At 64.4% G+C, this 55,444-nt stretch carries 53 protein-coding genes, 1 other RNA gene, 1 pseudogene and 1 riboswitch (1 of these 56 cut by a window edge); of the genes and pseudogenes, 21 read left to right on the top strand and 34 right to left on the bottom strand.

The genetic code is table 11. The features are described 5' to 3' along the window. A riboswitch (yybP-ykoY riboswitch) is annotated at nucleotides 1-16 on the bottom strand; it reaches 112 nt to the left of the window's first position. A gap of 215 nt (nucleotides 17-231) precedes the next feature. The 5 genes from dapB to hrcA all read right to left on the bottom strand — a co-directional run bounded on the left by dapB (nucleotide 232) and on the right by hrcA (nucleotide 6,191). Continuing rightward, on the bottom strand, nucleotides 232-1,035 hold the full coding sequence (gene dapB, locus ISP20_RS11595) for a 4-hydroxy-tetrahydrodipicolinate reductase (RefSeq protein ID WP_204636262.1): 804 nt from the start codon (nucleotides 1,033-1,035) through the stop codon (nucleotides 232-234). Nucleotides 1,036-1,179: 144 nt separating this feature from the next. After that, the gene (dnaJ, locus tag ISP20_RS11590) at nucleotides 1,180-2,310 is read right to left on the bottom strand and encodes a molecular chaperone DnaJ (RefSeq protein WP_204636261.1); all 1,131 of its coding nucleotides are present in this window, start codon (nucleotides 2,308-2,310) and stop codon (nucleotides 1,180-1,182) included. Between the two features lie 133 nt (nucleotides 2,311-2,443). Next, nucleotides 2,444-4,375, bottom strand: a complete 1,932-nt coding sequence (gene dnaK, locus ISP20_RS11585) for a molecular chaperone DnaK (RefSeq protein ID WP_204636260.1) — start codon at nucleotides 4,373-4,375, stop codon at nucleotides 2,444-2,446. Nucleotides 4,376-4,535: 160 nt separating this feature from the next. Then, nucleotides 4,536-5,054 carry a nucleotide exchange factor GrpE gene (gene grpE / locus ISP20_RS11580; RefSeq protein WP_204636259.1) on the bottom strand — a complete coding sequence of 173 codons (519 nt, stop codon included), beginning with the start codon at nucleotides 5,052-5,054 and terminating at the stop codon, nucleotides 4,536-4,538. 84 nt (nucleotides 5,055-5,138) lie between these two features. After that, nucleotides 5,139-6,191, bottom strand: a complete 1,053-nt coding sequence (gene hrcA / locus ISP20_RS11575) for a heat-inducible transcriptional repressor HrcA (RefSeq protein WP_204636258.1) — start codon at nucleotides 6,189-6,191, stop codon at nucleotides 5,139-5,141. A 193-nt stretch (nucleotides 6,192-6,384) separates the two neighbouring features. Here hrcA and recN point away from each other — a divergent pair, with 193 nt between their 5' ends. Further along, nucleotides 6,385-8,055, top strand: a complete 1,671-nt coding sequence (recN, locus tag ISP20_RS11570) for a DNA repair protein RecN (RefSeq protein WP_204636257.1) — start codon at nucleotides 6,385-6,387, stop codon at nucleotides 8,053-8,055. Between the two features lie 277 nt (nucleotides 8,056-8,332). Here the strand turns inward: recN and ISP20_RS11565 are convergent, their stop codons facing one another. Next, complete coding sequence (locus ISP20_RS11565) at nucleotides 8,333-8,968, bottom strand: response regulator transcription factor (RefSeq protein WP_204636256.1); 636 nt, start codon at nucleotides 8,966-8,968, stop codon at nucleotides 8,333-8,335. Nucleotides 8,969-9,105: 137 nt separating this feature from the next. On the opposite strand from ISP20_RS11565, the gene ISP20_RS11560 reads away from it, so the two are divergent. Beyond that, nucleotides 9,106-10,701 carry an MASE1 domain-containing sensor histidine kinase gene (locus ISP20_RS11560; RefSeq protein WP_204636255.1) on the top strand — a complete coding sequence of 532 codons (1,596 nt, stop codon included), beginning with the start codon at nucleotides 9,106-9,108 and terminating at the stop codon, nucleotides 10,699-10,701. Between the two features lie 345 nt (nucleotides 10,702-11,046). On the opposite strand, the gene fur is transcribed toward ISP20_RS11560, so the two are convergent. Further along, nucleotides 11,047-11,460, bottom strand: coding sequence for a ferric iron uptake transcriptional regulator (fur, locus tag ISP20_RS11555; RefSeq protein ID WP_204636254.1), 414 nt, complete (start codon nucleotides 11,458-11,460; stop codon nucleotides 11,047-11,049). Between the two features lie 76 nt (nucleotides 11,461-11,536). On the opposite strand from fur, the gene ISP20_RS11550 reads away from it, so the two are divergent. Continuing rightward, nucleotides 11,537-12,013 carry an outer membrane protein assembly factor BamE gene (locus tag ISP20_RS11550; RefSeq protein WP_204636253.1) on the top strand — a complete coding sequence of 159 codons (477 nt, stop codon included), beginning with the start codon at nucleotides 11,537-11,539 and terminating at the stop codon, nucleotides 12,011-12,013. 17 nt (nucleotides 12,014-12,030) lie between these two features. Here ISP20_RS11550 and ISP20_RS11545 read toward each other — a convergent pair whose 3' ends face one another. Together ISP20_RS11545 and ISP20_RS11540 are read right to left on the bottom strand one after the other, a co-directional pair. Beyond that, nucleotides 12,031-12,312, bottom strand: coding sequence for an RnfH family protein (locus ISP20_RS11545; protein ID WP_204636252.1), 282 nt, complete (start codon nucleotides 12,310-12,312; stop codon nucleotides 12,031-12,033). After that, entirely contained in the window at nucleotides 12,305-12,736 is a 432-nt protein-coding gene (locus ISP20_RS11540) for an SRPBCC family protein (RefSeq protein WP_204636251.1), read from the bottom strand. Before ISP20_RS11540 ends, ISP20_RS11545 begins: the two co-directional genes overlap by 8 nt. Before the next feature lie 80 nt (nucleotides 12,737-12,816). Between ISP20_RS11540 and smpB the strand changes: the two genes are divergently transcribed. Then, on the top strand, nucleotides 12,817-13,308 hold the full coding sequence (gene smpB, locus ISP20_RS11535) for an SsrA-binding protein SmpB (RefSeq protein ID WP_204636250.1): 492 nt from the start codon (nucleotides 12,817-12,819) through the stop codon (nucleotides 13,306-13,308). Here the strand turns inward: smpB and ISP20_RS11530 are convergent. Beyond that, nucleotides 13,300-13,812, bottom strand: a complete 513-nt coding sequence (locus ISP20_RS11530; RefSeq protein WP_204636249.1) for a GNAT family N-acetyltransferase — start codon at nucleotides 13,810-13,812, stop codon at nucleotides 13,300-13,302. The genes smpB and ISP20_RS11530 overlap by 9 nt on opposite strands. A gap of 110 nt (nucleotides 13,813-13,922) precedes the next feature. On the opposite strand from ISP20_RS11530, the gene ssrA reads away from it, so the two are divergent. Continuing rightward, nucleotides 13,923-14,274, top strand: a transfer-messenger RNA (tmRNA) gene (gene ssrA / locus ISP20_RS11525). A gap of 125 nt (nucleotides 14,275-14,399) precedes the next feature. Here the strand turns inward: ssrA and ISP20_RS11520 are convergent. Next, entirely contained in the window at nucleotides 14,400-14,645 is a 246-nt protein-coding gene (locus ISP20_RS11520) for a hypothetical protein (RefSeq protein ID WP_204636248.1), read from the bottom strand. 145 nt (nucleotides 14,646-14,790) lie between these two features. Continuing rightward, nucleotides 14,791-15,636 (bottom strand): SAM-dependent methyltransferase, encoded by an 846-nt coding sequence (locus tag ISP20_RS11515; protein WP_275586804.1) that lies wholly within the window; start codon nucleotides 15,634-15,636, stop codon nucleotides 14,791-14,793. A 548-nt stretch (nucleotides 15,637-16,184) separates the two neighbouring features. Between ISP20_RS11515 and ISP20_RS11510 the strand changes: the two genes are divergently transcribed. Further along, nucleotides 16,185-17,057 carry a hypothetical protein gene (locus tag ISP20_RS11510; protein ID WP_239535731.1) on the top strand — a complete coding sequence of 291 codons (873 nt, stop codon included), beginning with the start codon at nucleotides 16,185-16,187 and terminating at the stop codon, nucleotides 17,055-17,057. Between the two features lie 515 nt (nucleotides 17,058-17,572). Here the strand turns inward: ISP20_RS11510 and ISP20_RS11505 are convergent. Continuing rightward, nucleotides 17,573-17,923, bottom strand: a complete 351-nt coding sequence (locus ISP20_RS11505) for a hypothetical protein (protein ID WP_204636247.1) — start codon at nucleotides 17,921-17,923, stop codon at nucleotides 17,573-17,575. After that, nucleotides 17,920-18,063: a hypothetical protein gene (locus ISP20_RS11500; protein ID WP_204636246.1), complete on the bottom strand. Its 144-nt coding sequence runs from the start codon at nucleotides 18,061-18,063 to the stop codon at nucleotides 17,920-17,922. The genes ISP20_RS11505 and ISP20_RS11500 overlap by 4 nt, the downstream gene beginning before the upstream one ends. Before the next feature lie 502 nt (nucleotides 18,064-18,565). Between ISP20_RS11500 and ISP20_RS11495 the strand changes: the two genes are divergently transcribed. Both ISP20_RS11495 and ISP20_RS11490 read left to right on the top strand, forming a co-directional pair. Further along, complete coding sequence (locus tag ISP20_RS11495; RefSeq protein ID WP_204636245.1) at nucleotides 18,566-18,895, top strand: hypothetical protein; 330 nt, start codon at nucleotides 18,566-18,568, stop codon at nucleotides 18,893-18,895. A gap of 224 nt (nucleotides 18,896-19,119) precedes the next feature. After that, nucleotides 19,120-19,647: a hypothetical protein gene (locus ISP20_RS11490; protein WP_204636244.1), complete on the top strand. Its 528-nt coding sequence runs from the start codon at nucleotides 19,120-19,122 to the stop codon at nucleotides 19,645-19,647. Here ISP20_RS11490 and ISP20_RS11485 read toward each other — a convergent pair. Continuing rightward, nucleotides 19,628-19,858, bottom strand: a complete 231-nt coding sequence (locus ISP20_RS11485) for a hypothetical protein (protein WP_204636243.1) — start codon at nucleotides 19,856-19,858, stop codon at nucleotides 19,628-19,630. The genes ISP20_RS11490 and ISP20_RS11485 overlap by 20 nt on opposite strands. Before the next feature lie 134 nt (nucleotides 19,859-19,992). Here ISP20_RS11485 and ISP20_RS11480 point away from each other — a divergent pair, with 134 nt between their 5' ends. Next, a complete protein-coding gene (locus tag ISP20_RS11480; protein WP_204636242.1) occupies nucleotides 19,993-20,610 on the top strand; it encodes a TetR/AcrR family transcriptional regulator in 618 nt (205 codons plus the stop codon). Here ISP20_RS11480 and ISP20_RS11475 read toward each other — a convergent pair. Continuing rightward, nucleotides 20,598-21,152 (bottom strand): hypothetical protein, encoded by a 555-nt coding sequence (locus tag ISP20_RS11475; RefSeq protein WP_204636241.1) that lies wholly within the window; start codon nucleotides 21,150-21,152, stop codon nucleotides 20,598-20,600. The genes ISP20_RS11480 and ISP20_RS11475 overlap by 13 nt on opposite strands. 187 nt (nucleotides 21,153-21,339) lie before the next feature. On the opposite strand from ISP20_RS11475, the gene ISP20_RS11470 reads away from it, so the two are divergent. Further along, nucleotides 21,340-21,924, top strand: coding sequence for a TetR/AcrR family transcriptional regulator C-terminal domain-containing protein (locus ISP20_RS11470; RefSeq protein WP_204636240.1), 585 nt, complete (start codon nucleotides 21,340-21,342; stop codon nucleotides 21,922-21,924). Nucleotides 21,925-21,950: 26 nt separating this feature from the next. Here ISP20_RS11470 and ISP20_RS11465 read toward each other — a convergent pair whose 3' ends face one another. Continuing rightward, the gene (locus ISP20_RS11465) at nucleotides 21,951-22,373 is read right to left on the bottom strand and encodes a hypothetical protein (RefSeq protein WP_204636239.1); all 423 of its coding nucleotides are present in this window, start codon (nucleotides 22,371-22,373) and stop codon (nucleotides 21,951-21,953) included. A 187-nt stretch (nucleotides 22,374-22,560) separates the two neighbouring features. Here ISP20_RS11465 and ISP20_RS11460 point away from each other — a divergent pair, with 187 nt between their 5' ends. Together ISP20_RS11460 and ISP20_RS11455 are read left to right on the top strand one after the other, a co-directional pair. Next, on the top strand, nucleotides 22,561-23,199 hold the full coding sequence (locus tag ISP20_RS11460; RefSeq protein ID WP_204636238.1) for a glutathione S-transferase family protein: 639 nt from the start codon (nucleotides 22,561-22,563) through the stop codon (nucleotides 23,197-23,199). 414 nt (nucleotides 23,200-23,613) lie between these two features. Then, nucleotides 23,614-24,381, top strand: a complete 768-nt coding sequence (locus tag ISP20_RS11455) for a bestrophin-like domain (RefSeq protein WP_204636237.1) — start codon at nucleotides 23,614-23,616, stop codon at nucleotides 24,379-24,381. A 6-nt stretch (nucleotides 24,382-24,387) separates the two neighbouring features. On the opposite strand, the gene ISP20_RS11450 is transcribed toward ISP20_RS11455, so the two are convergent. Beyond that, a complete protein-coding gene (locus ISP20_RS11450; protein ID WP_204636236.1) occupies nucleotides 24,388-24,726 on the bottom strand; it encodes a hypothetical protein in 339 nt (112 codons plus the stop codon). A gap of 18 nt (nucleotides 24,727-24,744) precedes the next feature. Next, nucleotides 24,745-25,008, bottom strand: coding sequence for a hypothetical protein (locus ISP20_RS11445; protein WP_204636235.1), 264 nt, complete (start codon nucleotides 25,006-25,008; stop codon nucleotides 24,745-24,747). Between the two features lie 219 nt (nucleotides 25,009-25,227). On the opposite strand from ISP20_RS11445, the gene ISP20_RS11440 reads away from it, so the two are divergent. Next, nucleotides 25,228-26,982, top strand: coding sequence for a GGDEF domain-containing protein (locus ISP20_RS11440; protein ID WP_204636234.1), 1,755 nt, complete (start codon nucleotides 25,228-25,230; stop codon nucleotides 26,980-26,982). 4 nt (nucleotides 26,983-26,986) lie between these two features. Here the strand turns inward: ISP20_RS11440 and ISP20_RS11435 are convergent, their stop codons facing one another. From ISP20_RS11435 to ISP20_RS11390, 10 genes are all read right to left on the bottom strand, one after another. Next, nucleotides 26,987-27,184 (bottom strand): hypothetical protein, encoded by a 198-nt coding sequence (locus ISP20_RS11435; RefSeq protein ID WP_204636233.1) that lies wholly within the window; start codon nucleotides 27,182-27,184, stop codon nucleotides 26,987-26,989. After that, nucleotides 27,181-28,764 (bottom strand): cellulose biosynthesis protein BcsG, encoded by a 1,584-nt coding sequence (gene bcsG / locus ISP20_RS11430; RefSeq protein WP_204636232.1) that lies wholly within the window; start codon nucleotides 28,762-28,764, stop codon nucleotides 27,181-27,183. The genes ISP20_RS11435 and bcsG overlap by 4 nt, the downstream gene beginning before the upstream one ends. A gap of 11 nt (nucleotides 28,765-28,775) precedes the next feature. Next, nucleotides 28,776-31,343, bottom strand: coding sequence for a UDP-forming cellulose synthase catalytic subunit (gene bcsA / locus ISP20_RS11425; RefSeq protein WP_239535729.1), 2,568 nt, complete (start codon nucleotides 31,341-31,343; stop codon nucleotides 28,776-28,778). After that, entirely contained in the window at nucleotides 31,340-32,146 is an 807-nt protein-coding gene (gene bcsQ / locus ISP20_RS11420) for a cellulose biosynthesis protein BcsQ (protein ID WP_204636230.1), read from the bottom strand. The genes bcsA and bcsQ overlap by 4 nt, the downstream gene beginning before the upstream one ends. Then, nucleotides 32,143-32,343, bottom strand: coding sequence for a hypothetical protein (locus ISP20_RS11415; RefSeq protein WP_204636229.1), 201 nt, complete (start codon nucleotides 32,341-32,343; stop codon nucleotides 32,143-32,145). Before ISP20_RS11415 ends, bcsQ begins: the two co-directional genes overlap by 4 nt. A 6-nt stretch (nucleotides 32,344-32,349) precedes the next feature. Next, the gene (gene bcsE / locus ISP20_RS11410; protein WP_204636228.1) at nucleotides 32,350-34,113 is read right to left on the bottom strand and encodes a cellulose biosynthesis protein BcsE; all 1,764 of its coding nucleotides are present in this window, start codon (nucleotides 34,111-34,113) and stop codon (nucleotides 32,350-32,352) included. 29 nt (nucleotides 34,114-34,142) lie between these two features. Beyond that, on the bottom strand, nucleotides 34,143-37,940 hold the full coding sequence (locus tag ISP20_RS11405; RefSeq protein WP_204636227.1) for a cellulose synthase subunit BcsC-related outer membrane protein: 3,798 nt from the start codon (nucleotides 37,938-37,940) through the stop codon (nucleotides 34,143-34,145). Further along, nucleotides 37,922-39,097 carry a cellulose synthase complex periplasmic endoglucanase BcsZ gene (bcsZ, locus tag ISP20_RS11400; RefSeq protein WP_204636226.1) on the bottom strand — a complete coding sequence of 392 codons (1,176 nt, stop codon included), beginning with the start codon at nucleotides 39,095-39,097 and terminating at the stop codon, nucleotides 37,922-37,924. The genes ISP20_RS11405 and bcsZ overlap by 19 nt, the downstream gene beginning before the upstream one ends. A gap of 3 nt (nucleotides 39,098-39,100) precedes the next feature. Then, a complete protein-coding gene (gene bcsB, locus ISP20_RS11395; protein ID WP_239535727.1) occupies nucleotides 39,101-41,374 on the bottom strand; it encodes a cellulose biosynthesis cyclic di-GMP-binding regulatory protein BcsB in 2,274 nt (757 codons plus the stop codon). 597 nt (nucleotides 41,375-41,971) lie between these two features. Further along, nucleotides 41,972-42,757, bottom strand: coding sequence for an SDR family NAD(P)-dependent oxidoreductase (locus tag ISP20_RS11390; protein ID WP_204636225.1), 786 nt, complete (start codon nucleotides 42,755-42,757; stop codon nucleotides 41,972-41,974). 283 nt (nucleotides 42,758-43,040) lie between these two features. Here ISP20_RS11390 and ISP20_RS11385 point away from each other — a divergent pair, with 283 nt between their 5' ends. The 5 genes from ISP20_RS11385 (at nucleotide 43,041) to ISP20_RS11365 (ending at nucleotide 46,246) form a co-directional block, all read left to right on the top strand. Further along, nucleotides 43,041-43,364, top strand: coding sequence for a hypothetical protein (locus ISP20_RS11385; RefSeq protein WP_204636224.1), 324 nt, complete (start codon nucleotides 43,041-43,043; stop codon nucleotides 43,362-43,364). A gap of 4 nt (nucleotides 43,365-43,368) precedes the next feature. Then, entirely contained in the window at nucleotides 43,369-43,752 is a 384-nt protein-coding gene (locus tag ISP20_RS11380) for a GntR family transcriptional regulator (protein ID WP_204636223.1), read from the top strand. Further along, nucleotides 43,749-44,606: an ABC transporter ATP-binding protein gene (locus tag ISP20_RS11375; RefSeq protein ID WP_204636222.1), complete on the top strand. Its 858-nt coding sequence runs from the start codon at nucleotides 43,749-43,751 to the stop codon at nucleotides 44,604-44,606. The genes ISP20_RS11380 and ISP20_RS11375 overlap by 4 nt, the downstream gene beginning before the upstream one ends. Further along, on the top strand, nucleotides 44,603-45,571 hold the full coding sequence (locus tag ISP20_RS11370) for an ABC-2 transporter permease (RefSeq protein ID WP_204636221.1): 969 nt from the start codon (nucleotides 44,603-44,605) through the stop codon (nucleotides 45,569-45,571). Before ISP20_RS11375 ends, ISP20_RS11370 begins: the two co-directional genes overlap by 4 nt. Before the next feature lie 114 nt (nucleotides 45,572-45,685). After that, nucleotides 45,686-46,246, top strand: coding sequence for a DUF2884 family protein (locus ISP20_RS11365; RefSeq protein ID WP_204636220.1), 561 nt, complete (start codon nucleotides 45,686-45,688; stop codon nucleotides 46,244-46,246). 113 nt (nucleotides 46,247-46,359) lie between these two features. Here the strand turns inward: ISP20_RS11365 and ISP20_RS11360 are convergent, their stop codons facing one another. Further along, nucleotides 46,360-47,757: a class II fumarate hydratase gene (locus ISP20_RS11360; RefSeq protein ID WP_204636219.1), complete on the bottom strand. Its 1,398-nt coding sequence runs from the start codon at nucleotides 47,755-47,757 to the stop codon at nucleotides 46,360-46,362. Between the two features lie 155 nt (nucleotides 47,758-47,912). Between ISP20_RS11360 and purB the strand changes: the two genes are divergently transcribed. Beyond that, complete coding sequence (purB, locus tag ISP20_RS11355; protein ID WP_204636218.1) at nucleotides 47,913-49,280, top strand: adenylosuccinate lyase; 1,368 nt, start codon at nucleotides 47,913-47,915, stop codon at nucleotides 49,278-49,280. Nucleotides 49,281-49,342: 62 nt separating this feature from the next. On the opposite strand, the gene gstA is transcribed toward purB, so the two are convergent. Continuing rightward, complete coding sequence (gene gstA, locus ISP20_RS11350; protein ID WP_204636217.1) at nucleotides 49,343-49,957, bottom strand: glutathione transferase GstA; 615 nt, start codon at nucleotides 49,955-49,957, stop codon at nucleotides 49,343-49,345. A gap of 158 nt (nucleotides 49,958-50,115) precedes the next feature. Between gstA and ISP20_RS11345 the strand changes: the two genes are divergently transcribed. Beyond that, entirely contained in the window at nucleotides 50,116-50,487 is a 372-nt protein-coding gene (locus ISP20_RS11345; protein ID WP_204636216.1) for a winged helix-turn-helix transcriptional regulator, read from the top strand. A gap of 613 nt (nucleotides 50,488-51,100) precedes the next feature. Here ISP20_RS11345 and cysK read toward each other — a convergent pair. Continuing rightward, the gene (gene cysK, locus ISP20_RS11340; protein ID WP_204636215.1) at nucleotides 51,101-52,042 is read right to left on the bottom strand and encodes a cysteine synthase A; all 942 of its coding nucleotides are present in this window, start codon (nucleotides 52,040-52,042) and stop codon (nucleotides 51,101-51,103) included. Between the two features lie 73 nt (nucleotides 52,043-52,115). Continuing rightward, nucleotides 52,116-53,552, bottom strand: coding sequence for a siroheme synthase CysG (gene cysG, locus ISP20_RS11335; protein WP_204636214.1), 1,437 nt, complete (start codon nucleotides 53,550-53,552; stop codon nucleotides 52,116-52,118). 334 nt (nucleotides 53,553-53,886) lie between these two features. Between cysG and ISP20_RS11330 the strand changes: the two genes are divergently transcribed. After that, complete coding sequence (locus ISP20_RS11330; RefSeq protein WP_204636213.1) at nucleotides 53,887-54,906, top strand: LysR substrate-binding domain-containing protein; 1,020 nt, start codon at nucleotides 53,887-53,889, stop codon at nucleotides 54,904-54,906. Between the two features lie 413 nt (nucleotides 54,907-55,319). Here ISP20_RS11330 and ISP20_RS21845 read toward each other — a convergent pair. Further along, nucleotides 55,320-55,444: pseudogene (locus tag ISP20_RS21845) on the bottom strand (IS30 family transposase); the annotation flags it as partial.

Below are 55,444 nucleotides of genomic sequence, written 5' to 3'. Positions count from 1 at the left end.
CCCCAATGACAATCGGCGTAAGTTTAGGGGCCCGGGTGGCACCAGGCAAGCGAGCTGGCCTCGATGTCGGAATACCAGCCGGTTCCTGTGCGGGGCGCGTCACAAGCTGAAAGTGGCCGTCTTCGTTGAGTCGCGCACAGGGTGCGCTCCCACAGGGAGGCGGCCAACTTGTGGGAGCGCACCCTGTGCGCGACACCCGCTTGCCCCGGTTATCGGAAGAACCCCGCTGTCTTACCGCGAAGAACGCTCCGCCAGCATCGCATCGAGATCGTAGTCGCCCGCTTCGCGGCCACTAAGCCAGTGCGCCGCTTCCAGCGCACCACGAGCGAAGATCGATCGATCGGTCGCGCGATGCACCAGTTCCAGGCGCTCGCCCTGCCCCATCAGCAACAACTCGTGTTCGCCCACGATGTCGCCGCCGCGCACCACGGCAAAACCGATGGTGCCCTGCGTGCGCGGTCCCACGCGTCCTTCGCGGGCGTAGACGGCGCTCTCGCGCAACGAAGTGCCGCGTGCGTCAGCGGCGGCTTCGCCCAAGGCGAGCGCGGTGCCCGAAGGCGCGTCTTCCTTGCGGTTGTGATGCGCTTCGATGATGTCCAGATCCCAATCCGGCAACGCCGCCGCGGCCTGTCGAAGCAGGCGCGTGAGCACGGCGACACCCAGGCTGAAATTGGCCGCCCGCAGCAGCGCAATGCGCGAAGAAGAGGCGCTGAGCCGCTGCGCGAAGGTGGCATCGAGCCCGGTGGTGCCCGTCACCAGGGCCACGCCGTGGGACTCGCAATAGGTCAGCGCTTCGGCAAGACCGGCCGGGCCGCTGAAATCCACCACTACGTCCAACGCATCCGCCGCCGGCCATTCGTGCGTGAAGCTCAACGCGCCCTCGCAGGTATCGACGGGCCGGCCCAGCTTCGACGAGTCCGGCGAGGCGATGGCCGCCACCAGACTGAAGCGTGCGTCGTCTTTCACCAGTGCGAGCAGCGCCTGCCCCATGCGGCCGGTGGCGCCATTGATGGCAAGGCGGACGGGTTGGGTCATACGCGGCTTCCTTCCTGGGACGGGCTGGCACGAAAGAACTGATGCTAACGCCAGCGGGCGTCCACGTGTGCGGCTGTAATGAATCGCCCAAAAACAAAACCCCGGCATGGGCCGGGGCTTGTGCTCACCATGCGTCGCGCAAAATTACGACGTGACGCGCGACCAGAACTGCTTGACCCCGTCGACCCAGGTCTTGGCGCGCGGCGTGTGCTTCTCCGCCTCGCCGTCGTCGAAGGTGGCCTCGAGCTGCTCCAGCAGATCGCGCTGCTGCTTGGTCAGGCGCACCGGCGTTTCCACCACCACTCGGCAGATCAGGTCGCCGGTGCGGCTGCTGCGCACCGACTTCACGCCGCGCCCGCGCAGGCGGAACATCTGCCCTGTCTGCGTTTCCGGCGGAATATTGATCGGCACTTCGCCTTCCAGCGTGGGCACCTGCAGCTCCGCGCCCAGTGCCGCTTGCGAGAAACGGATCGGCAGTTCGCAATGCAGGTCGTTCCCGTCGCGCTGGAAGATGGCGTGCTCACGCACACGCACTTCGACGTAGAGATCGCCTGCCTCGCCACCGGTCGGGCCGGCTTCGCCCTGTCCCGTGAGGCGGATGCGGTCGCCGTTGTCCACGCCCGAGGGAATATTCACCGAGAGTGCGCGCGTTTCTTCCTGGCGGCCTTGACCATCGCACTGGCGGCACGGCTTCTCGATCGCCTGGCCGCTGCCACCGCAATGCGGGCAAGCCTGCTGGATGGAGAAGATGCCGTTCTGCATACGCACGCGGCCGTGGCCCGCGCAGGTCTTGCAGGTCACCGTCTTGCCGTCGGCCGAACCGCTGCCGTTGCAGTGATGGCAATTGACCTGGGTGGGAATCTCGATCTTCTTCTCGGCGCCGAACACGGCCTCCTCGAGATCGAGTTCCATGATGTAGCGAAGGTCGGAGCCGCGACGCGAACGCCCGCGCCCACCGCCGCCCATGCCGAAGATGTCGCCGAAGATATCGCCGAAGATGTCGCCCATGTCGCCGAAACCGCCGGCGCCGCCACGACCGCCCATGCCGTGCTCGAAGGCGGCATGGCCGTGCTGGTCGTACATCGCGCGCTTCTGCGCATCGGCCAGCACTTCGTAGGCCTCCTTGGCCTCCTTGAATTTTTCCTGCGCATGCGGATCGTCCGGGCAACGGTCCGGGTGGTACTTCATCGCCAGTCGACGGAACGACTTCTTCAGTTCGACCTCGGTGACGGTGCGTTCCACACCCAGGACTTCGTAGTAATCACGCTTGCTCATCGTTGCATCCGACATGGACCGTTCTCTTGCGGCAGGAGTTGCTCGACCCCTGCCCTATCAGCAAAAAGCCCGCGCCAGGGCATCGAGTCCCGGGCGCGGGCTGCATCAGATCGGCAGCGCCGACCGGGCCATATTACTTCTTATCGTCCTTGACTTCAGTGAACTCGGCATCGACCACGTCGTCCTGGCCGGCCGAGGAGCCGCCCTGCGGACCGGCGTGGGCACCGGCGTCACCCTGCGGACCGGCGCCGCCCTGGGCCGCTGCGTACAGCGCCTGCGCCACCTGCTCGAGCTTCTCGACCTTCGACTCGATGGCGGCCTTGTCGTCGCTGTCCTTGACCTTCTCCAGGTCCGACAGCGCGCCTTCGATGGTGCTCAGCTGATCGGCCGGCACCTTGCCGCCGTGCTCCTTGAGCGCACTGCGGGTGGCGTGCACCAGCTGGTCGGCCTTGTTGCGGGTGGCGACGAGCTCGTGGAACTTCTTGTCTTCTTCCTTGTTGGCCTCGGCGTCGGCCACCATGCGGTTGATCTCGTCCTCGGACAGGCCCGAACCGGCCTTGATCTCGATCTTCTGTTCCTTGCCGTTCTTCTTGTCCTTGGCCGACACGTGCAGGATGCCGTTGGCGTCGATGTCGAAGGTCACTTCGATCTGCGGCATGCCGCGCGGCGCCGGATCGATGCCCTGCAGGTCGAACTTGCCCAGCGACTTGTTCGCGCTGGCGCGCTCGCGCTCGCCCTGCAGCACATGCACGGTGACCGCGCTCTGGTTGTCGTCGGCGGTGGAGAACACCTGCGACGCCTTGGTCGGCACGGTGGTGTTCTTCTCGATCAGCTTGGTCATCACGCCGCCCATCGTCTCGATGCCGAGCGACAGCGGGGTGACGTCGAGCAGCAGCACGTCCTTCACGGTACCGCCCAGCACGCCGCCCTGGATCGCGGCGCCCACGGCGACGGCTTCATCCGGGTTGACGTCCTTGCGCGGCTCCTTGCCGAAGAAGTCCTTCACCGACTCCTGCACCTTGGGCATGCGGGTCTGGCCACCGACGAGGATCACCTCGCTGATGTCGGACACGCGCAGGCCGGCGTCGTTCAACGCGGTGCGGCACGGTTCGATGGTGCGCTTGACCAGGTCTTCCACCAGCGCTTCGAGCTTGGCGCGGGTGAGCTTGATGGTCAGGTGCTTGGGACCGGAAGCGTCGGCCGTGATGTACGGCAGGTTCACTTCGGTCTGGTGGCTGGAGGACAGCTCGATCTTGGCGCGCTCGGCGGCGTCCTTCAGGCGCTGCAGTGCGAGCGGATCCTTGCGCAGGTCCATGCCCTGGTCTTTCTTGAATTCCTCGACGAGGTAGTCGATGACGCGCATGTCGAAGTCTTCGCCACCCAGGAAGGTGTCGCCATTGGTGGCCAGCACTTCGAACTGCTTCTCGCCGTCGACTTCGGCGATCTCGATGATCGACACGTCGAAGGTGCCGCCGCCGAGGTCGTACACGGCCACCTTGCGATCGGCGCCCTTCTTGTCGAGGCCGTACGCCAGCGCAGCGGCGGTCGGCTCGTTGATGATGCGCTTGACGTCCAGACCGGCGATGCGGCCGGCGTCCTTGGTGGCCTGGCGCTGGCTGTCGTTGAAGTACGCCGGCACCGTGATCACGGCTTCGGTGACCGGCTCGCCGAGATAATCCTCAGCGGTCTTCTTCATCTTCATGAGCACCTTGGCCGAGATCTCCTGCGGCGCCATCTTGCGGCCGTCGGAGGTCTGCACCCAGGCGTCGCCGTTGTCATGCGCGACGATGCCGTAGGGCACGATGTGCAGGTCTTTCTGCACTTCGGCGTCGGTGAACTTGCGGCCGATCAGGCGCTTCACCGCGTAGAAGGTGTTCTTGGGGTTGGTCACGCTCTGGCGCTTGGCCGGCGCGCCCACCATGACTTCGTTGTCCTTGGTGAAGGCAACGATGGACGGCGTGGTGCGATCGCCTTCCGAGTTTTCAATGACCTTGGCGGTGGTGCCGTCCATCACGGCGACGCACGAGTTGGTCGTGCCCAGGTCGATACCGATGATTTTACCCATGTTCTCTACTCCCTAAATTCTTGAGCGACCCCTCGGCCGCGAACTGATTTCCAGATGGGGTTCGGCAGGTTTTATCTCAATGCCGACAAGACCCCGCATGCCTTGCCACCGTTGCCCGCAGGGGACGCCGTTCAGGCGTCCTCGACCGCCGGCGCGGGTGTCATTCCTTGGCGACCGCCACCAATGCGGGGCGCAGCAGCCGGTCGTTCAGCACGTAGCCCTTCTGCAGCACGTTGACGACCGTGTTGGGGGCCGCGCCCGGGGCCTCCACCATGCTCACGGCGTGGTGCTTTTCGGGATCCAGCGGCTGCCCCACCGGATCGACCTGCACCAAGCCATTGTTCTCGGCAATCTTCAGCAGCGATTTGAGCGTGAGCGCAATGCCCTCGCGCACACTGGCCACGTCGCCGCCTTCCACCTGCAAGCCGCGCTCCAGGCCGTCGTAGATCGGCAGCAGCTCGTTCAACAGTTTCTCGTTGGCGAAGCGGCGGGCCTGCTCCACGTCGCGATGCAGGCGGCGACGCTGGTTTTCGATTTCCGCCTTTTCGCGCAGCACGGTGTCGCGCAGCTCCAAATTGCCGGCTTCCAGTTCGGCGATACGCGCCTTCAGTGCTTCCAGCTCGGCGCCGGGCGCCTCGCCCTGCGTCTCGGTGGACGCTGTTGGATCGTTGCTTTGCATAATGACTCCAAGCCTTATCCATGGCCGGTGCCTCAGGCACCAACCGTCAAACACTTGCGGGTAAAACCCCGCCTCCCGAGCGGGTTATAAGGTCGTAGCGACGCGATTCAAGGCGTCGCTAAGCAAACCGGCAGTGGCCTGCACCACGGGAATCACCCGTTCGTATGCCATACGGGTGGGTCCAATAACTCCCACGGCACCCAGCACGCGGCCCTGTGCACCATAGCTGGCTGTGACCACACTGCAACCGTCCAGCGCCGCAAAACCCGATTCTTCGCCGATGAACAGCCGCACGCCCGGGGCTTTGGCGCACACCTCCATCAGCTGAAGCAGCTCGTTTTTCTGCTGGAAGGCCTCGAATAGCTCGCGCAGGCGTTCCAGGTTGGCCAGTTCCGAATAACCCATCAGATTGGTCTGGCCGCTGACCAGCACGTCGTCGCTTTCGGTCTGCGGGGCGAACGAGGCCGCCGCCAGCTCCACCGCGCTGGACATCAGCCGGTTGAGCTCGCCGCTGGCCTCGCGCAGTTCGCGCAGCAGATGGGCACGGATATCGTCCAGGCGCAGGCCGGCGAAGTGGGCATTGAGGTAATTGGCCGCCTGTTCCAGCTCGCGCCCTTCCAGCGGCTTGGCCAGCTGCACGATGCGGTTCTGCACCTGGTTGTCCGAAAACACCAGGATCACCAGCACGCGGGCCTCGGGCAAAGCCACGAAGTCGATGTGGCGCAGGGGGAAGTCCACCTGCCGCGGCACCGTGACCACACCGGCGAATTGGGTCATCGCTGAGAGCAGCGTGGAGACGTTGCCGAGCAGATCGCGGGTGGTGGTGGGGCCTGGCGGCAGTTCGCGGCGCAGGCGGGCCATCTCGTCCTGCGGCAACGGCTGCAGCTCGATCAGACTGTCGACGAACAGGCGCAGGCCACGCGGTGTAGGCACACGGCCCGCCGAGGTGTGGGGCGACGCCACCAAGCCGGCTTCTTCCAGGTCGGCCATGATGTTGCGGATGGTGGCCGGGCTCACGTCCAGCCCGGACGAGCGCGACAGCGTACGCGACCCCACAGGCTCGCCATCGGCGAGGTACTGGGCGATCAACGTGCGCAAAAGGCGACGTGCGCGGGCATCGAGAGGGGCGGCAGGCATGCAGTATCGGTCCGTGAGACATGAAAGAAATAAGGTCTCGCGGCAAAGTTTGCAAGAAACGGCGATGGGGGATGGCTGGCAGGGGTTCCAAAACCGGATGGCGGTGATGCATTCGGACGCCAGCGTGCGCCCCCACTACCCGCCCCCCGTCCCCATCCCCTTACAATCCCCCGACTCCATCACGCCGCCACCCATGCTCACCTCGCTCTACGTTCGTCATTTCGCCGTCGTCGAAGAAGCCGAGATCGCCTTCGGCCCGGGCCTTACCGTCGTCAGCGGCGAAACGGGTGCGGGCAAGTCCCTGCTCGTGGATGCCCTGATGCTGCTGGCCGGCGCCCGCGCCGACAGCGGCATGGTCCGTGCCGGCAGCGACCGCGCCGAACTCACCGCCGAGTTCGACCTGACCCAGCTGCCCGAAGCCCGCGAATGGCTGCGCCGCGAGGAGCTGGACGAAGAGGACAGCTGCCAGCTGCGCCGCGTGATCCGCGCCGAGGGCAGCTCGCGCGCCTGGATCAACGGCCGCCCGGCCAACGCCAGCCAGCTCGGCGAGCTGGCCACGCTGCTGGTGGAAATCCACGGCCAGCACGAACACCAGGCGTTGCTGTCGCGTGCCCATCAGATGGAACTGCTCGACGCCTACGCGGGCAACGAAGCACTGGTGGCACAGGTACGCGAGCTGGCCCAGCAATGGCGCGAGTTGGGCAACCGCATCCGCAAGCTGAGCGGCGGCGACGATCGCGACCAGCGCATCGAGCTGCTGAGCCACGAACTGGGCGAGCTGGACAAGTGGGCCCTGCCCGCCGACGAACTCACCGAACTGGAAGCCAGCCACAAGCGCCTGGCCAACGCCGGCCGCCTGGCCGAAGGCGCGGGTGGCGTGGTGGAACTGCTCGATGGCGAGAGCGAATTCGCCTTGCGTCGCGCGCTGGGCCGCGCCCAACTGGAAATGACCAAGCTTGCCGCGCTGGACGATCGCCTGGCACCGCTGCTGGAACTGCTGGACAACGCCTCCATCCAGCTCAGCGAAGCCGCCGACGGCCTGGGCCGTTACGCACTCGACGTCGATCTCGATCCCAACCGTTATGCCGAAGTGGACACCCACCTCACCCGGCTGCATGAACTCTCGCGCCGTCATCGGGTGACCGTCGCCGAACTGCACGACAAGGCCGGCACGCTGCGTATCGAACTCAGCGAACTGGAAGGCGCCGGCGATGCGCTGGAAAAGCTCGCCACCCAGCGCACGCGCCTGCAACAGCAATACGGCGAACATGCCGCTCAACTGAGCCAGGCCCGCCAGCAGGCCGCCGAACGTCTCGGCGGCGAAGTGAGCGTGCTGATGGGCGAGCTGGGCATGAGCGGCGGCCGCCTGGTGGTCGAGCTGGAAGCGACCAGCGAAAGCGATCCCGACCCGCAAGGGCGCGAACGCTGCGAACTGTTGGTCAGCGCCAACCCCGGCCAACCGCCGCGCGCGCTGCGCAAGGTGGCCTCGGGCGGCGAGCTGGCGCGCATCAGCCTGGCCATCGAAGTGGCTACGCTGGGCAAGGACACCATCGGCACCATGGTGTTCGACGAAGTGGACACCGGCATCGGCGGCGCGGTGGCCGAGGTGGTGGGACAAAAGCTGCGTGCGCTCGGTGGGCAGCGCCAGGTGCTATGCGTCACGCATCTGCCGCAGGTCGCGGCACAAGGTCACGCACATCTGCGCGTGAGCAAAGACAGCGATGGCGAATCGACTCGCACGCGGATCGAGAAGCTCGACGCCAATGGCCGCCGCGATGAACTGGCGCGCATGTTGGGCGGCGTGGAGATCACCCGCGAGACGCGGGCGCATGCGAAGCAGATGCTGGAGCGGGCGCAGGTCTAAAGCGGTCACGCGTTTAACTGTAGGAGCGCACCCTGTGCGCGACCGCGGTGCCCCGTCTTCACCGCTCCGTAGGATGGTCGCGCACAGGGTGCGCTCCTACATACAGGAGAAGCAGCGGACTGGCGTTGGACGCTGGCGGGTGGAACGTGCGCATTTCTTTCTGTGGGAGCGCCCTTGGGCGCGACAACCTGACGGAGCGAGGCGCCGATGCGCACACGTCGCGCCCAAGGGAGCTCCCACAAAATCGCTCCCACAAAATAACGGCTGCTATCGCTGATCAGTTCTTGCGCGGCAACAAGCCGCGTTCGGCCGCCATGCGGTAGAGGTCCAGTTCCGAACCCGCGCCCAGTTTGCCCATCAGGCTGGCGCGATGGATGTAGACGGTCTTCTGGCCAATGCCCAATTCGCCGGCCACCTGCTTGGGCGCACGGCCGGCCGCCAGCAGCAGGAACACTTCGCGTTCGCGCGCGGTGAGCCGGTAGATGGGATCGCGCGATTCGCTGGGACGTTCGGCGCGCCGCTTGCGCAGATCCGAGCTGAGGAAGCACTCGCCCTGCATCACCGCGCGCAGACCCGCGACCAGTTCCTCCGGCGCCACACCCTTGGTGACGTAGCCGCTCGCGCCGCGACGCAGCGCTTCCGATACGTACGGCTCGCCGTCGTGCATGCTCAACACCACGATGCGCGTGTCCGAGGCGACGCTGCGCAGATGCTCGATCAACGGCAACCCGCTGCCGTCGGGCAGCGAGAGATCGAGTGCCACGAGATCGGGACGACACGAGCCAACCGCTTCCACCGCATCGTCGGCGCTGCGGCATTCCGCAACGACTTCCAGATCCGGTTCCAATTCGATCAGCCGCTTGAACCCCTCGCGGACAATGGCGTGGTCATCGACCAGGACAATGCTGTACATGCCTGCATGTATAGCAGTCCCGGAGGCGGTTGACGATCTCTGTGCGCAGGCGACCGGGAGAAAGGCCGTGGGCGGGAACGGCAAAGCACACGGATGGCCGTCTGGACCGCTGCCCTACGCCATGTAACATCGGTCGCATGCGATCTAAATCTTCCGCGCTTCCGGGTACCAGTCTGCTGCTGGGTATTGGCTATCTGCTGCTGTGGCTGCTGCTCTGGCCCACCGAGCAGCCCTATTGGATGCTTCCCTACGGCCTGCGCTTTGGCGCACTGCTGCTCGCCCCCACGCGCATGTGGCCGTGGCTGCTCGGCGCCGAGTTCGCCGCCAGTGGGCTGATCGCTTTCGTCCATCCGCTGCCGATGGGCTGGCGGGGCTTTTTCATCGGGGAGCTGCCCGAACCGCTGGTGGTTGCCAGCTGCCTCTGGCTGATGCGCCGGGCCAACCTGCACGCCAGCCTGCGCGATCCCGAAGACGTGGCCCGCCTGCTGCTCTCGGCAGCCTTCACGGTGGCGGCCACCACCGCCACCGATGCCGTGCTGCTGGCGCTGATCCACGCCAGCCCCACCACCGACCTGATGATGCAGGCGCTGGGCCAGGATCTGCTCGGCAACTACGTCGGCGTGCTGTTGGTGGTGCCGCTGCTGGTGCTGTTGCTGCGCGCACGGCTGGACAAGCGGGCGTTCGGCCGTCTGCTGATGGATGGCCTGCTGGTGCTGCTGCCGTCGCTGGCCATCCTGCTGGTGCTCTCATCGCATGCGGCGCCGCAGCCGCAGTTCGCCCGCGTGCTGTCGCTGGCGCCGGTGCTGTTCTTCGCGTTCCGGCACGGCTGGCGCGGCGCCAGCCTGGCCATGCTGATTTCCAGCCTGGGCATGACCCTGGTCGATCATCTCTCGGGCCACGGCAGTCCCGGCGCGCCGGGCGAACTGTTCCTCGCCGTGGCAGGCACCGGCGCGCTGATGCTGGGTGCCGCCACCGATGCGCTTCGCCGCAGCAGCGAGCGGGTGGCGGAACAGAATGTCTATCTGGCCGCCGTCAACCGCCGTCTCGACCATCTCGCGCGCCAGCTGCGCGATGCCGCTCGCGGCAACCTGCGCACCGAGGAAAACCAGCGCCGCCACATGGCGGCGGAACTGCACGACGAACTGGGCCAGAACCTCACCGCCATCCAGACCCACCTGAAGCTCGCGCAATCTCGTCTGGCGCAGGCCGGCATGGATGACATCGGCGTGTCCATCAACGCCATCCTCGGCCACATGCGGCGCGCCCTGCATCGCCTGCTGGACGACCTGCGCCCCGCCGTACTGGACGAATTCGGCCTGCTGCGCGCACTGGACGAGGGTCCGATCCGCGACCTGCTCAACGCGGCCGGCGTGGCCTATCGCACCGAATTGCACGGAGACCCCCGCCTGCTCGACGACGACACCCGCACGGTGGTCTATCGCCTGGTGCAGGAAAGCGCCACCAATGCGGTCAAGCACGCCCATGCCGACACGTTCCAGCTGCGCCTGCGTATCGGCGAACGCCAGGGCGTGGCACTGGCCCTGCTGGATATCCGCGACAACGGCATCGGACTGCCGGCCCGCATGCCCAGGGGTGGTCGCGGTATGCAGGGGATGCGCGACCGGGTGACTTCACTGGGCGGCCTGTTCCGGGTCCGGCCGGAGGCCCAGGGCGTTCATCTTCGAATAATGTTGCGCAGCAACACACAAACTGGTGACGTAGCTCGCACTTAGGATCGTTACATAGGAAATTTTCCGATACCCGTGGTGTGAAGGGTTCGTTACGCTGGATTCATCGATGTGGGGGAGCCACCATCGCAAGATGGTGAGCCATGTCAACCGTGGGGACGGTGGACATGAAGAACGGCAGGATGCCGTTCCGCCGAAATCGGTGGCAAAACCGGGACGCGCGAGCAACTCGCCCTCCCAGGAGCCATCCGGTATCGGATAAGCCGTTGGGCGGACAGGAGTCCTCCCGCGGCTTTTTTTATGGGCGAAGGTTTTGCAGGCCGCCCGTGCGACCACGAAAAAGGCCGGCAACGTTTCCGCTGCCGGCCTCCGGATTCCCCTGGAACAGGCTTATCGGCCCTTTTTCGGGCGCACGTACAGCACCAGGCTGTGATCCTCGATCACGTAGCCGTGGCGGGCGGCGATCTCGGCCTGCAGGCGCTCGATCTCCTCGCTCACGAACTCGATGACCTTTCCGCTGTCCACATCAATCATGTGGTCATGATGCTTGCCGCGATCCAGCTCGTAGACGGCCTGGCCGCCCTCGAAATTGTGCTTGACCACGATGCCCGCCGCCTCGAACTGGGTCAGCACCCGGTAGACGGTGGCCAGGCCGATGTCTTCCTGGTGGGCAAGCAGACGTTTGTAAATGTCTTCGGCGGTGAGATGGTGGGCTTCCTCATCTTCGAAGATCTGCAGAATGCGCATGCGGGGGTGCGTGACCTTCAGCCCGGCTTTGCGCAGTTCTTTGGTTTCCTGTTCCATAGCAAACTCCACGCACACGGCGCCACGAGGCCGTTAGTGTATCATCCGACACCTTTACGATCCGGACGCAACACGCATGCATAAGCTGATTCGCACGCTGGGTTTTGCCATGCTGGCACTATCGCTGGCCAGCTGCCGTCTCATTTACACCCCCGACGTGCAACAGGGCAACCTGCTCGACAAGAAGACCGTGGATCAGCTGCAGCCCGGCATGACCAAGCGCCAGGTGCTGGTGCTGATGGGTTCGCCGTCGGTGAATTCGCCCTTCAGCCAGAACGAGTGGGCTTACGTCTCCACCCAGCAGCATCGCGGCGGCGACATCAAGGTCCACACGCTCAAGCTCACTTTCAACAACGATGTGCTGGTCCGCACCGAAGGCGATTTCTTCGCCGAAGACGCGCAGAAGCTCATCAACGACACCAAGAAGTACCACGCCAGCTATCCGGTCGACGAAACCAAGGGTGACAAGAACACCGGCGGTGGCGGCGACAAGGGTGGGGACAACGGCGGCGGCGGCGGTGGCGACAGCGGCGGCGGCAACGACGGTCACTAAGACCGCGCCGGCCGGCGTCAGCCCTCGTGGGCGCGGCGCCGGCGTGCTTCCTTCGGATCGAGCGTGAGCGGCCGGTAGATTTCCACCCGGTCGCCCTCGCCTAGCACGTGGTCCAGCGTCACCTTGCGGGAAAAGATTCCCAGCCGCGCCGGATCAACCACCAGCCCTGACACTTCCTGCACGATGCCCGAGGCCTCAATGGCCTGCGCAACGGTGCTGCCCAGGGGCACGCTGACTTTTCGCAACCAGCGTCGCGAGGGCTCGGCAAAGACCACCTCGACGGTGACCTGCTCAGCCATAGGTGCGTTCCGCCTCGCGGCAGAAATCGTCCACCATGCGGCTGGCCAGACCCTGGAAACCCAGTTTGATGGCGGTGCCGCCCAGCCTGCCCGCGTAATCGAAGTCCAGCGCAAAGGACACCTTGCAGCCGGCATCGCCCAACGCGATGAACTCCCATAGCCCGTCCAGGCTGCGGAACGGTCCATCGACCAGGCTCATATGCAGACGACTGGGACGCACGGTGGAATTGCGCGTGGTAAAGCTCTGGCGAAACCCCATGTACTTGAGATCCAGCCGCGCCACCAGCACATCCTCGCCACGCTCCAGCACCTGAGCGTCGACACACCAGGGGAAGCGCTTTGGGTATGCTTCAACGTCATTGACCAGATCGAACATCTGGTCCGGCGAATATCGCACCAGGGCGCTGCGGCGGATCTCGATCACTTCAGCCTCTTCTTGAGCATCATTTCAGTCCCTCCACGGACGGGACATCATCAGGGCAATGAGCCCGAAGTTTAACGGACATGGCCAAGCCTAAGGACAAAGACAAAAACTCGGGCGGCACCATCGCGCTGAACAAACGCGCGCGCCACGAGTACCACATCGACCAACGCTTCGAGGCGGGACTCGAGCTGCAAGGCTGGGAAGTGAAGTCGCTGCGCGCCGGCCGCATCAACTTCGGCGACAGCTACGCGGTGGTGCTGCGCAGCGAGATCTTCCTGGTGGGCTGCTCGATTCCGCCGCTGATCAGCGCATCCACGCACGTGGTGGCGAACGATCGCCGCACGCGCAAGGTGCTGCTGCACCGTGAGGAGATCGACACCCTCATCGGCGCCGTCGAGCGCAAGGGTTACACGCTGATCCCGATGGCCCTCTACTGGAAGGGCAACAAGGTCAAGGTGGAAATCGGCCTGGCCAAGGGCAAGCAGGCGCACGACAAGCGCGATGCGGAAAAGGAACGCGACTGGCAGCGCGAAAAGCAGCGCACCATGCGTTCGCACAACAAATTAGCCTGACATCCGCCGCCACGAGCCCGGTTCGCCTTCCGACAATCCCTCCACATGCTCGCGCAGCGACATGTTCATGGCGTCCACCGAAGTGCCGAAACCGAAGCGCTCATAGATGCAATGCGCGGCGCCGGTGGAGTGCAGATTGAGGGAATCGATATCCTGCGCCCTCGCCGTTGCTCCCAGCGCAGCGAGCAAGGCCGAAGCCAGACCCTGGCGCCGATGCGCGGGCTTCACGAACATATTGAGCACATACCAGCCCACGCCGCGGACAAAATAGGCCGAAGGCAGGTGCGTATACGGGTGCACCATCACGCAACCGGCCGCCCGCCCTTCCACCTCGGCCAGCCAGGCCAGCAGCCGGCCCTCGGGCATGGCCTCCTCGATCCAGCCGCGCAACTGGTCGGCAAAGCCGTCCGGCAGCTGCTGCCTGAGCTCTTCTTCCAGAAACGCACAACGCAATTCCGTCAACACACCTGCATCGTGCAGGACCGCCTGACGTATCCGCACCATGGCCGTTCCTTTCGGTGGTGATGGGGCAAACCATAGCGGCGTGGTGCCACCTTGTAGAAATCCCTCCCGACTCCATATACTGACTGACCAGCTACTGTTTCAGTTTCCCCGGGGGTGTCATGGCTTCGACGGGGGTAGTGAGATAGCTTGGTGCATGCCGAGGGGGCAGCTTTCCTCGTTAATCCAGCCGCAAACTTATAGTTGCCAACGACGACAACTACGCTCTGGCCGCTTAAGGCCTAGCCCCGAACCCACTTGTGCTCGTGCTCGTGGATGTAGGGTCATTATCACGAGATCGCCCGAAGCTGCCGCCTGTCGGTAAGGGTTAAATCAAGCAGGCTGGTCCTTCGATGCGCTTTGCACGCTGTGCTGTCGCGGGACGAGATCTAACGGCGAGCTAAGCATGTAGTACCGGGCGTCAAACGCCTTCGGACGCGGGTTCGACTCCCGCCACCTCCACCAATAACGGAAAAGCCCGGCGAGTGATCGCCGGGCTTTTTTGTTTGTGCAGCGCGTGCCCGCATGGCGTGTGCGCGAGCCGACCGGCGATTCAACGCGCACTCTCACCCCGGTTCTGCATGCGCATTTCAGGCATCGCCGTCCCACACTCCGGTGTTGTGATTGACGTGGATACCCTCCGGATAACCCAGCTCCTGCTGGAGCGGCGCACTGTCTTCCGAGGTCAAGGCAAGCTTGAGGCCTTCGCTGGCGCCCAGTTTTTCCAAGGCCTGAGCCAGATCGGACTTGGATGCATGACGCAACGAAGCGCTCTGCCCGATGGTTTCCAGCAGAACAATCGCAGGAGGAGCGGCATTAGGTATGAAAATCGGCATAGCTATATCCCTCTTCGTCGTTGACTAACAAGTGAACTGCCGGGTCTCACGCTGCACCCTATCCATTGGCTGCTCGAGAGCAACATGCGACAAGGCTATCGATGAGATTTCACGCGACCATCCAACAAAGCAAAACAGGCCAACGTCACGCGGTTGCCTGCTTTTCTTGATACAGCTTGTCCAGCGCCGCCAGGCGCTCTCTTATCGCATCGTTGTGACGTGGCCGGTCAGCGGGCGGCAACACCAGGGTTTCCTCGCTGGTGATGTCCGTTGTGGGCAGTTCCCGCAGCGTCACACGACGGATGTGGGGCTGCTGGATCGGCAGGGTCGCGCAGCGATAGATAATCGCCTCGTGATCCAACGGGTAATCCTGGGAAAGCACGTCGACCAATACCTGTCGGTATTCGGGGCCAGTGGAAAAGCGCTTGAAGGAGGTGTCGCCCACTAGGCCGACCTGCCACAGCACTAGATAGGCACGCGGATTGACGGGTATCTCGAAGAACAACAACTGGCTGGCTTCATAGTGCTGGCAGCCATAGCGGCCAGGGTCGATGCCCAGATCGGCGTACAGGCAATCCTCTGCCGAAATACCCGGCTCCATGTGTGCCTGAAACCCTTCTTCACGCGCCACCCTGATGACTTCGTGCGGCGACCAGGCAAAGATCCCCGGGTGGCCGTAGAAGACCGCGCAGACCTTCTTGCCCGCACGCACCTCGGCCATCATCACGCCGACCCATTCGCGGTACGTGACCATCCGGGATTTGTCACCCTTGCCGTAGTACGGCTGGAGACTGCGGACATCGGGATGCATGCTCTGCAGCCACAGCTCGACGATGCCATCGGAGAGCGCTGCAAAAACCACATCGGCTTGCTCGATGTGACTGCGCGCCAAAGGGCTCAGGTGCGACCCCAGGGTCATGCCGAGTCCGACGCAGGCGATGCTGCCATGTTGTGGTGAGTTCGTCGGCGTGCTCGACAACATGGAGCTCATGGGAAAAGACCTGTATGAGTATGAAGTGGATGACGTCGACGACTTCGTGCACCTGAATGTCGCAAACGCGTTGAGTACTGGTCAATAGACAGCAATTTCGTGCGCCCGAGGATAGACGTCCGCGTCTTATGCGAAGCTGCACCACAATCGAGGTCCGGCACTGACGATCCTCCCCCCGCCGCACCGGATTCGATGCTCGACACTTTGACCCCGATTTTTGACATCGACGTGAACTGACGCAGATCCCGGGGAACCCTGATTGAAAGAACCTGTCCAATCTGGCTTGTCGCAACACGCGCTGACGGCATGCGCATGTTTTGTGTCGGTCATTGGCGTGAATTAGGGGTGTGATGAGGCGTTCCGGGCGGGTCCGACATCGACAGCAGGGGGATAGTGCTCGCGGCCTGGCATTACTCGACGGGGAAACGCGTGAGACCTTGGGTCGCAGACGCTGGCGACAGCCGCCGCTGACGCGCCCGACGCTGGTGCTGGCGCTGTCTCTGGTATGCGTACTGCACGCTCTGTTCGCCGTGGCGTTATGGTTCGAGATGCAGCCCAAGCCGCAACATCCTGCGGCCGTGAATATCGAGAACGAGCGGGCGCTGATTGTTCGCCTGATCGATCGCCCCAAAACGCCGCACAGCGTGCAGCCGTCAGAGCCGCCCGCGCCGCCCGAGAAGTTGGTTCCGCCGCGGCCGGCATTGACCGCCCGCGTCCCCCCGGTCACCCGTGAAAAGCCCCGCCCTGACGCCATGGTCGTGCAGGATCATGACGTGCCTGTGCCTGCGCCTGCGACCTCCGCAGCCACGCCCTCCTCTACAAGTTTGTTTGGAAAGGACGGTTCGGTGCGGCTGCCTGCGACAGGTGTCACTTCGACCACAGCAAGCGCCACTCCCGAGCCGTCCAAGCCTGCGGACGATCGTCAGATCATGCAGCACGACAGCAACCGGATGCAGTACAAGGCCACCCGTTTCGAAAAATACTTCCCGCCGCCGAACGAGACCGCCGGTGGCGCGGTAGGACGCCATATCGGCGATGCGATCAAGGACGTCGTCAAGAGCGTTTGCGATCCCAGCAAGAGCAGCACGGCCTCCAACTTGCTGTGCGGCTCACCTCCCCCGCCTGCTTCGTCCATGAATCGCGACGAACGCCTCAACCTGCCGCCGCCCTCCCTGGCCGACAATCCGGATCCGCCCAAGGCGCCCCCGCTGTCGAGTTGTATCGACGAGTACAAGGCAGGCGAACCGTTGTCGTCCGGTTGCCCGATAAACACGCCTGACCTGGCCTTCAAGGCCGAGATGCGTGAATGCATCGACCTGTATCGAGCGGGCAAGCGGCTCAAGACATGGTGCCCACTGGATACGCCCAAGCGCGCAGAAGCGGAACGGCCAGAGGACGCCCCGGGCACGGGTGTGCACTGATCAGCGTCGATCGCGCGTAACCTGCAGATCGACACCAAGCCTTGAATGGCTTCGTCCGAGGATGCGCGTCATGCGCCCCCTGGCCGCCCGGGCCTCACTCAGCGGGAACGGGCGCCTCGGACCGTTGGCTGCCAGAAGCGAGTCACGCCATCCAGCACATCGCGCCGAGATGTATGCAGCCCGCGGAGCTGAATCACGACAGTGCGAAGCGCACGCACGCCAAACCCCAGTGCCCAGAGAGCGAGCACCGGCAGGAACAGCACAGCAATCGAGTAGATGTGTATGAACAAAGCAGATGCCCTCGCTCAGCAAGAGAGCCCCGAGCTAGGACTCGGGGCTCTGGCGGCATTCCCTGCGTCTGGGTGACGCAGTCAAACTTGAGGAAACACCACATTGCTGCGGCAGCTCAAACGTAGGTCAGATCATTCGCTGAGAGCGATAGCAGCCTACTCGGTCTCCGGTCAGCATCAGACCACTGGCGGCGTACGGTTAGACCTACCCTCGACGGAGTTCCCTCAAATGCTCCAGAGCGCGATGAAGGCCACGCTCGAGACCATCACTACCGCATGGAGGATGCATGCCCCATTTAGCATCCCGAGCGACGCCCCCGCCCTGCGTCGGCTGAGTGCGCGTTCCACCAATCCGAACACCAAACAGATGAAGGAAGTTGTCACCAGGACGATGACAAGGGAGAAGGCCACAATGAAGCGCGACATGCTCTCCCATCCGTCGCCATGAATGACCGCGAAATCCGCGATGAGCGTCGCCGCCGCAACCACACCTTCGACGCAACCGATGGCAAGCAACCCGCGGCCGCGCGGCGCATTCGAATTATCCGTCACGCGTCCACCACCGGTATCGATCATTTGAAACGCGCAATGCCATCGAGGGTGTGCTGCTGACGCTGCCGCAGTTCACGAAGCCGATAGTGCTTCTCCACCACCCGCCGAAGAGGTCGATCGATCGCGAGCACGATGAGCAACAGCACGCAGACATCGAACAACATCACACAGGCCTCCACGCATAAGGAACGGGCCCCTAGTCGGGGCCCGGCCAACCAAAAAAGCAACGGATGCATCCGTGTGCGCCGTTGCCCTCGCCTCCCCAGCGGGTCGGCATGGTCATCGTGGCAATCGGCGATCGGAAAGAACATCGGATGTTTCCGATATCACTCCGTCATATTGCGGAACGAAGGCAGCACCTTTTGAGGGCCCTGGCGGATGGGCGACACCTCGGCTAGCCAGCCACCTACTCGCCAGAAGGTAACGCGCAAGTCGGGGAAGAGCGGCATTCCAGCTGTCGGGACGGAGTGAGACAGCCCGAGCTTCGCGGTCCCTTATGAGGGGGGGCAACGCGCAAGCGCGTCATAGCAAGCTGCGTAGAAGAGCTTCCAGACCATCAGTTCAGCCGCAGTCGATCGGACGAGTCCGATGGCGGAATGAGCGGCACCGTGAAACCTTCGAGACATGTCACGGAATTTTCTCCATCGGCGCCCGCCAAGGTCACTCATGCACAAGAACACGCGCGCCACGGACGGCCTGCCGTCATCCCGTCAGTGCACGGGCCTGGTGCGAAAACGGCGCATGCGGCCCAGCGCATCGCCCGCCCGAATTCTGAAGGTTGCATACGACATCGCCATCATGGCGAATGAAATGGACCGCGTTGTCGTCGTGTTGACGCCCGAATGCGAGCTGCTTCTGTTCGCGAATGTGGAAGAGCTGACGAAGGAAAAATATCCGTTCGAGTGGCTGGTCGGCTGCTACACGCGCAATTTGAGACCAGGCGACATCGCGGATGATTTGCAGGCGCGCCTGGCAGAGCTTTTAGCCAGTGGGTAGTGGCAAGCGGGTCCCACGGGGATTGCCATTCGGCCCGGGTAAGCGCTTACGGCCAAGCAAATCGTCAGGGCAGGTTCGATTCCTCTCGATTGCTGACTCGTGGACCATCGCACATGACGTGAAGCGAGTCCGGAAATTCTCACAAGTGGATTGAGAAGCGCTGGGCTTTGCGTCACGCGATAGCTGATTCTTGTGCGGGGGTTGGTCGCTATTGATGGAGGCCAATGCCAGCGGTCGTGAAATCACGCCGGAAAAACCGGGGAAAAGCGCACATTCCGACCCAGTTCTTTGCAGTCCAGCATACGAAGGATTCCGATCGAACTGATCACGGATTGCGGCAATTGCAGGACACCCTGTTGGCCGCATCAATAACGCGACGCCCCTTCCCGCGTAGCTTCGCTGTTTGTACCCTGAAAATATCCGCCTTCCACTGCGAATCTCGCAGGTCGTTCCAGGCTCATTGCTGGCAGCATGAAGTGACCAAGGAAGTCATGAAAAATACCAAGGATGTCTCGCTGGGTCCTTTCGCCGGAACGTTAACCATAATGGGCAGCGCCCTGGTCCGTGACAGCGACCCCAAGGCTGTGATGCTTGGCCATGCAGCGTTTGCATGTTCTGTGTTGCTTGCAGGGTGGCCGCTGCTGCGCTGGCGACGAACGCGCCAAGTTCTCCGAACCATGCAGGACATGACGCCGCAACAACCTCAGGTAATCGTCCCAGATCCGACCGACGTCAGGTCACCTGATCCGTAATACGAACATGCGCATCGGTGATATGAAAGCCGTACTCCGCAAGATCGTCGCAGCATTCGCGTGAGTCGATGCCGGGCATGGCTCGCTCGCGATCGAGTTCGGCCGACTTGAGGTAAGTCCAGGGTGCGAATCGTTCCGGCAAATTCGCGCCCGCCTTGTCTGCCGTGACGCCAAACACGCGGCCCGGACCGCGGAAAACATGTACCAGCATCTTGCCTCCCCCTAAGCTTGAGAATCGATGGTGTGCCGCTCGTTGGCGAACTGTCTTTGCGTCACCCGCATTGATTTCCGGGCATCGCGTATATTGACTATACTAACTGTATATCTAATTTACAAGGGGAGACCATGGCGACTCGCACCTATACCAGCCTTGTCCGTACCGCTGCTGCCGCCGAGAAGCGCGAACGCGCGATCCAGGCGGCGATAACGCTGCTGCGCGATTCGGAAAGCGCGGCGAATTTCTCGCTGGACACCGTCGCGAAGATCGCCGGTGTAACGCGCCTGACGCTGTACAACCAATTCGGATCGCGCCGTGGCCTGCTGGAGGAAGCCTTTGACGACATCGCGGTACGCGGTCGCCTGGGACGCCTGAAGGGCCTGCAGACGCTGGCGGATCCGCATGAGGGCATCGCCCAGCTGGTCGAGATCTGTTGCGACTTCTGGGGCAGCGATCCTGCGCTGATACGCATCTATGACGCGATGGTGCTCGATCAGGAATTCGAGCAATCGCTGACCGAGCGCAATGAGCGGCGCCGCCAGTTGATCCAGCTGCTGATTCAGCGCATGGCACCGCGAGCCGCTAAGCGCGAGAAGCTGCGCGATACCGTCGACCTCATCTTTGCGCTGACGAGCATGGCCATGTTCCGGCTGCTCGTCCCAGGCCGATCGCCTCGTGAAGTCGGTGCCTTGATCCAATCGTCCGTGGCCGCGGCACTCGATCGGCTCGACCGTCAGCGCACGTAAGCATCCGTGGCTTGCATGGGCGCGTGTGCCCCGGCCGAGTCCAGCGCACCGGCCTGTCCCTTCGTGGGGCGCAACAACAGATAGAACGCCGTGACATGCGTGATCATCAGTAACGGCACGTAGATGATCGGGATAACGTAAGCCGCTCCCAACTCCCCTGCCACCGAAGGAAGAGCGGCGCGGACGGCGTGGAAGTAATCGAGCAGAAGATCGGCCATGCCCACGATGTTGAAAGCGACGACGAAGCTCCAGAACAGCGGCCGCACTCTCACGCTGAGCAAGGCGAGCATGGCCAGTACGCCGGTGGCCAGGTCGGCGTAGGCGGCAAACGAAGCGAAGCTCGTCGGAAGATGGGCCCCGACCACACCGGGCACCGCAAAGACCAGCCCGAAGAAGCGAAAGCTGTGCAGCGTCGCGATGACGCGGTGCGCGTCCTCGTGTCGCAGGGATCGCAACCGGGGCCACAGGTAGGCGCGGAAGCAAAGCAGCCAGGCGAGATAACCCAGCATGAGCTGCAGCGTGAAGATATGGGCGGTAGACACGTGGATTCTCCTTCGCCGTGGGTCGCGATGGCTCAGTGCATTGGACGCCCCGGCGGCGGTGTATCGCGCGGGGTCGGCTGACTTCTCTTGTCGGTACCGATGGGTACCATGCTACGGTACCGCCAGGTACCAGCGCAAGAGGAACTTCGTGAAAGAGCAACCAGATCAGGCATCCGGCTCACGGCCCGTGCGCGAACGCATCCTGCACGCCGCCATGGATACGTTCGTGGAGTTGGGCTACACGGGCGCGAGCACGTTGAAGATCGCCACCCGGGCGCAGGTTTCCAAACGCGAGTTGTATGCGCTGTTCGGCACCAAGCAGGCGATGCTGGCGGCGTGCATCGCCGATCGCGCGGGCCGCATGCAGTTGCCCACCCAACGACCACCTCGCCATCGGGACGAGCTGGAGACGCTGCTCGCCGGGCTGGGCGCTATGGTATTGCGCGAGGTCAGCCAGCCTGGCGTCATCGCTGTCTTTCGGCTCGCGATCACGGAAGCCCAACGCGCCCCCGAAGTGGCGGAGACACTCGAGTCCGCGCGTCGATCGGTACGCGAGGCCGTCCGCGGCATCACCGAGCAGGCGCGATCCGCCGGACTGATCGACCCACAAGCACCGCGCGATATGGACGTCCGTTTCCTAGCTCTGCTCTGGGACGACCTGATGGTAAGTCTGCTGCTGCGCCTGCGCGAAGCGCCGAAGGCCACAGAGATCGAACGACGTGCCAAGCGTGCCGCCGAAGAGTTTCTTCGGCTGTATGGCCCGTCATCGTAAGAGCAACCCGAGAGCCCTTCGCTGCATCACTTCGTCGACGACTCGTGCAACCGCTTTATCGCGGCGGCCAATACAGCGGCGTCCTTTACATTGATCATGAGGGTGCCGTTCGTGGTGGTTCCGTTAGGCCCCATGTAACTGCGGTTCGTACCCGAAGCGGATGTGTCGATCAATTCCACCCACTCTTCGCCGTTCTGTCGAACGGGTCGCAGCGTGACCACCCGGGTCGAGCCGTCGGACATCGTGACCCGGCGAGTGAACTGTCCGGAGAACACCTGGCCCGGCACAAGATTGCTGCGAATTTCGTCGATGGACACCACATAGGCGTGATCGGACGGCTCGTCCGCGGAGCCTCCTGGCGCGGCAACCACGAACCCCGCAGCGACGGTTGCCGCGCCTGCCGCAAAGCCGGCCAAAACAAGCAAGAACGACCGATTGCGTAACGCCATCGTAGCCTCCCGACCCGTGATGATGATTGCAGGACGGCCGCCAACAACGCTGGCCGTTACAGCCCACATTCCATGGAATGCCGAACGGAAGGCTACCCTATCGCAGGCGATGCAGAATATGTTCTCCAACATATTTCGTGGCGTCGTAAGCTCGTACGGCATGCCCTGATGCCCGATGGAGATTCCGATGGCCGAGCTGACCGTTACCACGTTCAAGTGGGTTCCCGAATGGCCGCGTGGCCACGTACGCGATCTGCGCGTGCGCTGGGCACTGGAGGAAGCCGGATTGCCGTATCGGGTCGCCAGTGTGCCGTTTGAAGGCCGGGATGCCGATCATCTCGCCCATCAGCCGTTCGGTCAGGTGCCTTGGCTTACCGACGGCGATATCTCCATTTTCGAGAGCGGTGCCATCCTGCTTCATCTGGGTCTTCGCAGCGAGGCGCTGATGCCTTCGGATCCGCGTGGCCGTAGCCAGACCATGGAGTGGGTGTTCGCCGCGCTCAATTCGATGGAGATGGCGACCGTGCCCTGGTCCATCTTCGTGTTCTCCGGCTACAGCGATGAAACACCGGAGTGGAAGCGTCTGGACGATTTTGTGAAGCTCAGGCTCAACCATCTGGAACCGATCCTGGCGGAACGGGAGTGGCTGGCGGATCGCTTCTCCGTCGCGGATATCGCCATGACGGAAGTGCTGCGCCTGGTCGAACGCCTCGGCGGACTCAAGGTGTATCCCGCTTGTCGCGAGTACATCGCGCGCGCCACCGCTCGCCCTGCGTTTGTGAAAGCGCTCGCGGATCAGATGGCCCACTTCGCCGCGGCGGATTGAACGCGGGTCTGGTGCATGTCTTTTCCCGCTCAAGGCGACGGAACGATCGGGAACCGATTTCGTCAGTGATGACGGAATATTTGTCGATCATCGACACGCCATGACGATGTATTGCGCGACGATGTGACATTCGGTGGATCGTCATGCATGCCACTGACGTCCGGCACGGTTGCCCATGCAAAGGCTTGAGGATAATTGCGCTGCCCCCACTGGGCACCTATGGAGGGGCGGTTGCGTCCCAAGCTACCCCGCCTCAGGCGTGGCCGTCCCCTCCACCTTCGATGATGCGGTCGCGTTGGCGTGTGGCGGCAGCTATTCCTGGATGCCGCTATCCACTTTCTTCACTTGTGCTGCACGAGGATCGCATCGGTCCGCGGACGCGTGGTGCATCCGCGGTCAGCCCAAGGGGATGTCATGGCTTTCGCACTCAACCACCCGCTGATGGTGTTTGTCATTTCGTTCGTCGTCTTGTGGCTCGCCGAGCACCTTGGCGCCTGGTGGGCGCAGCGACGTCCCGCCACCGAGCCCACATCGGGCGAGACCTTCGGCGTCGTGCAAGGCGCCACGCTGACGCTGCTCGGCTTGATCATCGGCTTCAGCTTTTCCATGGCGATCAGCCGCTACGACCAGCGCAAGAATTACGAAGAGGCGGAAGCGAACGCCATCGGCACGGAATATGTGCGGCTGGACCTGCTTCCGGCTGCTGACGCAGCGAAGCTGCGCCCCTTGCTGGTGAGCTATCTGAAGCAACGCATCGTGTTCTATGAAACCACCGATCGCGACAAGCTGCCCGCGCTCACCGCCGCCAAGAACCAGCTGCAGTCGAATCTGTGGAGCGCGGTCGCCACGCCAGCCCACGAATCACCCAATCCGCTCACGGCATTGGCGGTATCGGGCATGAACGATGTGTTGAATTCGGAAGGCTATACGCAGGCGGCGTGGTGGAATCGCATACCGGTGGCGGCATGGTTGCTGATGGCAGTCATCGCGCTGGGCTGCAATCTTCTGGTGGGTGTGGGTTGGCGCAAACGATCGTCGGAACCGGGGCTGCTGCTGGTGCTCCCGTTGGTGGTCGCCGTGTCCTTCATGCTGATCGCGGATATCGACAGCCCACGCGGTGGACTGATCCGGGTCAGTCCGCAGAATTTGAAAGCGCTTCTGGCGACGTTTCCCGGCGCGTGAAACGCGTCATTCGGGACCGTCGATCGCCACCACCTGCGCGGAGTGGTCCACCTCGCAGTGATAGAGCGACGTCCGCGCATTGAAATTGGCAGCGAAGGTAAGCTGGCTGCCGATGGTATTCGACTCCTCGCCGACCAGGCGCCATCCCTCGATCTCGCCTTGCAGCGTCGGCCGGATCTGCGCCTCGCAGGAGGCGATCTGCCGTTGATGACGCGTCTGTTCCGCCAGCGCCATCTCGTCCACGGGCCGGTGCCAGCGATGCCAGCTCGCGACCCCGAGCAGGCCTCCTACCGCCGCCACGGTGAGCAGGGTCCGAACGATACGTCGCTTATGACGTCGCTTCATGGGGTGCGCGGAAAACGATCAGCCGTCGTCGTTGGCGCTGGCGGCCATGTTCAGCTTGTAGGCATTGGCACGGGTGAGGATGGCGATCGCTTCGCGAAAGATCTTTGGCACCGGCGCCGGCAGATCCTCCTGTTTCTGGCAGGCGGCGAAGTCGCCTTCGGCACCGGCCAACAGTTCGTCGATCAGGCCCGGCTCCTTCATGTCCATGCGTTGAAGCAGGCTGAGCAGGATGTAGGAGCACGCATGCGCCTTGGCGTCCGCCGGCGTGAATTGGTGGGCCATGATCGACACCTTTGAGCGCGTGGAAGTCACCTGCGAATGTACCGCTGAACCGCGCCGCGCGCGATGGGGCCGCGGCCATCTCGTCGGCTCCCCAGAACGCCCCCACGAAGCCGTCACGAGCCGCCGCCGAGACTACGGGCCACGAAGCAGGGGAGCGGACGAATCGGCGGCACTCCCACGCTCGTCATGACCCACCCGCTTCCGAGGCCATGCACATCGATGCCAAGGGCAGCACCACCCGGCGAATCCATCCATCGGCGCTTCCGCACCGTTGTCACCATCGTGTACGTGGTGATGGTGGGACTGATGCTGTGGCAGTTCGCGCAGCAATGGCGGGGTTACTGGGATGCCAGAGAGGCGCAGAAGGAATTTCGGGTGGTCAGGGCCGCCTTGCAGGCGATGGCGGCCGTGTCGAACGAGCGGCGTCCTACGGTCGCCGTGCTGATGCTGGAGGATCCCGAGCCCCGCCGATGGCGCGAGGTGATGCATTCGGCGCGAAGGACTACCGACGGGAACATGGACGAACTGGGAGGCGCCGTGCGCGATCCGGCCTGCAGGAATTGCGGCGCGCTCGTACCCTCCTGGCAACATGCGCGCGCCCAGCTCGCCGAGGCCCGGCAACGCCTGGACGCCACGCAACAAGCCGCCCGCAATGAGGAGGACCTCTTCGCCGGGTTCAACCAGATCGTCAGCGTGATTCCCCAGCTGTCGTCGATCGCGCAGACCAGCGCTACCGGCGTGATCCGCGAAAACGCCGATGTGCAGAGCTATCTGCTGGTCGCCCGTCTTTCGGGCGTGCTGAGGGAACAGGCGGGCGTGGTTGCCCAGCAGTTCGCCCCCGCGTTGCTGCGGCAACGTCCGCTGACCGCGCAGGAAGCGCGGGATATTGCCGGCACCATGGGCAAGATCGAACAGTTGCGGCAAATGTTGCAGCCCAGCGTGCGCGTGCTTCCGCCTGCCCTTCTGCTGGACTATGCCGAGGTCGAGCAACGCTACTACGGCGAGGCAGTGCGCCTGCTCGACGAGCTCAGGCAGCAAGCGGCGCTGCCGGAAGGCCCCAGCATCACCCTCTTGCAATGGTCCGACCGCTACGGTCCGCTGGTTCCACCCATCGACCGCTTTCGCGACAACGCCCTGGCGCTGGCCGGCGACACCATCGACAGGAGCCTGCGTTCACACCTGCTCTATCTGCTGGCCAGCGGTCTCATTGCGCTGGCGCTGACCGTGCTTTTGCTGGTGATGCTGTGGCGCTTTCGCATGAAGGTGATACTTCCGTTTTCCGAGGCGCAGCGCTTCATCCTCGCGGTGGCGTCGGGTGACATGGCGGCTGAGCTGCCGCGCGAGCACTACGGCAGCGAGGTGCGCGACCTTTTCAACGCACTCAACGTCTTGAAGGAAAGCGTGCGGAAGCGCCATCAGCTGGAACGCGAACGCACCCGCCTGATCGGCGAACTGCAGACCATGGCCGAGACCGATCCGCTGACCGGCCTGCTCAATCGCCGCGCCTTCGAGAGCCGCGCGCGCGTGCTGCTCGCCGACAAACGCAGCGGCGAGGCAGTGGTCGCGCTGATGATGATCGACATCGATTTCTTCAAGCGCGTCAACGATAGCTACGGTCACGACAGCGGCGACAAGGCGCTGGTGACGCTCGCCACGCTGTGCCGCGACACGGTGCGTTCGGAGGACATCGTGGCGCGCTTCGGCGGGGAGGAATTCGTCATCCTCCTGCGCGTGCAGGCAGCGACGCAGGCGCGAGCGCTGGCCGAAACCTTGCGCCAACGGCTGCATCAAACCCAGGTCACCTGCACCGACGGCCAGATGTTTGGTTTCACCGCGAGCGTGGGCATCGCTTTTCGGGTACGCACGGGCGATACCTCGCTGCGCGTCGACGAGTTGCTTCGCGAAGCCGATGACCTGCTCTATCGCGCCAAGGAGAACGGGCGCGATCGCATCGAAATGGCCGCGAACGCTTGAACGGTCAACGATCCGCGGCGGGCGGCTCGTCGGGATAGAGCACGTCCGCCAGCAGCGGCCAGCGCTTCCTGGCGGCGAGCCAGACCTCCTGGGCCTGGCTGTCGTAATAACGCGCGAGATCGACGCCCTTGACGTAGCTCGCATAGGTTTCGATATCGCTGGGCGACATCCTGGCGTGCGGGTGCTGTGGCGCGGCCATCATTTGCCCTCCATCCAGACGCCGTCGGGCGTGTGGATCACGTAACCATTGGCGGTGCCCATGGTGATGGTGTTTTCGTTCTCGCCCACCATGCGCGTCTGCGGCAGGTCGTGGGCGTACTGATCGAGTGCTGGCGCGTCGGCCTTGAACGGGCTGTTGGCTACCAGGTTCGACATCAGCTGCGCGAGCGCCAGGTAGCTGGTGGGCGTGTCGATCGAAATGGCATGGCCCGGAGCCGACTTGCCTGCCGCCAAACCGATCAATTTCACTCCGACGGGAACGTGGATGATCCGCGGTGTGGGAATTTCGCGCAGGCCGGAAATCTGCCCCGCGTCGCCGCGAAGTGCCGCACCGTGCTCGGGCACGAAGATCACCACGGCCTTGCGTCCGGAACGCGCGATCACCTCGGTGAAACGGTCGATATCGCCCAGCAGCCGGGTCAGTCGGATCGGGTAGGACTGCAGGCTGGTGAGGTTGCTGTTGGGCAGGCGGTTGCCATCGTGCATGCTCACCGTGTTGTAGTACAGCGCAACCGGTCCGCCGCCCTTGGCCGTGCGGTCCTGGTACCACTTGGCCAACGCATCGTAGTCGTCGACCAGCGGCGAACCGTCGAATTCGCGCATGAACGGCGGCAGGCCTTCGATCGATTGTGGCTGGATGCCCGGGCGACCGATCTCGCGTTCCACGATGCCGCGGAAATCGTCGAAGCGCCCGTTGTGGTTCAGCATGAACTCGACGTCGTAGCCGGCGGCCGCCAGGTCGGCGAATACATGGCAGTCCTGCGGCGCAGCGCTATACAGCTCGGCATGGGCATCCTGGCCGCAGGATGCACGCAGCAGGCGAATCGCCGCCGGACCGCTGTAGCTGGCCGCACTGCTGAAATTCTTGAAGACGTAGTCGAATTTGCCCAGCAGCGGGTTGTCCCGCATGTTGGAGACGTCGAGGTCGTCCCACGACAGCGAGCAGATGTGGATGACGATGATGTCGAACTGCGCGGCGGGATCATTGCTCATCGGAAAGAACGCCACGCGCCGGCTCTTCTCCGCGTGATGGAACGCGGCAAGCTGTTCGTCGTAGCTGCCACCCGAGCCATCCGCCCCCGCATTCGCGATACCGGCATCGGCCCTCGGATTCACGGCATACGTGGACGCTGAGCTGGATTTGGCGATCAGCGTGCCCATCCCTTGCCATAGCGGGAAGACGATCAGCGCCAGCAGCACGAACGTGGTCACGCGCACCCAGCGATTGACCACGGCGTAGACCAGTACGACCAGCAGGGGCACATAGACCATCGCCGGCGTGAACGCGCGGCGCGCCAACTCCATCATGTAGGTCGGCGAGAACGAGGCCAGCGCCGGGATCTGCTTGAGCAGGTAGCCGAACGGCGGCAGCCTGGACTCGTGATAAAGCAGCGCCGCGCCGACCAGCACGGCGAGCACCTGCCGCGTGACGCGCTGCCACCGCTGCTGCAAGGGCACCAGCAGCGCCAGCGCGAACAGCAGGTTGAGCCACCATGCCGGCTGGATGCTGCCCACCGAAAACAGGTAGAGCTTGGCGATGAAATAGAGATTCCACAGTCCCATGCGTTACTCCGTTAGCCCGACTGGCGCGGTCGGCGCAGCACGGTCGCCTCGACGGCATCCAGTCCGGCGTCGAACAGACGAAGCACGCCCTGGTAGCCCATCTCGATCACTTCCACAAAACTGTGCAGCGGCGCATCGGGAACCAGTTCCTCTTCCCAGCGAACCCAGGCGTCTGCGCGGCCGAACGTGCACTGGATCAGCTGCGTCTCCCGTTCATGCGACCAGTCCTCGAATTTCAGCCCCAGGTGCACACCGTTGTTGCGCGCCACCACGGCTGGAAAGTAGTAGTCGATGTCGCCGCGCGACAAGGCCACGCCCAGCGCATGGCCGCGTTCCATGACTAGTTCCTCCGGCAGCACGATGCCCAGGCCGCCGGTGGAATAGTTCTCCGTGCGGCAGGCAATGGTCTTGCCGTTGGGCAGCACCAGCGTGGCCGGCACGCACAAGGGCACGTGGTGCGATACGCGCACCTGCCTCGCCTCCTTGGCCACGCCCACGGCGGCGCCCAGCATCGCCACGTTGAACAAGGCCCACACCATGTTCATCAGCACGGTGGCCGGCTCGTCGCGTTGCGTGGTGAACATGCGCACGATGCCCGCCACCAGCGCGGCGATATTCACCGCCAGCAACCACACGTACGGCTTGGAGGTGGCCCAGTCGAGGTACTCCTGTTCGATCAGGCCGCCCTTCGCGGTGACGTTGAACTTGCCCTTCTTGGGGTTGATGAAGGCGATCGTGGTGGGCAGCACGGTGTACCACGCCAGCACCGATTCGTAGACCTCGGCCCAGAACGAGTGGCGGTACTGTCCCTGGATGCGCGAGTTCGCCAACCCCGAGACGAACAGGTACGGCAACACATAGGCCATCACCGAGATCGCGTCCGCGCCGAACACATGCAGGCCGAAGAACAGATAGGCGCACGGCATGAACAGGAAGATCAGCCGCGGAATGCCGTAGAAGAAATGCAGCATCGCGTTGCTGTAGCAGATGCGCTGGAAGAAGGTGAGGCCCTTGCGCAGCCACGGATTGTCGAGCCGGAAGATCTGCGCCATCCCGCGCGCCCAGCGGATGCGCTGGCCGATATGCCCGGACAGGCTTTCCGTGGCCAGCCCGGCCGCCTGCACGATGCGCAGATAGGCGGTGCGGTAGCCGCGCCGGTGCAGCTTGAGCGAGGTATGCGCATCCTCGGTGACCGTCTCGATCGCGATGCCGCCGATTTCCATCAGCGGCGCCCGGCGGATGACCGCGCATGAGCCGCAGAAGAAGGTGGCGTTCCAGAAATCGTTGCCGTCCTGGATCAGCCCGTAGAACAGGCTTCCCTCGTTGGGAATGCGCAGGAAGGTGTCGTAGTTGCGCTCGAACGGGTCGGGCGAGAAAAAGTGGTGCGGCGTCTGCACCATCGCGCACTTGGGATCGGAAATGAGCTCGCCCATGGTGGTCTGCAGGAACGACCGCGTGGGAATGTGGTCGCAGTCGAAAATGGCGATGAACTCACCGCTGGTCATCGCCAGCGCATGATTGATGTTGCCGGCCTTGGCGTAGCGGTGCTCCTCGCGGGTGAGGTAACCCACGCCCACCTCGTTGGCGTAACGATGGAATTCCTCGCGGCTGCCGTCGTCCAGCAGGTACACGCGCAGCTTGTCGCGCGGCCAGTCCATGCTCTTGGCCGCCAACACTGCGGGACTCACCACGGACAGCGGCTCGTTGTAGGTCGGGATATAGACATCCACTGTGGGCCAGCTGTCCGTGTCTTCCGGCAACGGCTTGGGCTGACGGTTCAGCGGCCATGCGGTCTGGATATAGCCGAAGAACAGCACGATCCAGGTATAGATCTCGGCCGCGAACAGCAGATAGCCGAAGACGGCCTCGACCGGTGTGGCGAAGATCAGCGTCTGCGTGATGCGCCACCACATGTAGCGTCCCGTCATCAGGATCGACAGCGAGACCATCAGCATGGTCGGCCAGCGACCGGGAATACGCCGCACGACGATCATCACCACGCTGACGGCGATAAACAGGCGGAACTGCCCACCGATAGGCAGCGGCGTGGTCCAGAACCCCACCGCCACCATGGCAGCCAGCAGCAGGATCACCGGCTTGAGATGAGGCACGCGATCCAGTCCGGACGACCACACGTTCACGCGTTCGCTCACGCGCGCCCAAGGCACCGTGGGCAACCGCGACGACACCGCATGCCCAGCCCGACCGACGACGCCATAGGCCGGCGCCAGCCAGTGGCCGATACGGCCCAGCAACATCGAACGACGACGCGCGCCACGATGATGTCGCGCGCTGCGCAGATTCGTTGCCAGATGCGCACGACGGCGGCGCTGGCGGAAGAACACGCGCTTGAGCCAGGTCGCATGGCTTTCGTTCTCGCCCAAAGCCAACTCCGAGCGCAGATAGCGCCCCAGGCGCTCGGCCCAGAGCGCTGGCCAATCCCGTTGCCCCGGTGGCGGTGCGCGAAAGAGCAATCGCAGCAGCCATGCGCCGCGCCCTGCCTCGGCCTCCACGCCCAGTCGCCGCGCCAGCGAGTGCCGCACGCGCGACCATTTCGGCAGGGCCGCAGCCGGCTTCATGCGGAGCCCCCCGCTGTTTGCGCGCCGCCGGCGTAGGCCTGGCGAATCCAGTTGGAAAGCCATGTCGCCAGGCCATGCATGTCATGCGCCGCCTGCGAATGCGGTGCGCTGTGCACGAAGCTTTCGTCGCGGGCCAGGGCTTCGGGAATGCCCGAATCCGCGTGCACGCGATAGGCGGACAACTCCGCGCCCAGGCTGCCGCGCAGCAACGCGAGGATGTCGGTATGCAGCTGCGATGCCGGCGACACGGCATTGGCTACGTACACGGCCTGCTTGCCGAGCGCCTTCAGTTCGCTGCGCAGGCGCGGCAACGTGGCACACGCCAACGGCTCGGGCGGAACCACCACCATCACCAGATCGGCCGCTGTGATCGCCTGCGCCGCATGCACCGATGGCCAGGTGGGCGTGTCGACCAGAGCCACGCTGTGCCCCGCCAGATCGACGCGGGCCAGCAAATCGCGCAACCAGGTCGCCTGCAGGTGCAAGCCCGTGGCGATGGCGGCAGCCGTGTCCGCATCCGGTCCACGACCATCGCCGCGCGCCCCGCCCCACGGCAACCAGAGCACGCCATCGTCCGTCTGCAGCGCCGCCTCGCTCCAGTCGTCGGTGGGCGACAGCACGTGCGATACCAGGCCTTGCCGCGCCGGCACGCGCTGGCCGCAGTAAAACGTGAGCACGTTGCGCGGATCGCATTCGACCGCCAGCACGGCGTGCCGACGCTCGGTCAACAGACCCGCAAGCGCCGCCGTGAGCATGCTTCGGCCCGCGCCGCCTACTGGGGAAACGATGGCAATCGTCTTCATGCTTTTCTCCCGCCGCCTCCCTGACGTTTGCCAAGAATCACCAACCCTTCCAGCTGCGGCGGCAACTGGACGGAGCGGCGGCGCAGCAGCGAGCGCGAACGCGACAACAGGGAACCCACGCGCAATCGCCACCACAGCCACCACAGCGGCGCGGCGAGAATCAAACCCCAGATGAAGTAACCGAAGAACGTGTTCATCTGCCCTTACCTCTGCACTTTCAGCGGCAGCGATGCCGGACGTGGCGGCCGCCGCGTGGCGGCTGTCGCAACGCCCAGGGTGTCGGCCGCCGCAAGGATCGGTAGAACGCCTGGTTTCGCGTCGCTAATGGATTCGCTATCAGCGTTCGGCTCGGCCACCTCCATAAGCGGTGCGACGGGCTCGGCAGGCGCGACCAGGCCGGTGTAATCGGGCGGCGGCAGTTCGGCGATTTCCTCAGCCAGGCCATCGAGCGTGGAGTAGATGGTTTCGCGGTCGCCGCAACGCAGCTCGCCGCGGAACAGTTCGGACAACGGGCGTTCGAACACTTTCTCCATCGCCTGGCCGGCGTATTCCACGTGGCAGGCAAAGAAGAACACGTACAGGCTGTCGCCGCTGGCGGTGCACAGATCGCCGGTGCGACGGACGCGACAGGCCTGCAGCGCATCGATGCTGGCCACATCGCGTTCCAGCGGCAGACGCAGCAGCACGTTCGGCAGCCGAATCGGGCGGCTGCGCTCCACTGCCTCGCGCACGAGTTGAATGAAGCGATGCGCCGGCACGTAGCCGGTGGTGGAGTCGCGCATCGCGGCCGACAGCGCACTGCGATAATCATCGGGCACCGGCCGCGAGAACAGCTGGCCCTGCACGCCGTCCACCGCTATCTCCACCTGGGCCATCGGCATGCTGCGCGGGATGATGGCGTTGGCGCCCAGGGTCAGCATCAGCAGTTCGTAGCGGATGCTGACGTTGTCCTCGCGAATGAGGATCTTCAGCGCCTTGCCGCACTGGCGGCGCAGGAAGTTCACCTGCTTGGCCAGCGTCGCCAGGCTCTCGTTGATGCCGTAGTGCAGGATCACGGTCGCGGCCACCGCGCGGCTGGCCGCCGAGGTCAGCGCATCGTTGTCGGGCAGCACCTGCCAGCCTTTGGGCACCACGCGTTCACGCGCCACCGCGCCGTGCGCCACCATCACCACGCTTTCATCGGGCGCCAGCATGCCGATGCTTTCGCTGCCTTCCTGGTCGGCGTCGAGTACGGCCACCAGGCGATGGTCGTGGCCGGAGAAACGCAGGGGAATGGATTCGTTGGCGGACAGCGCACCGCGATGGTCGCGCCAGAACGCCACTTCCCAACGGAACTCGCCCTGCTCGTGCACCAGCTGCGCCGCGCCGGCGAACTGGATCTGGAAGTCGTTGAGCGGCCGGAAATCGCCGCTGTGTTCCACCAGCGGCGGCAGCATCACCAGCAACACCGTGTGCCGCGTCTGCGCGCACCAACCGGCGAGCGCCGCGCCCTGCCGGATCAGCGCGGCACGGTCCTGCCAGGCGAAGCACGCGGCCACGCCCTCCACCAGGAACTGGCTGGCCGGCGTGCTGCATTGCGCGGACAAGGCCTGCAGCGATTCCATCAGCACATCGCAGCCGTCGCGATCGGGCGGAAGATGCAAGGAGCACACATTGGCTTTGGGATGCACCGCGCCGGCGTGGTCGATGTCCATGCCATGCTGGCGCAAACCATGCGTCACATCCTCGGCCGAGCGCGTGGAGATCACCGTCACCGGCGTCTGTAGCGCGTTCGCTGCCGTCTTCCAGAACAACGCATCGCGTGCCGGCGAACGACTCGCGTACACCGCATACACCTGCCCCGTGGCCAGGGCCGACAACGACGAAGGCAGTCCTTCGATGGCCAGCGACTGATTCAGCCGCAGCCGTGCGCGCGAGGTCGCCCGGTCGGTCGGTTCGGAAGAGGAAGGAGGAGGAGGATTCGTCACGGCGTGTCCCTGGGTTTCAGCTCACCGGTTCAATACGCGGAGTACGGTTTGACCGGGTCGGGCGGATACGGCACCGGCAGCCGCTGCCGATCGAAGAAGTAACGAAGGTAGATCGTGCCAAGGTTGGGCGCGTAATCGCGTGAACGATCGAGCTTGAAGCGCGAACCGATCACCCAATGCGGAGTGAGCCGGTATTCCAGCGCAGCAGCCACCGTATAGCTGAAACCGCCGCCGGAGCCGGTGCCGAAATAAGGCGTTCCCAGATCCGCCGCGGCCATGCGCGCCACCGCCTGCTGTTGCAGGTCGGGCCGCGTGGGGAAATACGGCGCATCGTCCTCGCGGGTGGAGGAGTTGCCCAGCGAGGCTTCCACCTCCCACGCCCAGCGCTTGTAACGCCCGCTCCAGTCCAGCGGGAGGGATGCCGAGAAATAGCGACCCGGGCTGTAGTAGCCGCCGTTGCCGAACGTGTAGAAGTGCTGGTTGTTGGCGTAGTGCCAGTAGTTGATCACCAGCCCGCTGGAGAAGCGCTGGTCGGTGCCCACGTACACGGGCCAGTCGATGCCGGTGCGTACCTTGAATTCGTGATTGGTCTCGGTGTTGTCGCCGGTGAGCACGCCAAAGCCCACCGAGGCGAACACGGTGGTGATGCCCACGTCCTGCGCGCCGCGCACGGTCATGCCGCTGCGCACGACACCACCCCAGCTTTCGCCGGTGACCGGATCGTGGGCGCCTGCGTACGAGACCAGGCTGCTGGTGACGGGGCGACGCGAGACGTCCACGGTCACCGACGAGCTGTAGAAATCGTGCCGGTAGAGAAAGCCGCCGAGTACGTTGTTGACCGTGAATCCCACCGGCGAACTGCCGACGTCGGCCCGCCAGCTGTTGCTCGCACCGCTGAAATCGTAGCCCGCAGCGAACGCAACGCCCTTGTCGGTCTGGTCGAGTGGATGCAGACCGGCATTGCCGAGCGCAGCGATCTTGCCGAACTGGTAGGCCGGATCGATACGGTCCGCCGGCAAGGTGCCTGCATTGAGCAACACCGTATCGGCATGGAAGAAATAGTGTCCGCTATAGCCATCCGGAATGCGCAGATAGACCGGTATTTCGGTGGCGTCTAGGCGCGACATGCCGCTGCTGCCCGACTCGTTGGACTGGATGACCGCCGTGGCGACCTGCCCTTGCCGCCGGTCCTCCAGGCCTTGCAGAGCGCGCTGCGCCGAGGTGAGTCCATCCTCCGTACTCGGCGTCTCGCCTTCGCCCTGCTCCTGCGACACAGCGCTCCGATAGAGCTGTGCGGCATCCTGGTAATCGCCCTGCGATTGCGCGATGCGGCCCGACTGCAAGGTCACGTCGGAACGATCGGGATACTGCGCCCGCAACGGATCGATCACCTCGCGTGCCTGCCCGTTGCGCCCGATCGCGGTGTAGCGGCGGGCAACGGCCAATCGCGTGTCGACATCCTCGGGCGCGGTATCGGCCAGTACCTGGTCGACGATGGCCTGCGCTGCTTTGCGGTGCCCCATGCGCTCTTCCATCCGCGCGATGGTGAGGCGGGCGTCGGCATCGCCGGGATGGTCGTCCAATACCTTGCGCGCGAAGGTCTCTGCACCGTGGTAATCGCGATGCGCCTCGCGCAGGTCTGCCTGGGCAAGCAGCCAGCGCTTTTCCTTATTGCTGGCCTCGGGCACCTCGTCCAGCGTGCGCTCGGCGGTGGCGAGATCGCCGGCATCGATCTGACGCGCGGCCTTGCGCAGCGACAGGCGCAGCAGTTGGTCGTCGAACTGCGCCTGCTGTTCGGCGGTGACGCCCGGATGCTGGCGCGCATCGGCAATCCACGCCCGCCATTCCTCGTCGCGATCGGCCGCACCGAGCAGTTCGCCGTAGCGCAGGCGCACGCCGATCGCCGGATCGTCGGGATGCGTGGTCAGCCAGTCGCGCACCAGCGCCAGGCCCTTGTCGGGCTGGCCCAGGGTGATCCATTCGCGCCCGACGCTGGCTAGCAGCTGGGGATCGTCGCGCACATCGGACGTCACCTGATCCAGCAGCGCGACGGCTTGCTGCCGTTGGCCCTGCGCTTCCAGCTGGCGCACTTCGCGCAGATCGCGCTGTGCCTTCAGATTGATCGCGAGCTCGCGCATGCCCTGGGAACGCTCGTTCGCCGGCACCTGCGCAAGCACGCTGCTGGCCGTGTCGATGTCGTCCAGCGAGTTGAGGTAAAGCGCGCTGGCGTAGCGCATGTCCGGCGTCGCCGTCGTGCGCAATCCATCGTCCATCACCGCGCGCCCCAATGCGGGCAATCCGATGTCGCGATACTGGCGTGCCAGCGTGTAACGCAACCAGGCGTCCTTCGGCTTTAGGCGCACGGCCTCTTCCAGCTTCAACACGGCGGAGCCGCTCTTGCCTTCGGCAATCGACTGATCGGCTTCGATGGAAAGCAGTTGCGCACGCAAGCCCACCATGGCATCGCCGGAACCGGTGTAGCGCTGTTCCGCCTGCGTGATGAGCGGCGCGATCTCGTCCGTGCGATGCGTTTCGATCAGCAGCCTGGCCAGCAGTTCCAGCGCATCGATGTCCGGGTTCTTCGCCTGAACCAGGGGACGCAGCACCGCTTCTGCTTCGGGCCACTTCCGCTGAGCCATCAGCGAGGTGGCCAGCACCTTGCTGGCGTCAGCCTGGTTCGGTTGTTGGCGCAATGCCTCGCGTGCCAGCGCCTCGCCCTGTTGCGGGTGACCCTGATCGTTGGCGGCGCGGGCCTTGGACAAGCTGCCCCAGAAGCTCGCGGTGGCCATCAGGCTGCGCCATTTGCCGGCGTTGTCCGGATCGAGCGCCAACGCGCGGGCAAACAAGGCGCGCGCTTCGTCGTGCTTGCCCTCGCGCATCTTCGCCAGGCCCTGCTCACCGATCGCTTCGCCCTGCCGCGACGTCGCCGAGGGTGGCGATGGTGTGGCCGAAGCTTCCGCCTGCGGCTGCGTGCCTTTCGCAGGCGGCACGTAGTTGGCGCCGCCTTTCTTCGCCAGCGCCGCAAGCGCTTCCTTGGCGTTGTCGTCGTCGGGCACTTCCTTGAGATAGCGCTGGTACCAGAGGTAGTACGCGGGATCGTCGCTGCCCGCGCCATTGAGCGCACGCCGCCACAGCTCAAGTGCCTGCGGGCGGTTGGCATCCTGTCGCTGATACACGCGATAGATGATCTCCAGGCCTTCCAGCCGCGTGGACGCGCGGTCGGTCAACATGTCCGCCAGCGTCAAGGCCAGGCCGAGATCGTCCGGGTTCTGCCGCATGCGCTCGCGCAGCTCGTTGAGCGCCCTGTCGCGCTGGCCCGCCCCGGACATGGCGCGGTAGTAGTCGCCGGCGAGAGCACCCGAGGGCGCGCCGCGCGGAAACAACGCCTGCATCTTCTGCCATGCCTCGGCGGACTGGCCCGTACGCATGGCCAGGCGCGCTTGCGCCAGGGCGGTCTTGTCGGTGGTGGCAAGGCGGTAGGCATCGGCCAGTTCCAGCGTTGCCGGATGCCGGGGATAGCGTTGCTGCAGTTGCTGCAGCAGCTTCCCCGCTTCGGCGGGACGGTTGGAGCTGAGTTCGATCTGTCCCATCAAGGCCAGTGCGTCCGGCTGCGCGGGATCGATCAGCAAGGCTTTTTCCACGATGCCGCGCGCCATGTCGGGACGGTTCTTGGCCTGCCACACGCGCGCCGAATCGAGCAGTTGTTTCATCTGCGGGCTGGGCGCGGCCGCATTCGCTTGTGCCAGCGCCAGCGCGGGCATCGCGCTACCGGCCATCAGCAGCACGATGGCGGGCACGAACAGGTCGCCTAGTGCAGCGCGGGACACGTCGACGTCCAGGCAGGAACCACGGCGCCATCTGCATCGAAGCGATAGAGCCCATCGAGATGACCGAGGCCGAACAACATCAATACCTGGCTGTAGTAACCCGGAGCGGTTTGCGCCGCGAGCGTGCGGCTGCGTTGCACCTGGGCTTGCGCCAGATCGCGGCGCCCCAACGCAGCGAGGTAAGGCGCCACGGCCGCGGAGAAACCGCCGTTGCCTTCGTTGCTTCCCGCCGTGCCAGTCTGCGTGTCGACGCGTTCCGGCGGAAAGCCGTGCGCGGCGACGAAATCGGCCAGCGGAGCGAACTTCTCCAGCACCGAGGCACGGGCGGGCGCATCCGCCGCCAGCATGCCCGCCCACAGGTACACGCGAATCGCGTTGTATGCGCTTTCGGCCTTGCTCTGTTCGTCGGGGCCAAAACCCTTGTCGCGCCGATAGATCACCCAGTCCGGCGAAAAGCCGTGCGGCGCGGTGTCGGTCACCAGCTTGGTGGAACTGTCGAGTACGGCCTTCCATTCCGTTTGTTGCGGCAACGCGTGGGCGAGCTGACGCATCACCTGCAGCGGCACGTAACTGGGGTTGAGCCGCCACACATCGTCCTGCGGATGAAAGCCTACCGGGCCAGGCAGAACGGTGCGGCCCAGCCCGGGCAACACCGCCGTCTCCCGCGCCGCGATGTTCCGCGCCAGTACCGTGCCCAGCGCGGTGTAGCTGCGCTCGTGCCACAGGCGGCCGGCCTCGATCAGCGTGTAAGCGATCCACAGATCGGCATCGGACGCCGGGTTGCTGTCCAGCACGCCCCATGTCGGCGCCGTGCCTTTGTTGCTGTCCTTCGCTTCCTGGCGACCCCACTGCCAGGCGGGCAGATGCTGGGTGAGATCGCCTTGCGCGAGGTTGTTCTGGGTCCAGTTGAGCACGCGGTCGAAGGTGGCGCGATCGTTCGCCACCAAGGCGAAGAACAACGCGTACGCCTGTCCTTCCGATACGGTGACCTGCTGCGGCGTGCTGGCATCGATCACGCGGCCATCGGCACTCAGCGTGTTCTGCTTGAAGTGCTCCCAGTCAGGCCATGCGCACGACGATGCCAGCGCATGGCCAGTCGCGACCATCGCGGCAACGGCCAGCAGCGCACGTAGTGGCGGCCTCAAAAGACGACGCATGCATCAATGCTCGAGGCGATGTGCAGCGAGCCGACCCAGCGCCCAGAACACCGTCAATGCCACGAACAGGCCCGCGAGAATGCCGGCGATCGCCATCAGCGCGGGGTACCGGGAAATGTGTACCCACAACCACGCATACCAGGGCAGATGGCCGGCGTAATAGGTGTCGCCGACGGTGAGGCCGACCACCACCTTCTGCCGGACCACGGTGAGATCGCCGCGCACTTCGCCCACCCTCGCATCGTCAGCGAGCACGTCGAGCAGGTCGCCGAGGCGATCGGAGGTATTGGCCGCCAACGCCACCACGCTCTTGCCGCTGGTGTAAGGCGACTGGAAACCCACGAAGGCCGCGGTGGGTCCGTTGACGCTCATTGCCGTGCGGGCGACCGGTCCCTGGTCCTTGGGGCGATCCGTCGGCTCGCGCACGGACAGGTCGTTCTCGCCGCGCTCGATTAGCATCGGCAGGCCCTTGCCCCACTTCGCCATCAGCTCGGCGGCGCTGCCGGTGCCGATCACCAGCAGGTCGCGATCGCGCACCGTATCCACTGCACTGGCCGGCACCAGCGATACGCGCAAGGCAGGCAAACCGCTCCAGCGCCCCATCTGTCCCAGCATGGTGAACAGGGCTTCTTCGTCGTGCACGTCGGGCGCATCGGGAATCACCACCGCCGTGTCGGCAAGATCGGCCATGCGTGTGAAGGGAAAGCCGCTGGTGGCGAAGAAGGCCAGGTTCGGCATCGCCGTGTAGTGCACGAACTGGCTGAAGTCGATGGTGGAATCGGGATCGACCGCCGCCCGCGTGCTGTCCGTGGCGGCGGCCACGCACAGCCCGGTCTTCTGCGAATCCATATGGAACTGGAACTGGAACTGATTGGTGCTGCCGATGCGCAATGCCGGTACGCGCACTTCCTCCGCACCCCGCGCTTCCGAGCCCGACAGCAGCGGCACATTGAATTGCCGCTCCACGCCGGACGGATCGGCGGGGCGCAAGCGCACCGAGCGCAACAGCTGATCGTTGACGCCGATATTGAGCACCGAGTCGTTGTAGTTGGATGGCGCTGTATAGCGGTAATGCACGTTCAGCGGCACGCTGTGGCGCGCCCAGGCAAACAGATCGGGCGGCAGGCGCATGTCGACGCGCACGGGCGGTGGGTTGAAACCCGCCGCTTCGAGCTGCGCCGGATCGCTGACCAATTCCTTGAAGCTCACCGCGCGGTCCACCGGCGCCCAGTTCGGCGCATCGTAAGGACGGCGCTCGGGCCCCAGATCCACCGACTTCACGATGGCCTCGTCGCCCGACATGCCGACCTGGCCCAGCACGAGCGCGTCGGCCGCTTCCTGCAATTCCTTGGCATCCCGACCCGCCAATACCAGCAATTTGCGGCCCGATGCCGGCGCACTGGCGGGGTTGGCCATCACGATGACGGTCGGGCCTTTGATCTCGCCCAGCTTCACGCCTTCGGGCATCGCGTTGGGCAAGGCGAAAGCGATGGCATGCGCATCAGTTGGCGGTGTCTGCGCCACCGGGAAACGCGCGCCGCGCCAGCCCGCCAACGCGCCGAACCACGACGACACCACGCCTGCCGCACGCAGCGTGGCGGCATCGGCATGCGCGGGCAGGACGAAGGGAATGCTGAGCGGTCGGTTGTCGCGCCGGTCGAAGAACGGTCCGGGCAATAGCGCGAGGCTGTTGGGCAGCGCGATCTCCGAGGTGGTCAGGGTCAGCACCGTGTCGGGGCTGATGTCGGTCCACAACGAGGTGTGATACGGGTCTTCGCAATGATCGAGCGTGTAGTGCGCGATCATCTGCACGCCGATCCGGTTGAAGTCGGTGAACAGGCGCGGATCGAGCACCAGCTCCTTGGTGACGGTCTGGCCCGCCTGCTCCTTGTCCATCGGCAGCGTGGCGACCACCTCGCCGTTGAGGAACACCTTCAGGTGCGAGAGCGAATAGATCAGCGACGGCGAATAGGTGTAGACCAGCCGGAGCCTGGCGCCCGTCACCACTTCGTCGTTGCGCACAGCCACGTTCAAGATGCCGTTGGGGTCTTGTCCACGCAACTTGATGGCGCCGTTCGCGCCCATTTGCTTGAGCGTGAGATCGCGCGCCACGCCGGCAGACGCGGCGGGCGGCGGCGCACCGGTCGTTTGTGGGGCGGCCACGGAACTGGCCGCGGCGGGCCCGGCTACCGTGTCGACGGGCCGCGCGCTGGCGCCATGCGCCATCCAACCGCCCAGCAGCAGTAGACCGAAACAAACCTCACGAAGTGGCCGCATGCGATGTTGCCTTGGATCGGTGGCGCCATGGGAGGAACGAGCCGACTGGCAAAGCAAGCCACGCACCCTTCCATCCCGCCTTTACCCATGAACCCACACGATCCGCAGAAATCCGATTCGCAACGCCCATGCATCCCGTACGTTGCCTGTCTCCACAGCTCATGCCCCTGCCGACGATCGTTTTCTCCCCATGGTGCGGCAGTGGCGCTGCCACACCCCGACGAGCATTCCGTGGAGCACGTGGGCAACGCATGAAGCCACGGCGAGCCGCCGGCTTCATGCATCCTCACACCCAGTTATCGTCACATAGTTGAAACGATTAAGGGAGTGAGCATAAAAGAAACGTGAATAGTGACGATGTGCACATTTCCGGCAAAAAGCGGGGCGCAGCGATTCGGAAGCGAACGTGTAGTGCATGAACCTGCGAATGCGCGCAGTCGCAAGACGAATACATGCTAAAGGCCGTATTGCTTTCCACGCGTCGGGCAGACGAACTCACGCTCCGCGCGTCAAGCCGCGATCTCGTTGCGGGAAGCATAGAAACTTCATATGGACGTCTTTACGTCCATCATCGTGATGGGCGCGCCGGGCACGCCGTCAGGCCACGCCGGTCTTCGCGCCATCCATGGGAATCACCGCACCCGTGACGTAGCTGGCCAGCGGTGAAGCGAGGAACACGGCCACGTTGGCGATTTCGCGCGGCTCGGCCATCCGCCCCATCGGAATCTGCGCCAGCTGCTCGGCCAGCACTTCGTCGACGGTACGGCCGCTGGCGCGCGCCTGCGCATCGAGGCCTTCCTGCAGGCGTCCCGTACGCGTGGGGCCCGGATTGATCACATTCACCCGCACGCCCTTGGATGCATAGGCCGTCGCATAGCCCACCGAAGCCAGCATGAGCGCCGCATTGGCCGCACCGCCGCCGATATGCACCGGGCTCACCTGGCGACCGCCCTGCCCCACCACATTGACGATGCTGCCCTTGCCGCGCATCGCCATGCGACGGATCACCGGATCGATCACGTGCATATAGGTGAAGTACTTCGCCTGCATTGCCGCGTGCATGGCATCGGCGTGCAGATCGGCGACGGGTGTGCGTCGCGCCGCGCCGGCGCAATTGACCAGCACGTCGATGGGGCCGAATTCGTTCTCGATGTATTCGATCACCATTTGCGCGGCGACGATCTCCCGCAGGTCGGCGGCGGCCACTTCCATGTGCAGCCCTTCGCGCTGCAGGTCGTGTTGCGCGGCGTGCAGGTGCGAGAGATCGCGCGAGATGCCGATCACCTTGGCGCCTTCGCGCGCGAAGGCCATCGCGCAGGCCAGGCCGATGCCCTTGCTTGCTCCCGTGATGACCACGACCTGCCCCGCCAGACCGACATCCATGAACGCGCTCCTTGTTGCGAGACCTCATTGAAGCACGGCACCCGCGGTGTGGGCGTGGAGGTGATGGCTGTCACCCGCGATGCCTGATGAGCGGCCCTGCCCCGGGCGGGCCTCGCTGAGGAAGATAAGCGTCAGCTTCCGGCCCCAGGCCTGCCCCGGACCTCGTTCAGCCTTATAGGCCATCAGTCATGTTGCGAATTTCGGCTCGAGCTATTGACGCCTTCGAATATGGTGTTATAGTTCACTACAACACCGGTCCACGAGAGCACTAAAGGAGAACGCCATGAAAGCGAATAACCTGCTAGCCCTGACCGCCGCCGCCTTGTTCACCACGGTTGGTTTGGCCGCCATCAACTCCAACGTCAAGAGTCTCCCCATCGGTGAGATCAATGGCGTCAAGGTCATCGACCTGGCTCCGGTCGAGGTCCGCCCCACGGCCGATGACATGCGCTCGGCAGCGCTGCTCACCGACGCCGGCATCGCCACCTTGAACGTCGCGCCGCTGCTGGCCTCGGAAGCCACCGCCCACGCCGCGCTCGGGAGCCAGCTGGCCATGCCCTACTATTCATTCGGTAGCACCAAGTTCGGCCGCATCAGCAAGGACTAACCGTATGACCATTACCTGGAACGACAGCGTCCCTATCTACCGCCAGCTCCGCGAACGCGTAGTGGCGATGATTCTGGACGGCGCCTTGAACGAGGGCGACCCGCTGCCGTCAGTACGCCAGGTTGCAGCGGATTTCCAAATCAATCCGCTCACCGTTTCCAAGGCGTACCAGGAACTGGTCGACGATCAACTGGTGGAAAAAAGGAGGGGATTGGGCATGTTCGTCATCGATGGAGCCAGGGATGCGCTACTCAAGTCCGAACGAGAGCGCTTCCTGCGGGAGGAATGGCCCGCGCTCTTCGCCCGCCTGCAACGCCTGGGGCTGGACCTGAAGACCCTGTTGCGCGAAGCCCCGGATAACGCGGGCAGCGAAGGGAGTCAGCCATGAACGCGGTCGTGACGGCCACCGGCCTGACCAAGGCCTACAAGAATGCGCTGGCGTTGAACGATGTCAGCTTCCGCATCGAGTCCGGCCGCATCGTGGGACTGATCGGTCCCAACGGCGCAGGCAAGACAACCGCGTTGAAGGCCATCCTCGGCCTCACCGATTTCAAGGGCGAGTTGAATGTGCTGGGCTTCGATCCACGCACGCAGCGCGACCAGCTGATGGAACAGGTGTGCTTCATCGCCGACGTGGCGGTGCTGCCGCGCTGGATCCGGGTCAGCGAGGCCATCGATTTCGTGGCCAACGTGCACCCGCGCTTCAACCGGGCCAAGTGCGAGGCTTTCCTGGCGCGCACCAAGCTCACGCCCAACCAGCGTGTGAAGCAGATGTCCAAGGGCATGATCGTGCAGTTGCACCTGGCCCTGGTGATGGCGATCGACGCCCGTCTGCTGGTGCTGGACGAACCCACCCTCGGCCTGGACATCCTCTACCGCAAGCAGTTCTACCACAGCCTGCTGGAAGACTATTTCGACGAGAACAAGACGATCATCGTCACCACCCACCAGGTCGAGGAGATCGAGAACATCCTCACCGACCTGATGTTCATCCGCGACGGGCGGATCGTGCTGGACACCGACATGGACACCGTGGGCGAACGATTCGCCGAAGTGATGGTAAGCGCCGACAAGGCCGCCACCGCCCGCAGCATGAGGCCGCTGGATGAGCGGCAGGTGTTCGGCAAGAGCATCTTCCTGTTCGACGGCGCCGACCGCGCCACGCTGGAAAGCATGGGCGAGGTTCGCCGGCCCACCGTCAGTGACTTGTTCGTCGCCACCATGAAGGGAACCTACGCATGAAAACCTTCTACTGGTTGCTTAAGCGCGAATTCTGGGAGCATCGCGGCGGTTTCCTGTGGGCTCCGATAGTCACCGGCGCCATCTTCCTGGTGCTCAACGTGATGGCCATCATCACCGCCGAGGTGTTGACCGCACGCCATGGCATGCACTTCGGCGGCGGCGTCGACATTCAAACGATGATACGCAACGCCGATGCCGGCGATTGGCAGCAGGTCGGCGCTGCCGCGGATATCGCGATGATTTCCTCGGTGGGCCTGATCGGCATCGTGATGGGCATCGTGGTGCTGTTCTACTGCCTCGGCTCGCTTTACGACGACCGCCGCGACCGCAGCGTGTTGTTCTGGAAGTCGCTGCCGATCTCCAACACCCATACGGTGTTGTCCAAGGTCGCCAGCGCCGCCGTGGTCGCGCCGGTTATCGCGGTCGTGGTCAGCATCGTCTGCGGCCTGCTGCAGTTGCTCATGTTCGCCGTCGTGCTGTCGTTCCATGGCATCAACGTGTGGCAACTGCTGGGACTCAGCCATCCGCTGCGCGCCGTCGGTTCGCTGCTGAGCAATGTGCCGCTGTACGGTCTGTGGGCCCTGCCCGCCGTCGGCTGGCTGATGCTCTGCTCGGCGGCTGCACGCAGCAAGCCGTTCCTGTGGGCAGTGGCGGTGCCGGTGGTGCTGGGTCTGCTGGTCACCTGGTTCGGCATCATGGGCTTGTTCAACCTGTCCACCGGATGGTTCTGGGTGAACATCGTGCAGCGTGCACTGCTGAGCGTATTCCCGGGCTCCAACCTGGTGTTCGGCGAGCATAGCGCGCTGAAGATGGGCGAATTTGCCGACAGCGATCCGCTGGCCGTGCTGTCACCCATGCATACCTACAGCTTGCTCGCTTCGCCGGACCTGTGGATCGGCGTGATCGCCGGCCTGGCCCTGATCGCTGGCGCCATCTGGTTCCGCCGGGTTCGCGACGACAGCTGACGGTCTTGTCCCGCCTGCACCTTCCGCAAGGAGGCGGGGTGCAGGCGGGACAAACTTTTCCCTTTCCCAAAGCTTTGGCAGACTCCTCCCCTTTCATACCCTCGGAGTGTTGATATGTCGTTCCGCTACCTGCCTTGCGTACTCGCCCTTGCCGTACTGACGTCCGCTTGCAGTTCGGACAACGACGTGCAGGTCTTTGGCGGCGATACCGACGTGATCAACAGCCACATCACGCTGAACGACGGCCACGTCACCATCAAGATGCCGGGTGCACCCAACGCCACCATCGATCAGAACGGACAGCTGGCCATCGATGGCCACGACGTCGCCGTCAACGACGCACAGCGTGCGCTGTTGCAGCGCTACAACGGCGCGGCGCGGCAAACGCGCGAGCACGCGCTGGAAGCAGGCAAGGCAGGCGTGGCGACGGCCAGCAAGGCGCTGGGCGCGGTGGCCGGCAAAATGACCGGTGCCGACACGGCCGAACAGACCAAGCAGAAAGCCGAAGACGCCTCGAAGGATATCCTGCAGGCCGCCACCAAGATCTGCGACGACATGGCCGAGATGAAAACCGCGCAGGATCAACTCGCCGTCGAGCTCGATGCGTTCAAGCCTTACGCCACGGCACTGAACGACGAGAGCGTCGCCAAGTGCCGCAAGGACACCAAGCGCTAAGCAACCCGCGCTTTACTGTGGGAGCGCACCCTGTGCGCGACTTGCGGTGCGCAACCTATCGCACGAACGTCGCGCACAGGGTGCGCTCCCACAGGGCATGAGCCTGAGTCTGATCAGCCTCCGCCACCACCGCCGCCATGGATGCCGCCGCGCGTCAGCGTCATCGGATCCAGCAGCTTCTGCAGCTCGCTCTTGGAAAGCCCGGTGGTTTCCAGCGCCACGTCCATGATCGGACGCTTTTCCTTATAGGCCTGCTTGGCCGTCGCGGCGCCCTTCTCGTAGCCGATCACCGGATTGAGCGCGGTGACCAGGATCGGGTTCTTGTCCAGCGCCTCTTTCACGCGCGCCGTATTGACCTTGAAGCCCGCGATGACCTTGTCCGCCAGCAGCACGCTGACGTTGGAAAGGATATCGATCGACTGCAACAGGTTGTGCGCGATCAGCGGCAGCATCACATTGAGCTGGAAGTTGCCGGACTGGCCGGCGATGGTGATCGCCGCGTCGTTGCCGATCACCTGCGCGGCCACCATCGCGGTAGCTTCGGGGATCACCGGATTCACCTTGCCCGGCATGATCGACGAGCCCGGCTGCAATGCCGGCAATTCGATCTCGCCCAGACCGGCGAGCGGACCTGAATTCATCCAGCGCAGGTCGTTGGCGATCTTCATCAGCGCCACCGCGAGGGCCTTCAACTGGCCCGACAGCTCCACCGCCGCATCCTGTGCGGCCATGCCTTCGAAATAGTTTTCCGCCGAATCGAAACGCACGCCGCTGAGCTTTTTCAGTTCGCGCGCCACGGCGGCGCCAAACTTCGGATCGGCATTGATGCCCGTCCCCACCGCCGTACCGCCCAGCGGCAGACGACGCATGCGCTTGAGGCTATCCGAGATGCGCTCGATCGCGGTGCCGATCTGCGCGGCCCAGCCGGACAGCTCCTGGCCGAAGGTCACCGGCATCGCATCCATCAGATGCGTACGGCCGGTCTTGGGTACGTTGCGCAGCTCGCGTGCGCGGCGATCGATGGCGCGCTTGAGGTGCTTGAGCGCCGGCAATAGCTGCTCGCTGGCAGTGAGCGTGGCGCTGACCTGGATGGCGGTGGGAATCACATCGTTGGAGCTTTGCCCGTAGTTGACGTGATCGTTGGGGTGAATCTTGCCGCCGGCATTGTTGGCCAGATGGGCAATCACCTCGTTGGCATTCATGTTGGTGCTGGTGCCGGAGCCGGTCTGGAACACGTCAATCGGAAACTGCTCGTCGTGCTGCCCCTCGGCCACCGCCAGCGCGGCCTTGCGGATCGCATGCGCCTGGTTCTTCTTCAGGTGACCGAGCAGGAAATTGGCATCGGCCGCGGCGGCCTTGATCAGGCCCAAGGCACGAATGAAGGAGCGCGGCATGTGCATGCCGGAGATCGGGAAGTTGTCGACGGCGCGCTGCGTCTGGGCGCCATAGAGCGCCTTGGAAGGCACCTTCAACTCGCCCATGCTGTCGTGCTCGATGCGGAACTGGCTCATGTCCTTGCGATTCCTCGGGGTGATTTCGGGAATATAGGTCGGGGCGCGTTAGGGCGCCGCCAAGGGGGGCTTCCGCAAGAGGCGACGCTTCGGCCGGAGCCTCGGCCCAACCTGTTGTAAAATCCCCCCCTTTCCCGTCTCCGGAACACCCCCCGATGTCCTCCCATGCCCTGACCGCCCTGTCGCCGCTGGACGGCCGCTACGCCAGCAAGGTCGAAACGCTGCGCCCGATCTTCAGCGAATTCGGACTCATGCATCGCCGCGTGCAGGTGGAAATCGAATGGTTGCTGGCGCTGGGCGCGGAGCCGGGCATCGTGGAACTGCCGGCGTTCAGCGCCGAACAGGTGGCCACGCTCAAGCGCATCGCGAACGATTTCAGCGTCGACGACGGCGCGCGCATCAAGACCATCGAAGCGACCACCAACCATGACGTGAAAGCGGTGGAGTACTTCATCAAGGAACGCATCGGCAACGACGCGTCCCTGGCTCAGGCCAAGGAATTCGTGCATTTCGCCTGCACCAGCGAGGACATCAACAACCTCTCGTATGCGCTGATGCTGCGCGATGCGCGCGAGCAGGTGCTGTTGCCCGCCTTCGACGGCATCATCGCCAGGCTGCGCGAACTGGCCCATGCCAACGCCGGCCTGCCGATGCTTTCGCGCACGCACGGCCAGACCGCCTCGCCGAGCACGCTGGGCAAGGAACTGGCCAACGTCGTCGCCCGCCTGGAGCGTCAGCGCAAGCAGCTCGCTGCGGTGGAGATTCCCGGCAAGATCAACGGCGCCGTGGGCAATTACAACGCCCACGCCATCACCTATCCGGCGCTCGACTGGCGCGGTTTCTCGCAGCGTTTCGTGGAAAGCCTGGGGCTCGACTACAACGCCTACACCACCCAGATCGAACCGCACGACGGCGTGGCCGAATACTGCGACGTGGTGCGTCGCGCGAACATCATCCTGATCGACCTGGCGCGCGACATCTGGGGCTACATCTCGCTGGGCTACTTCAAGCAGGCACTGAAGGTCGGCGAAGTCGGCTCCTCGACCATGCCGCACAAGGTCAACCCGATCGATTTCGAAAACGCCGAAGGCAACTTCGGCCTCGCCAACGCCCTGCTCGGCCACTTCGCCGAAAAGCTGCCGATCAGCCGCTGGCAGCGCGACCTCACCGATTCCACCGTGCTGCGTGCGCTCGGCACCGCGTTCGGCCACAGCATGGTGGCGCTGGAATCGCTGAAGAAGGGTCTGGGCAAACTCACCGTGAACGCCGACCGCCTCGCCGCCGACCTCGATGCGAGCTGGGAAGTGCTGGCCGAAGCCGTGCAGACGGTAATGCGCCGCTATGGCCTGCCCGAACCGTACGAGCAGCTCAAGGCGCTCACCCGCGGCCAGGGCATCACCAAGGATTCCATGCGCACCTTCATCACCGGCCTGGAGTTGCCAGCCGACGCCAAGCAGCGCCTGCTCGACCTCACGCCAGGCGGTTATATCGGCCTGGCCGAACCGCTGGCCAAGGACATTTGACGCCAACGCTTTTCAACGAAGCATCACGAGGGCCGCGCAGGACATGCGCGGCCCTTCGTTATTCAGGCTGCCTTGAGCAATCCTTCCGCCTTCAACGCCGACTGCACCTGCGGGCGCGACGACACGCGCTGCTGGAACGCGAGGATCGCCGGGAAATCCGACAGGTCCAGGCTCACGTGCTGCGCCCAGTTCGTCACGGTGAAGAGATAGGCATCGGCCGCGGTGAACTGCTCGCCGATCAGCCAGTCATGCTTGGCCAGATGCTGGTCGAGCAAGGCATAGCGCTTGCGCAGATAGTCCTTGCGCTCGTCGCGCACGGCATCCGGCGTGTCGGGCTTGAACAATGGCGTGTAGGACTTGTGCAGCTCGGAATTGATGTAGCCGAGCGTTTCCTGCAATCGGTAGCGCGCGGTGGTGCCATTGGCAGGTGCCAGCCCGCTCTCGGGTTTCAGGTCGGCCAGGTATTGCACGATGGCCGTTCCTTCGGTGAGCAGTTCGCCGTTGTCGAGCTGCAGCGCCGGCACGTAGCCCTTCGGATTGATCTGCCAGTAGTCCTCGCCGCTTGCCGTGCGCTTGGCCTTGGTATCGACCTTCTCCAGCTCCACGGCAATGCCCGCTTCCAGGGCAACGATGTGCGGCGAGAGCGAGCAGGCGCCAGCGGCGTAATAGAGCTTCATGGTGGTTCTCCATTGGGGTGGGCGGAATCGACGCGATCCGGGCTCGCGAAGTCCACCGATGCTAGCCATCATGGTTACTGTTGGATACCACCTAACCGCCGGTAACCTCTAAAATCCGGTAACCGCCGAGTTACCGGACCCTTCTCAGGAACACCCTCATGGGCCTGCCGCTACGCAAGAGCAAAGTCTGCCCGCCACCCACCTGCCCGCTCAGCGAAGTACTGGGCCTGCTGCGTGGTGCCTGGGCACCGAACGTGATCTGGCAACTGAGCGGCGAACCCCGCCGGTTCGGCGAGCTCCGTCACGACATGCCGAAGATTTCCGCGCGGGTGCTGAGTGCGCGGTTGCGTGAGCTGGAAACGCGGGGCTTGGTGACACGGCGCGTGCTGGATACCTCACCGCCCTCCGCGGAATACTCGCTCACGTCGCTGGGGCGTGAGTTGCTACCGGCTATTGATGCGCTGGCGTGCGTGGGGAGGAAGTTGATTGAGGAGTGGGAGATGCATCAGCGGAAGGTGGCGCTGAGCTGAGGCTTTTCTGTTCGTCATCGCGAGTAAGGCGCTGAGGACGGACTTAAAGCGGAGCATCGCTTCACTCCTTCAGGTTTTCTCGTACGAGCCTTCCTGTGGGAGCGCACCCTGTGCGCGACGCCACGCCGGGATGTATCGCTCCGTAGGTTTGTCGCGCACAGGTGCGCTCCCACAGTAGCCGTACAGCTCTTGGCTCCGGCTCTTGGCTCCGGCTCTTGCCTTGGCTCTGGCTTTAGCTCTTGGCTCTTGGGGTCCCCGTATGACGCGGCGGGTGGGTGGAGGATCAGCCCGCAGGGTGGCCCGCAGGGATGCGGGCCAGTTTTTCGCCAGGGCAGGATGCCCTGTCGAAAAACCCCGCAGCACACCCGCGCACCTGGAGGGCGAAGCCCGGAAGGCGCGTCATCCGGGGGGCCCTTCTCTTTGGTTACTTTCTCTTGGGCAAGCAAGAGAAAGTAACCCGGCCTCCGGCAGGAGGACGGAAGCCCGCGGCAGGCGAGCCAGGTCGCGTCAAAGCGACAACCGAGCGATACGGAAACTGGATCCAGGCCTGCGCCGGGATGACGAGCCAAACGAAACACCGGGCGAACACCGTCTGCACGGCAGAGATCAAGACTCACTCGACTTCGTCCGACCCCTCATTCACCCCCTCGAACAAGAACGTCGACAAATACCGCTCACCGGTATCCGGCAACATCGCCAACAACACCGCACCCTCCGGCGCATCCTTCGCCACCTGCAACGCAGCGGCCAACGTCGCACCCGCGGAAATGCCCACGAAGATGCCCTCCTTCTGCGCCAGATCGCGTGCCGTGTCGCGTGCCAACACATCGTCGATCAGCAGGATCTGATCGGCCACCGAACGGTTGAGCACGGCCGGCACGAAATCCGGCGTCCAACCCTGGATCTTGTGCGGCTGCCACTCCTTGCCCGAAAGCAAGGCGGCACCCGCGGGTTCGCTGGCGACGATCTTCACTTCCGGACGCGCCACCTTCAGCACCTCGCCAACGCCGGTGAGCGTGCCACCCGTGCCCCAGCCGGTGACGAAGTAGTCCAGTCGCTTGCCAGCGAAGTCGCGCAGGATTTCCGGCGCCGTGGTGTTGCGGTGATAGGCGGGATTGGCCGGGTTGTCGAACTGGCTGGCCAGGAACCAGCCGTGCTTGTCGGCCAGCTCCTTCGCCCGGCGCACCATGCCGCTGCCGCGTTCCGCCGCGGGCGTGAGCACGACTTTGGCGCCGTAGGCGCGCATCAGCTTGCGGCGCTCAATTGAAAACGAATCGGACATCACCGCCACGAACGGATAGCCGCGCGCCGCGCACACTGCCGCCAAGGCCACGCCGGTATTGCCCGAGGTGGCTTCCACCACCGTCTGGCCCGGCTTGAGCACACCGCGCTGCTCGGCGTCGATGATGATGGCGTAGGCGAGGCGATCCTTGACCGAGCCGGCCGGATTGAATGCCTCGACCTTGGCATACAGCGTCACATGCTTCGGCGCCAGGCGATGGATACGCACGATCGGCGTGTTGCCAATGGTGTCGAGGATGCTGTCGTAGATCATGAAAGGACTCCGGGACTCGGCTTGGATGAAAGGCACAGGGTGCGATGGTGCACCCGCAAGAGAAAAAGTTGTGTCAAGCCGCCGCCGCGTTTGCCAGCACCGGACTGCTCGAGGCTGTGGTGCCCAGCGGAGCGCTGCCGAACCACCACAAGCTCGTGGCGAGGCCGGCCACCTCGCCGACGATCAGCAATGCCGGCGAGCGCACGGCATGCCGCTCCGCCTGCTCAGCCAGCTCGGCCAGCGTGCCGACCACCACGCGTTGTTCCACTTTTGAGCCACTTTCCACGAGAGCGAACGGCGTGCCGGCCACGCGCCCGTGATCGATGAGCCTGCGCTGGATAAGCCGCAGCTCACCTACGCCCATGTAGATCGCCAGCGTCTGGCGTTCCTGCGCCAGTGCCGGCCAGTCGAGGGTATCGATGGAATGCTGGCAATGCGCGGTGACCAGTCGCACCGACTGCGCATGGTCGCGATGCGTGAGCGGCACGCCGGCATAGGCGGCACACGCCAGCGCGGCCGTGATACCGGGTACCACTTCGTAGGGAATGGCGTGGCTGCGCAGGAACTCGAGCTCTTCGCCGCCCCTGCCAAACACGAAAGGATCGCCGCCTTTCAGGCGCACCACGCGGCGTCCCGCCGCCGCATGCTCCAGCATCAGCGCATGGATCTGCATCTGCGTGGTGTGATGATTGCCCGCCTGCTTGGCCACTTCGATGCGCTCGGCATCGCGTCGCGCCAGGGCAAGTACTTCCAAGCTGACCAGCCGATCGTGAAGAATCACATCCGCTTCGTTCAGGGCGCGCAAACCGCGCAGGGTGAGCAGGCCCGGATCGCCCGGCCCGGCACCCAGCAAAACGACCGAGCCCATCGGCGTGGTTTCGGTGGCATCGAGCAGCCGCTCCGCCGACGCTTCGGCCAACGCCCACTGCCCCCGGCGCAACAGGCTTTGCACCGGGCCATGCAGCAATCGCTCGTAGAAGCGTCGCCGCAGCGAGACGTCCGGCAGGTGCGCACGAATGCGTTGGCGCATCTGCGCAAGCAAGCTGGCCACGGCACCGATGACCGGATCAATCGCCACTTCCAGCCGCTCGCGCAGCAATCGCGCCAGCATCGGTGCATGGCCGCCGCTGGAAATCGCGATGGTGACGGGCGAACGGTCGATCACCGCCGGCACGTGGAAACTCGACGCTTCCGCGTCGTCCACGACATTCACGAAAACACGCCGCGCCTCGGCGAGCGTGGCGATCTGGCGATGAAGTTCGGTATCGGAAGTGGCCGCGATCACCAGCCACACGCCATCGAGCCATTTTTCCTCGAAGGTGCCGCGCAGCCATTGCACGCGCCCACCCTGCAGCCAGGTGCGCAGCGCAGGGGTGAGCCCGGGTGCGCCCACGATAACTTGCGCCCCGGCCTCCAGCAGTGCCGCAGCCTTGCGCTCTCCCACTACACCGCCGCCCACCACCAACACCGGGCGGCCGGACAGATCGGCGAACAGGGGGTAGAGCTTCATCGAACCTCATGCTCCGTGAGATGCAGCGATAGGCCTCCCACGCTAGGCACGCATTCCTGGCCGCACAAATGATTTCTGCGGCCCCAGACATGCCCCCCCGTTATAAGGTGAACGGATCCACCGGCACGACGAAGTATTGACGCAACGCAACAACCGCTGTATAGACGTCTAATTGCAATCTCCCTGTTACGGTAATTCATGGACCCTCATCGCCATTCGCTGGCACTCGCCCCAACCTGTTGCAAACGCAACGGCCCGGCGGACAAGCACGCGCGATGTATCCGCAGCGCGATACCGAGTCCCTTCTCTCTCGATTGCCTGTGGAACCCAAGCCATGACGCTGACCCAACTTCGCTACCTCGTCGCCATCGCTGATGCCGGCCTGAACATCACCCTCGCCGCCGAGCGCGTGCACGCCACGCAACCGGGCCTGAGCAAACTGCTGCGCCAGCTCGAAGACGAACTCGGCTTCCAGCTGTTCCATCGCAAGGGACGCAGTCTGCATGCCATCACGCATGCCGGCACGCACGTGCTCGAGCGTGCACGCACCATCCTCGCCGAAGCGGCCAACATCCGTTCCATCGCGGCCAACCTGCGCAACGAATCGCGCGGCACGCTGCGCATCGCCACCACCCACACGCAGGCGCGTTTCGCGCTGCCCTCGGCCGTGGCGGTATTGAGCCGCAGCTACCCGCAAGTCAGCGTGCATCTCCAGCCGGTCAGCGATTCGGATGTGATCTCGTTGCTCGATGGCGGCCAGGTCGATCTCGCCATCGTCAGCAGCGCCGCCGGTGCCCCGCCGCCAAACGGCATCGCCCTGCCCGCCTACCGCTGGAACCGCAGCATCGTGGTGCCAAAGAGCCACCCGCTCGCGCGGCAGAAGCAGGCACCGACGCTGGAACAGCTCGCCGCCCATCCGATCATCAGCTACGACTCCTCGTTGAAGCCGGAGTCTTCGCTGATTCGCGCATTCCAGAGCGCCGGGCTCGATCCGCAGATCGTGATGACGGCGAGCGACGCCGATTTGATCAAGACGTACGTGCGCGAAGGCCTGGGCATCGGTGTGTTGGCCGAGATGGCTTATCAGCCCGAGCACGACACCGACCTGCGCGAACTGGGCGCCGACAATTTGTTTGCCTCCTGCACGACCTGGATCGTGTTGCGGCGGGAAAGCGTGCTGCGCGAGTACGCGCTGGATTTCATCGGTGTGTTTGCACCGCATCTGGAACGGCGGGCGGTTAGTCGTGCGCTGGCTTCCGGAGGAACGGGAACGTCGCAGTGGCCAGGCGTGCCGCATTGGCGAGACCGGCGCGTGCCGGCGAAATTGGCGGAGCCGGTGGTCGAGGCGCAGTAAGACCTTGGCCCTCATGCCCGTGTAGCAATGTGCACGTTTTCTGTGGGAGCGCACCCTGTGCGCGACAGCCACGCCGGGATGTATCGCTCCGTAGGTTTGTCGCGCACAGGGTGCGCTCCCACAGTAGCCCTGCAGCTCTGGCCCCTGGCCCCTGGCCCCTGGCTCCTAGCTCTGGCTCCTAGCTCCGGCTCCTAGCTCCGGCTCCTAGCTCCGGCTCTTGGCCCTTGGGGTCCCCGTATGACGCGGCGGGTGGGTGGAGGAAAGCCCGAAGGGTGGCCCGCAGGGATGCGGGCCAGTTCTTCGCCAGGGCAGGATGCCCTGTCGAAAAACCCTGCAACCCACTCGCGCACCTGGAGGGCCGCAGGCCCGGAAGGCGCGTCATCCGGGGGACCCTTCTCTTTGGTTAGGCGGTGTCAATCTAGAAGTGCATCATCGATCGCTTGGGCGAGGTCATCGCGCCCCAGCGCACGCATGAACATCTCCGCCGGACAGTGGTAGTCGAGGGTGGCCCGCGGTCGCAGATTCATCTCCCGCGCAA

The sequence above is a fragment of the Dyella kyungheensis genome, assembly GCF_016905005.1.
GTDB lineage: Bacteria > Pseudomonadota > Gammaproteobacteria > Xanthomonadales > Rhodanobacteraceae > Dyella > Dyella kyungheensis.
This window is presented reverse-complemented; position numbering and strand designations above follow the sequence as displayed.

Excerpts from the sequence above, each read along its gene's own strand:
- dapB (WP_204636262.1), bottom strand. The coding sequence starts at position 1,035 with ATGACCCAACCCGTCCGCCTTGCCATCAATGGCGCCACCGGCCGCATG.
- dnaJ (WP_204636261.1), bottom strand. The coding sequence starts at position 2,310 with ATGAGCAAGCGTGATTACTACGAAGTCCTGGGTGTGGAACGCACCGTC.
- dnaK (WP_204636260.1), bottom strand. The coding sequence starts at position 4,375 with ATGGGTAAAATCATCGGTATCGACCTGGGCACGACCAACTCGTGCGTC.
- grpE (WP_204636259.1), bottom strand. The coding sequence starts at position 5,054 with ATGCAAAGCAACGATCCAACAGCGTCCACCGAGACGCAGGGCGAGGCG.
- hrcA (WP_204636258.1), bottom strand. The coding sequence starts at position 6,191 with ATGCCTGCCGCCCCTCTCGATGCCCGCGCACGTCGCCTTTTGCGCACG.
- recN (WP_204636257.1), top strand. The coding sequence starts at position 6,385 with ATGCTCACCTCGCTCTACGTTCGTCATTTCGCCGTCGTCGAAGAAGCC.
- ISP20_RS11565 (WP_204636256.1), bottom strand. The coding sequence starts at position 8,968 with ATGTACAGCATTGTCCTGGTCGATGACCACGCCATTGTCCGCGAGGGG.
- ISP20_RS11560 (WP_204636255.1), top strand. The coding sequence starts at position 9,106 with ATGCGATCTAAATCTTCCGCGCTTCCGGGTACCAGTCTGCTGCTGGGT.
- fur (WP_204636254.1), bottom strand. The coding sequence starts at position 11,460 with ATGGAACAGGAAACCAAAGAACTGCGCAAAGCCGGGCTGAAGGTCACG.
- ISP20_RS11550 (WP_204636253.1), top strand. The coding sequence starts at position 11,537 with ATGCATAAGCTGATTCGCACGCTGGGTTTTGCCATGCTGGCACTATCG.
- ISP20_RS11545 (WP_204636252.1), bottom strand. The coding sequence starts at position 12,312 with ATGGCTGAGCAGGTCACCGTCGAGGTGGTCTTTGCCGAGCCCTCGCGA.
- smpB (WP_204636250.1), top strand. The coding sequence starts at position 12,817 with ATGGCCAAGCCTAAGGACAAAGACAAAAACTCGGGCGGCACCATCGCG.
- ISP20_RS11530 (WP_204636249.1), bottom strand. The coding sequence starts at position 13,812 with ATGGTGCGGATACGTCAGGCGGTCCTGCACGATGCAGGTGTGTTGACG.
- ISP20_RS11520 (WP_204636248.1), bottom strand. The coding sequence starts at position 14,645 with ATGCCGATTTTCATACCTAATGCCGCTCCTCCTGCGATTGTTCTGCTG.
- ISP20_RS11515 (WP_275586804.1), bottom strand. The coding sequence starts at position 15,636 with ATGAGCTCCATGTTGTCGAGCACGCCGACGAACTCACCACAACATGGC.
- ISP20_RS11510 (WP_239535731.1), top strand. The coding sequence starts at position 16,185 with ATGCAGCCCAAGCCGCAACATCCTGCGGCCGTGAATATCGAGAACGAG.
- ISP20_RS11505 (WP_204636247.1), bottom strand. The coding sequence starts at position 17,923 with ATGATCGATACCGGTGGTGGACGCGTGACGGATAATTCGAATGCGCCG.
- ISP20_RS11500 (WP_204636246.1), bottom strand. The coding sequence starts at position 18,063 with ATGTTGTTCGATGTCTGCGTGCTGTTGCTCATCGTGCTCGCGATCGAT.
- ISP20_RS11495 (WP_204636245.1), top strand. The coding sequence starts at position 18,566 with ATGCACAAGAACACGCGCGCCACGGACGGCCTGCCGTCATCCCGTCAG.
- ISP20_RS11490 (WP_204636244.1), top strand. The coding sequence starts at position 19,120 with ATGCCAGCGGTCGTGAAATCACGCCGGAAAAACCGGGGAAAAGCGCAC.
- ISP20_RS11485 (WP_204636243.1), bottom strand. The coding sequence starts at position 19,858 with ATGCTGGTACATGTTTTCCGCGGTCCGGGCCGCGTGTTTGGCGTCACG.
- ISP20_RS11480 (WP_204636242.1), top strand. The coding sequence starts at position 19,993 with ATGGCGACTCGCACCTATACCAGCCTTGTCCGTACCGCTGCTGCCGCC.
- ISP20_RS11465 (WP_204636239.1), bottom strand. The coding sequence starts at position 22,373 with ATGGCGTTACGCAATCGGTCGTTCTTGCTTGTTTTGGCCGGCTTTGCG.
- ISP20_RS11460 (WP_204636238.1), top strand. The coding sequence starts at position 22,561 with ATGGCCGAGCTGACCGTTACCACGTTCAAGTGGGTTCCCGAATGGCCG.
- ISP20_RS11455 (WP_204636237.1), top strand. The coding sequence starts at position 23,614 with ATGGCTTTCGCACTCAACCACCCGCTGATGGTGTTTGTCATTTCGTTC.
- ISP20_RS11450 (WP_204636236.1), bottom strand. The coding sequence starts at position 24,726 with ATGAAGCGACGTCATAAGCGACGTATCGTTCGGACCCTGCTCACCGTG.
- ISP20_RS11445 (WP_204636235.1), bottom strand. The coding sequence starts at position 25,008 with ATGGCCCACCAATTCACGCCGGCGGACGCCAAGGCGCATGCGTGCTCC.
- ISP20_RS11440 (WP_204636234.1), top strand. The coding sequence starts at position 25,228 with ATGCCAAGGGCAGCACCACCCGGCGAATCCATCCATCGGCGCTTCCGC.
- ISP20_RS11435 (WP_204636233.1), bottom strand. The coding sequence starts at position 27,184 with ATGATGGCCGCGCCACAGCACCCGCACGCCAGGATGTCGCCCAGCGAT.
- bcsG (WP_204636232.1), bottom strand. The coding sequence starts at position 28,764 with ATGGGACTGTGGAATCTCTATTTCATCGCCAAGCTCTACCTGTTTTCG.
- bcsA (WP_239535729.1), bottom strand. The coding sequence starts at position 31,343 with ATGAAGCCGGCTGCGGCCCTGCCGAAATGGTCGCGCGTGCGGCACTCG.
- bcsQ (WP_204636230.1), bottom strand. The coding sequence starts at position 32,146 with ATGAAGACGATTGCCATCGTTTCCCCAGTAGGCGGCGCGGGCCGAAGC.
- ISP20_RS11415 (WP_204636229.1), bottom strand. The coding sequence starts at position 32,343 with ATGAACACGTTCTTCGGTTACTTCATCTGGGGTTTGATTCTCGCCGCG.
- bcsZ (WP_204636226.1), bottom strand. The coding sequence starts at position 39,097 with ATGCGTCGTCTTTTGAGGCCGCCACTACGTGCGCTGCTGGCCGTTGCC.
- bcsB (WP_239535727.1), bottom strand. The coding sequence starts at position 41,374 with ATGCGGCCACTTCGTGAGGTTTGTTTCGGTCTACTGCTGCTGGGCGGT.
- ISP20_RS11390 (WP_204636225.1), bottom strand. The coding sequence starts at position 42,757 with ATGGATGTCGGTCTGGCGGGGCAGGTCGTGGTCATCACGGGAGCAAGC.
- ISP20_RS11385 (WP_204636224.1), top strand. The coding sequence starts at position 43,041 with ATGAAAGCGAATAACCTGCTAGCCCTGACCGCCGCCGCCTTGTTCACC.
- ISP20_RS11380 (WP_204636223.1), top strand. The coding sequence starts at position 43,369 with ATGACCATTACCTGGAACGACAGCGTCCCTATCTACCGCCAGCTCCGC.
- ISP20_RS11375 (WP_204636222.1), top strand. The coding sequence starts at position 43,749 with ATGAACGCGGTCGTGACGGCCACCGGCCTGACCAAGGCCTACAAGAAT.
- ISP20_RS11370 (WP_204636221.1), top strand. The coding sequence starts at position 44,603 with ATGAAAACCTTCTACTGGTTGCTTAAGCGCGAATTCTGGGAGCATCGC.
- ISP20_RS11365 (WP_204636220.1), top strand. The coding sequence starts at position 45,686 with ATGTCGTTCCGCTACCTGCCTTGCGTACTCGCCCTTGCCGTACTGACG.
- ISP20_RS11360 (WP_204636219.1), bottom strand. The coding sequence starts at position 47,757 with ATGAGCCAGTTCCGCATCGAGCACGACAGCATGGGCGAGTTGAAGGTG.
- purB (WP_204636218.1), top strand. The coding sequence starts at position 47,913 with ATGTCCTCCCATGCCCTGACCGCCCTGTCGCCGCTGGACGGCCGCTAC.
- gstA (WP_204636217.1), bottom strand. The coding sequence starts at position 49,957 with ATGAAGCTCTATTACGCCGCTGGCGCCTGCTCGCTCTCGCCGCACATC.
- ISP20_RS11345 (WP_204636216.1), top strand. The coding sequence starts at position 50,116 with ATGGGCCTGCCGCTACGCAAGAGCAAAGTCTGCCCGCCACCCACCTGC.
- cysK (WP_204636215.1), bottom strand. The coding sequence starts at position 52,042 with ATGATCTACGACAGCATCCTCGACACCATTGGCAACACGCCGATCGTG.
- cysG (WP_204636214.1), bottom strand. The coding sequence starts at position 53,552 with ATGAAGCTCTACCCCCTGTTCGCCGATCTGTCCGGCCGCCCGGTGTTG.
- ISP20_RS11330 (WP_204636213.1), top strand. The coding sequence starts at position 53,887 with ATGACGCTGACCCAACTTCGCTACCTCGTCGCCATCGCTGATGCCGGC.